The organism is Nitrososphaerales archaeon, from assembly GCA_032906765.1.
In the GTDB taxonomy this organism is placed as follows: domain Archaea; phylum Thermoproteota; class Nitrososphaeria; order Nitrososphaerales; family Gagatemarchaeaceae; genus DASPPF01.
The window spans coordinates 1-57,671 of sequence record JAJTZB010000008.1 but is presented as its reverse complement, the minus strand read 5'-3'; the positions used below and the strand labels follow the sequence as shown (position 1 = coordinate 57,671).

General features: G+C 57.8%; 57 protein-coding genes, 5 tRNA genes and 1 pseudogene. 36 read left to right on the top strand and 27 right to left on the bottom strand.

Annotated features, from left to right (window positions below):
* Positions 1–10 precede the first annotated feature (10 nt).
* The gene (gene eno / locus LYZ69_08745) at positions 11–1,306 is read right to left on the bottom strand and encodes a phosphopyruvate hydratase (protein MDV3278531.1); all 1,296 of its coding nucleotides are present in this window, start codon (positions 1,304–1,306) and stop codon (positions 11–13) included.
* 61 nt (positions 1,307–1,367) lie between these two features.
* Here eno and LYZ69_08740 point away from each other — a divergent pair.
* Positions 1,368–1,476 (top strand) — tRNA-Val (locus tag LYZ69_08740).
* Positions 1,477–1,557: 81 nt separating this feature from the next.
* The gene (locus LYZ69_08735; GenBank protein MDV3278530.1) at positions 1,558–2,055 is read left to right on the top strand and encodes a hypothetical protein; all 498 of its coding nucleotides are present in this window, start codon (positions 1,558–1,560) and stop codon (positions 2,053–2,055) included.
* 76 nt (positions 2,056–2,131) lie between these two features.
* On the opposite strand, the gene LYZ69_08730 is transcribed toward LYZ69_08735, so the two are convergent.
* Both LYZ69_08730 and LYZ69_08725 read right to left on the bottom strand, forming a co-directional pair.
* Positions 2,132–2,722 carry a CoA pyrophosphatase gene (locus LYZ69_08730; GenBank protein ID MDV3278529.1) on the bottom strand — a complete coding sequence of 197 codons (591 nt, stop codon included), beginning with the start codon at positions 2,720–2,722 and terminating at the stop codon, positions 2,132–2,134.
* Between the two features lie 83 nt (positions 2,723–2,805).
* Positions 2,806–3,432, bottom strand: a complete 627-nt coding sequence (locus LYZ69_08725; GenBank protein MDV3278528.1) for a hypothetical protein — start codon at positions 3,430–3,432, stop codon at positions 2,806–2,808.
* Between the two features lie 242 nt (positions 3,433–3,674).
* Here LYZ69_08725 and trxA point away from each other — a divergent pair, with 242 nt between their 5' ends.
* Entirely contained in the window at positions 3,675–4,007 is a 333-nt protein-coding gene (gene trxA / locus LYZ69_08720) for a thioredoxin (protein MDV3278527.1), read from the top strand.
* On the opposite strand, the gene LYZ69_08715 is transcribed toward trxA, so the two are convergent.
* From LYZ69_08715 to LYZ69_08705, 3 genes are read right to left on the bottom strand one after another with little or no spacing between them, the layout of a single operon-like run.
* Entirely contained in the window at positions 4,004–4,762 is a 759-nt protein-coding gene (locus LYZ69_08715) for a hypothetical protein (GenBank protein ID MDV3278526.1), read from the bottom strand. The genes trxA and LYZ69_08715 overlap by 4 nt on opposite strands.
* A 1-nt stretch (position 4,763) precedes the next feature.
* Complete coding sequence (locus tag LYZ69_08710) at positions 4,764–5,447, bottom strand: hypothetical protein (GenBank protein MDV3278525.1); 684 nt, start codon at positions 5,445–5,447, stop codon at positions 4,764–4,766.
* A gap of 42 nt (positions 5,448–5,489) precedes the next feature.
* Positions 5,490–9,134: a hypothetical protein gene (locus LYZ69_08705; GenBank protein MDV3278524.1), complete on the bottom strand. Its 3,645-nt coding sequence runs from the start codon at positions 9,132–9,134 to the stop codon at positions 5,490–5,492.
* Between the two features lie 83 nt (positions 9,135–9,217).
* Here LYZ69_08705 and LYZ69_08700 point away from each other — a divergent pair, with 83 nt between their 5' ends.
* From LYZ69_08700 to LYZ69_08685, 4 genes are all read left to right on the top strand, one after another.
* Positions 9,218–9,481: a hypothetical protein gene (locus tag LYZ69_08700; GenBank protein ID MDV3278523.1), complete on the top strand. Its 264-nt coding sequence runs from the start codon at positions 9,218–9,220 to the stop codon at positions 9,479–9,481.
* Between the two features lie 337 nt (positions 9,482–9,818).
* Positions 9,819–11,831: an AAA family ATPase gene (locus LYZ69_08695; protein MDV3278522.1), complete on the top strand. Its 2,013-nt coding sequence runs from the start codon at positions 9,819–9,821 to the stop codon at positions 11,829–11,831.
* 1 nt (position 11,832) lies between these two features.
* The gene (locus LYZ69_08690; GenBank protein MDV3278521.1) at positions 11,833–12,591 is read left to right on the top strand and encodes a hypothetical protein; all 759 of its coding nucleotides are present in this window, start codon (positions 11,833–11,835) and stop codon (positions 12,589–12,591) included.
* Positions 12,591–13,148: a hypothetical protein gene (locus tag LYZ69_08685; GenBank protein MDV3278520.1), complete on the top strand. Its 558-nt coding sequence runs from the start codon at positions 12,591–12,593 to the stop codon at positions 13,146–13,148. Before LYZ69_08690 ends, LYZ69_08685 begins: the two co-directional genes overlap by 1 nt.
* Here the strand turns inward: LYZ69_08685 and LYZ69_08680 are convergent.
* Positions 13,116–15,983, bottom strand: a complete 2,868-nt coding sequence (locus LYZ69_08680) for a DEAD/DEAH box helicase (protein ID MDV3278519.1) — start codon at positions 15,981–15,983, stop codon at positions 13,116–13,118. The two genes, LYZ69_08685 and LYZ69_08680, sit on opposite strands and share 33 nt — an antisense overlap.
* A gap of 173 nt (positions 15,984–16,156) precedes the next feature.
* Between LYZ69_08680 and LYZ69_08675 the strand changes: the two genes are divergently transcribed.
* The 10 genes and pseudogenes from LYZ69_08675 (at position 16,157) to LYZ69_08630 (ending at position 26,339) form a co-directional block, all read left to right on the top strand.
* Positions 16,157–16,582 (top strand): helix-turn-helix domain-containing protein, encoded by a 426-nt coding sequence (locus LYZ69_08675; protein ID MDV3278518.1) that lies wholly within the window; start codon positions 16,157–16,159, stop codon positions 16,580–16,582.
* Position 16,583: 1 nt separating this feature from the next.
* Positions 16,584–17,528 (top strand): lipoyl synthase, encoded by a 945-nt coding sequence (lipA, locus tag LYZ69_08670; protein MDV3278517.1) that lies wholly within the window; start codon positions 16,584–16,586, stop codon positions 17,526–17,528.
* Positions 17,529–17,646: 118 nt separating this feature from the next.
* Positions 17,647–17,802, top strand: coding sequence for a hypothetical protein (locus tag LYZ69_08665; GenBank protein MDV3278516.1), 156 nt, complete (start codon positions 17,647–17,649; stop codon positions 17,800–17,802).
* Complete coding sequence (locus tag LYZ69_08660) at positions 17,799–19,133, top strand: amidase (GenBank protein MDV3278515.1); 1,335 nt, start codon at positions 17,799–17,801, stop codon at positions 19,131–19,133. The genes LYZ69_08665 and LYZ69_08660 overlap by 4 nt, the downstream gene beginning before the upstream one ends.
* A 283-nt stretch (positions 19,134–19,416) precedes the next feature.
* Positions 19,417–20,181: pseudogene (locus LYZ69_08655) on the top strand (thiamine pyrophosphate-dependent enzyme).
* 222 nt (positions 20,182–20,403) lie between these two features.
* Positions 20,404–21,351, top strand: coding sequence for an alpha-ketoacid dehydrogenase subunit beta (locus tag LYZ69_08650; protein MDV3278514.1), 948 nt, complete (start codon positions 20,404–20,406; stop codon positions 21,349–21,351).
* 52 nt (positions 21,352–21,403) lie between these two features.
* Positions 21,404–22,627, top strand: coding sequence for a 2-oxo acid dehydrogenase subunit E2 (locus LYZ69_08645; GenBank protein MDV3278513.1), 1,224 nt, complete (start codon positions 21,404–21,406; stop codon positions 22,625–22,627).
* Between the two features lie 57 nt (positions 22,628–22,684).
* Positions 22,685–24,082: a dihydrolipoyl dehydrogenase gene (lpdA, locus tag LYZ69_08640; protein ID MDV3278512.1), complete on the top strand. Its 1,398-nt coding sequence runs from the start codon at positions 22,685–22,687 to the stop codon at positions 24,080–24,082.
* Entirely contained in the window at positions 24,079–24,732 is a 654-nt protein-coding gene (gene lipB / locus LYZ69_08635) for a lipoyl(octanoyl) transferase LipB (protein MDV3278511.1), read from the top strand. Before lpdA ends, lipB begins: the two co-directional genes overlap by 4 nt.
* Positions 24,733–24,758: 26 nt before the next feature.
* On the top strand, positions 24,759–26,339 hold the full coding sequence (locus LYZ69_08630) for an aldehyde dehydrogenase family protein (protein ID MDV3278510.1): 1,581 nt from the start codon (positions 24,759–24,761) through the stop codon (positions 26,337–26,339).
* On the opposite strand, the gene LYZ69_08625 is transcribed toward LYZ69_08630, so the two are convergent.
* Genes LYZ69_08625 through LYZ69_08595 form a run of 7 tightly spaced genes read right to left on the bottom strand, consistent with a single transcriptional unit; the run spans position 26,340 to position 30,765 of the window.
* Entirely contained in the window at positions 26,340–26,744 is a 405-nt protein-coding gene (locus LYZ69_08625; GenBank protein MDV3278509.1) for a hypothetical protein, read from the bottom strand.
* A gap of 1 nt (position 26,745) precedes the next feature.
* A complete protein-coding gene (locus tag LYZ69_08620; GenBank protein MDV3278508.1) occupies positions 26,746–27,141 on the bottom strand; it encodes a 30S ribosomal protein S19 in 396 nt (131 codons plus the stop codon).
* Positions 27,142–27,888: a 50S ribosomal protein L2 gene (locus tag LYZ69_08615; protein MDV3278507.1), complete on the bottom strand. Its 747-nt coding sequence runs from the start codon at positions 27,886–27,888 to the stop codon at positions 27,142–27,144.
* Positions 27,889–27,891: 3 nt separating this feature from the next.
* On the bottom strand, positions 27,892–28,158 hold the full coding sequence (locus tag LYZ69_08610) for a 50S ribosomal protein L23 (protein MDV3278506.1): 267 nt from the start codon (positions 28,156–28,158) through the stop codon (positions 27,892–27,894).
* Entirely contained in the window at positions 28,148–28,951 is an 804-nt protein-coding gene (rpl4p, locus tag LYZ69_08605) for a 50S ribosomal protein L4 (GenBank protein ID MDV3278505.1), read from the bottom strand. The genes LYZ69_08610 and rpl4p overlap by 11 nt, the downstream gene beginning before the upstream one ends.
* Positions 28,952–28,956: 5 nt before the next feature.
* Entirely contained in the window at positions 28,957–29,895 is a 939-nt protein-coding gene (gene rplC / locus LYZ69_08600; protein MDV3278504.1) for a 50S ribosomal protein L3, read from the bottom strand.
* A gap of 54 nt (positions 29,896–29,949) precedes the next feature.
* The gene (locus LYZ69_08595) at positions 29,950–30,765 is read right to left on the bottom strand and encodes a hypothetical protein (protein ID MDV3278503.1); all 816 of its coding nucleotides are present in this window, start codon (positions 30,763–30,765) and stop codon (positions 29,950–29,952) included.
* A gap of 115 nt (positions 30,766–30,880) precedes the next feature.
* Here LYZ69_08595 and LYZ69_08590 point away from each other — a divergent pair, with 115 nt between their 5' ends.
* A complete protein-coding gene (locus tag LYZ69_08590) occupies positions 30,881–32,173 on the top strand; it encodes an MFS transporter (protein ID MDV3278502.1) in 1,293 nt (430 codons plus the stop codon).
* A 57-nt stretch (positions 32,174–32,230) separates the two neighbouring features.
* On the opposite strand, the gene LYZ69_08585 is transcribed toward LYZ69_08590, so the two are convergent.
* From LYZ69_08585 to LYZ69_08570, 4 genes are all read right to left on the bottom strand, one after another.
* The gene (locus LYZ69_08585; protein ID MDV3278501.1) at positions 32,231–32,893 is read right to left on the bottom strand and encodes a hypothetical protein; all 663 of its coding nucleotides are present in this window, start codon (positions 32,891–32,893) and stop codon (positions 32,231–32,233) included.
* A gap of 13 nt (positions 32,894–32,906) precedes the next feature.
* A complete protein-coding gene (locus LYZ69_08580; GenBank protein MDV3278500.1) occupies positions 32,907–33,794 on the bottom strand; it encodes a 7-cyano-7-deazaguanine synthase in 888 nt (295 codons plus the stop codon).
* Positions 33,784–34,272, bottom strand: coding sequence for a QueT transporter family protein (locus LYZ69_08575; protein ID MDV3278499.1), 489 nt, complete (start codon positions 34,270–34,272; stop codon positions 33,784–33,786). Before LYZ69_08575 ends, LYZ69_08580 begins: the two co-directional genes overlap by 11 nt.
* Positions 34,273–34,424: 152 nt before the next feature.
* Positions 34,425–34,510: transfer RNA gene (locus tag LYZ69_08570), tRNA-Ala, on the bottom strand.
* 68 nt (positions 34,511–34,578) lie between these two features.
* Here LYZ69_08570 and LYZ69_08565 point away from each other — a divergent pair.
* From LYZ69_08565 to LYZ69_08545, 5 genes are all read left to right on the top strand, one after another.
* Complete coding sequence (locus tag LYZ69_08565) at positions 34,579–34,908, top strand: tRNA-binding protein (GenBank protein MDV3278498.1); 330 nt, start codon at positions 34,579–34,581, stop codon at positions 34,906–34,908.
* Positions 34,909–34,956: 48 nt separating this feature from the next.
* Positions 34,957–35,086 (top strand) — tRNA-Gly (locus LYZ69_08560).
* Positions 35,087–35,152: 66 nt separating this feature from the next.
* Entirely contained in the window at positions 35,153–36,343 is a 1,191-nt protein-coding gene (locus LYZ69_08555; protein MDV3278497.1) for a tyrosine-type recombinase/integrase, read from the top strand.
* A 158-nt stretch (positions 36,344–36,501) separates the two neighbouring features.
* The gene (locus LYZ69_08550; GenBank protein ID MDV3278496.1) at positions 36,502–38,361 is read left to right on the top strand and encodes a hypothetical protein; all 1,860 of its coding nucleotides are present in this window, start codon (positions 36,502–36,504) and stop codon (positions 38,359–38,361) included.
* The gene (locus tag LYZ69_08545; protein ID MDV3278495.1) at positions 38,358–39,032 is read left to right on the top strand and encodes a hypothetical protein; all 675 of its coding nucleotides are present in this window, start codon (positions 38,358–38,360) and stop codon (positions 39,030–39,032) included. The genes LYZ69_08550 and LYZ69_08545 overlap by 4 nt, the downstream gene beginning before the upstream one ends.
* A 1,063-nt stretch (positions 39,033–40,095) precedes the next feature.
* Here the strand turns inward: LYZ69_08545 and LYZ69_08540 are convergent.
* A complete protein-coding gene (locus tag LYZ69_08540) occupies positions 40,096–40,506 on the bottom strand; it encodes a hypothetical protein (GenBank protein ID MDV3278494.1) in 411 nt (136 codons plus the stop codon).
* 1,267 nt (positions 40,507–41,773) lie between these two features.
* Here LYZ69_08540 and LYZ69_08535 point away from each other — a divergent pair.
* A complete protein-coding gene (locus tag LYZ69_08535; GenBank protein ID MDV3278493.1) occupies positions 41,774–42,079 on the top strand; it encodes a hypothetical protein in 306 nt (101 codons plus the stop codon).
* Positions 42,080–42,119: 40 nt separating this feature from the next.
* On the opposite strand, the gene LYZ69_08530 is transcribed toward LYZ69_08535, so the two are convergent.
* Positions 42,120–42,881 (bottom strand): DedA family protein, encoded by a 762-nt coding sequence (locus tag LYZ69_08530; GenBank protein ID MDV3278492.1) that lies wholly within the window; start codon positions 42,879–42,881, stop codon positions 42,120–42,122.
* A gap of 131 nt (positions 42,882–43,012) precedes the next feature.
* Between LYZ69_08530 and LYZ69_08525 the strand changes: the two genes are divergently transcribed.
* The gene (locus LYZ69_08525; GenBank protein MDV3278491.1) at positions 43,013–43,987 is read left to right on the top strand and encodes a DUF929 domain-containing protein; all 975 of its coding nucleotides are present in this window, start codon (positions 43,013–43,015) and stop codon (positions 43,985–43,987) included.
* 290 nt (positions 43,988–44,277) lie between these two features.
* On the opposite strand, the gene LYZ69_08520 is transcribed toward LYZ69_08525, so the two are convergent.
* Entirely contained in the window at positions 44,278–45,336 is a 1,059-nt protein-coding gene (locus LYZ69_08520) for an aminopeptidase (GenBank protein MDV3278490.1), read from the bottom strand.
* A gap of 73 nt (positions 45,337–45,409) precedes the next feature.
* Between LYZ69_08520 and LYZ69_08515 the strand changes: the two genes are divergently transcribed.
* Complete coding sequence (locus LYZ69_08515) at positions 45,410–45,850, top strand: hypothetical protein (protein ID MDV3278489.1); 441 nt, start codon at positions 45,410–45,412, stop codon at positions 45,848–45,850.
* Here the strand turns inward: LYZ69_08515 and LYZ69_08510 are convergent, their stop codons facing one another.
* Complete coding sequence (locus LYZ69_08510) at positions 45,851–46,198, bottom strand: hypothetical protein (GenBank protein MDV3278488.1); 348 nt, start codon at positions 46,196–46,198, stop codon at positions 45,851–45,853.
* Positions 46,199–46,263: 65 nt separating this feature from the next.
* A complete protein-coding gene (locus LYZ69_08505) occupies positions 46,264–46,599 on the bottom strand; it encodes a hypothetical protein (GenBank protein ID MDV3278487.1) in 336 nt (111 codons plus the stop codon).
* Positions 46,600–46,689: 90 nt separating this feature from the next.
* On the opposite strand from LYZ69_08505, the gene cysS reads away from it, so the two are divergent.
* From cysS to LYZ69_08485, 4 genes are read left to right on the top strand one after another with little or no spacing between them, the layout of a single operon-like run.
* The gene (gene cysS / locus LYZ69_08500; GenBank protein MDV3278486.1) at positions 46,690–47,823 is read left to right on the top strand and encodes a cysteine--tRNA ligase; all 1,134 of its coding nucleotides are present in this window, start codon (positions 46,690–46,692) and stop codon (positions 47,821–47,823) included.
* Entirely contained in the window at positions 47,816–48,571 is a 756-nt protein-coding gene (locus tag LYZ69_08495; protein MDV3278485.1) for a hypothetical protein, read from the top strand. The genes cysS and LYZ69_08495 overlap by 8 nt, the downstream gene beginning before the upstream one ends.
* 20 nt (positions 48,572–48,591) lie before the next feature.
* Entirely contained in the window at positions 48,592–49,074 is a 483-nt protein-coding gene (locus LYZ69_08490; protein MDV3278484.1) for a hypothetical protein, read from the top strand.
* A complete protein-coding gene (locus LYZ69_08485; protein MDV3278483.1) occupies positions 49,071–49,679 on the top strand; it encodes a sulfite oxidase-like oxidoreductase in 609 nt (202 codons plus the stop codon). Before LYZ69_08490 ends, LYZ69_08485 begins: the two co-directional genes overlap by 4 nt.
* Here LYZ69_08485 and LYZ69_08480 read toward each other — a convergent pair.
* Positions 49,676–50,947 (bottom strand): hydroxymethylglutaryl-CoA reductase, degradative, encoded by a 1,272-nt coding sequence (locus LYZ69_08480; protein MDV3278482.1) that lies wholly within the window; start codon positions 50,945–50,947, stop codon positions 49,676–49,678. The two genes, LYZ69_08485 and LYZ69_08480, sit on opposite strands and share 4 nt — an antisense overlap.
* Positions 50,948–51,189: 242 nt before the next feature.
* On the opposite strand from LYZ69_08480, the gene LYZ69_08475 reads away from it, so the two are divergent.
* Positions 51,190–51,282 (top strand) — tRNA-OTHER (locus LYZ69_08475).
* Between the two features lie 49 nt (positions 51,283–51,331).
* The gene (locus tag LYZ69_08470) at positions 51,332–52,192 is read left to right on the top strand and encodes a hypothetical protein (GenBank protein MDV3278481.1); all 861 of its coding nucleotides are present in this window, start codon (positions 51,332–51,334) and stop codon (positions 52,190–52,192) included.
* Between the two features lie 1,059 nt (positions 52,193–53,251).
* Here the strand turns inward: LYZ69_08470 and LYZ69_08465 are convergent.
* Complete coding sequence (locus tag LYZ69_08465; protein ID MDV3278480.1) at positions 53,252–54,157, bottom strand: M48 family metalloprotease; 906 nt, start codon at positions 54,155–54,157, stop codon at positions 53,252–53,254.
* Between the two features lie 104 nt (positions 54,158–54,261).
* On the opposite strand from LYZ69_08465, the gene LYZ69_08460 reads away from it, so the two are divergent.
* A complete protein-coding gene (locus LYZ69_08460) occupies positions 54,262–54,699 on the top strand; it encodes an Hsp20/alpha crystallin family protein (protein MDV3278479.1) in 438 nt (145 codons plus the stop codon).
* A complete protein-coding gene (locus tag LYZ69_08455; GenBank protein MDV3278478.1) occupies positions 54,699–54,860 on the top strand; it encodes an Hsp20 family protein in 162 nt (53 codons plus the stop codon). The genes LYZ69_08460 and LYZ69_08455 overlap by 1 nt, the downstream gene beginning before the upstream one ends.
* Here LYZ69_08455 and LYZ69_08450 read toward each other — a convergent pair whose 3' ends face one another.
* Complete coding sequence (locus tag LYZ69_08450; protein ID MDV3278477.1) at positions 54,861–55,325, bottom strand: CBS domain-containing protein; 465 nt, start codon at positions 55,323–55,325, stop codon at positions 54,861–54,863.
* Between the two features lie 55 nt (positions 55,326–55,380).
* On the opposite strand from LYZ69_08450, the gene LYZ69_08445 reads away from it, so the two are divergent.
* Both LYZ69_08445 and LYZ69_08440 read left to right on the top strand, forming a co-directional pair.
* Positions 55,381–56,310, top strand: coding sequence for an ABC transporter ATP-binding protein (locus LYZ69_08445; protein MDV3278476.1), 930 nt, complete (start codon positions 55,381–55,383; stop codon positions 56,308–56,310).
* On the top strand, positions 56,307–57,413 hold the full coding sequence (locus LYZ69_08440; GenBank protein ID MDV3278475.1) for an ABC transporter permease: 1,107 nt from the start codon (positions 56,307–56,309) through the stop codon (positions 57,411–57,413). The genes LYZ69_08445 and LYZ69_08440 overlap by 4 nt, the downstream gene beginning before the upstream one ends.
* A 1-nt stretch (position 57,414) precedes the next feature.
* Here LYZ69_08440 and LYZ69_08435 read toward each other — a convergent pair.
* A tRNA-Ala gene (locus tag LYZ69_08435) sits at positions 57,415–57,506 on the bottom strand.
* Positions 57,507–57,671: the final 165 nt, after the last annotated feature.

Genomic DNA, 57,671 nt, shown 5'->3' with positions numbered 1-57,671 from the left:
CGGATTGTAATCAGGTGACGTAGAGTCTGCCTGCGAAGCTCGCCCGCGAGCCGAGCTTCTCCCCAATCCGAATGAGTTCGTTATACTTTGCCACCCTCTCTCCTCTGGCGGGAGCTCCTGCCTTGATGAATTCGCTCCCGAAGGCAGTCGCAAGGTGCGCGATGAAAGGGTCTTCCGTCTCCCCTGACCTGTGAGAGACAGCTACGACCCAGCCGCAATCCCTCGCGAGGTCTATTGCATCCTCCGTCTCGGAGACAGTACCAATCTGGTTCAGCTTGATCAGGATGCCGTTCGTCGCGTTCTTCCTGATTCCCTCTGTCATTCTGGTTACGTTTGTTGTGTAAAGGTCGTCACCAATCACCTTCGTACCGCTCCCCAGCCTTTTCGTGATGCTTGCGAACCATCCGAAGGCATCCTCGTTGAAGGGATCCTCGAGGGTGAGGAGCGAGTACTCATCTCGAAGCGCAGCGTACAGGTCTTCGAGCCTGTCGGCATCGACAGACCTGCCGTCGAGCGTGTAGAGTCGCTTCTTGGGGTCGTAGAAAACGGATGCCGCCGCGTCCATTCCGATCCTTACCTCCTTCTCGCCGTAGCCCGCATCCTTGATCGCTACTGCGATCGAGTCGAGCGCGTCTCGGGTCTTGCTCAGGGATGGTGCGAAGCCACCCTCGTCTCCCACGTTGATTGCCTCCCGCCCGTACCTCTTCACAAGAATGCCCTTCAGGGACTGGTACACCTCGGCCCCCATCCGCACCGCTTCCCTACAACTCCTCCCCCCAACGGGCTCGATGAGGAATTCTTGAATCGCGAGCTTGTTTCCGGCGTGCTCGCCGCCGTTTATGACGTTCATCATTGGCACGGGCAGCCTGTACTTGCGGGCCTCCCGCAGCTCCTCGTAGAGGTTCCTCCCGTGCGCCCTCGCCGCGGCCTTGGACGTTGCCATCGAGACGGCGAGTATGGCGTTTGCTCCCAACCTCTCCTTGTTGGGCGTCCCGTCCAACCCGATCAATAGGTCATCGATTCGCCTCTGGTCCGAGCAATCCAACCCCTTTAGCCGCGGGCCGATTATCTTATTCACATTAGAGACTGCCTTCTTGACGCCCTTTCCATGGAACCTCCGTTTGTCGCCGTCTCTGAGTTCTAATGCCTCGGTCGAGCCGGTGGACGCGCCGGACGGCACGCTCGCCCTTCCCCAAGCAGTATCTGCGGTGACCTCAGCCTCGACCGTTGGGTTGCCCCTCGAATCGAGAATCTCCCTCGCTGTAACCGATCTTATCAGGGCGATTCTCCCACGTGGCGGAGGCAAGGTCAACCAAGGGCTCCACTCCAATTGCTTATTAGCAGATTGGCTTGTTGGCCGCGTCAGCGGGCCGGTTGTCTAGCCCGGTTAGGATGTCAGGCCCTAGCCCATCAAGCCCTTACACGGCGAAACGCCAACGCGCGCCAGGGTCGCAGGTTCGAATCCTGCCCGGCCCATTTCTCTCCATCGGCGCATTTTCACAGAGTCGTGTCAAAGCCCCGTCGAAGGGTTATCTATGAAGTCATCAAAGATGATCTATGGCCGAGTTCAGGTACATCAACTGGACAGAGTACGGCAACCTCGCCGACGCGCTGGCAGAGAAGGTCCGGTCGCACGGCGAGCACTACGACCTGATCATAGGCATAGCGAGAGGCGGCATCCCGGTAGCGATGGTTGTCTCTGACCATCTGGATGTCAAGCTCGATATCATTAACGTGAAGTCGTATGAGGGAATCGCAGAAAGGAATCCCCCGAGAATCCTGTCGACTCTCACGGAGGCGATCAAGGGGAAGGACGTCCTCCTTGTCGACGACCTGGTGGACCAGGGCGACACGATGCATACCGTGACAGAGTTTCTAATGACCGAGGGGCCGCGCATACTGAAGACAGCGGTGCTCTTCAAGAAGCCGTGGAGCAAGACCGAGCCAGACTACTTCCTCGAAGTGGTCGAAAAGTGGATAGTCTTCCCCTGGGAGCACGGCGAGGTGAACAGGCTCAGGATTGCCCGCGGCGAGGTGCTCCACGAACAAAGATGAGCACCGGCGGTTATCAAAGCACCGAGTAGAGAAGATAGACGTTCAGTACGATGATTCCGGTCAGCGCTTCCATTCGCTAGGCTCTCAGCCGGTCAAGAAGCGTCTCGATTATCCTGAAGGTGAGGCCCCATATCACGTAGTCGCCTGTTGCGAAGGCAGGCATCTCCATGGAAGAACCACCCATCTCAAGCCTGTAGGTTGACCTAGAGCCTGACGCGAGAAGCGAGCCGAGCCCGACCCATTTGTAGTCCGAGACCTCCTCGTTCGGAGTGATTTCCGCCTTCTTCTTCAGCAGGAAGACGGCGGGTACAACGTCCATGGTGCCAGTGTGTGTTCTGAACGCCCCCAAGTAGCCGAGGAAAGCGGCGTCCCCAGCGAGATCTACCCCGACCTCCTCCCTCGTCTCCCTAATTGCCGCCCGTAGCACCGATTCATCTCCTTGGTTCATCTTTCCTCCTGGAAACGCAATCTGTCCTGACCAAGGGTCGCCTTCGCGTTCGGCCCTCTTGATGAGTAATGTCTTAGGGGACTCTTCTCCGTCGAGGATTATCGAGACTCCAGCCAGTCTCGTCGACTGGATCTTGGGTTCAGCATGATCAAGTGTTCTCGCGATTGTTTGGACAGCGCCGCTCTTCAATTCCGGAAACGCGAAAACTGCTCTTCGCAATCTTAAATATACATCGCCGATTCTTGTTCATCGGTGTAGCAGTCAGCCGGCACGTTTCAAGTCGTTTTCAGGGACTTCTTCGACTACTTGCGAACTATCCGCAGAATTGTATTCTTCGAGACGCCAAACTTTCGAGCGAGGGAAGTCAGTCCAAATTGTCCGCTGTCATACATACGCTTAACATCCTCTCTTTGCACGGCATTCAACACAGAATTCACAACAGCAGCTGCTCTCGAACTGTTGAGTTGCGCTAGCCTGACTCCTTCCGAGTGCGTGAAACTTAGATGCTGGGCTTTGCGGATGACCCCCGACCTTATTCCAGCTCTCACAAGCCTGTTCAGGCACATCATGGCTTCCTTCCCTGAAGTCTGGTCTCTTAGATACGCAATGCACAGTCGAAGTTCATAGGATTTCTTGAAGGAGAATGGTAGCATCAACTCCGCCACCTTTAGTACCGCTTCAATACTTGCTATCCTCAGGTTGTAGCTGGTCCTGCCAAGTTTGGGCTTGTAGGCCAGGATTGAAGGAGCCCGAATCCTCTCTCTTGAGAGAAAATGTCTAAGCTGTTCGACTTGGGCTCTGTCCGTATCAGTCCAATCAAGTTGAAAAAGGAGGGTGAATTTCATGATCCTAACGTTCACATTGCCATCGCCGTCGAAGTATCCGGTCACCTGCTTCCAATCGGAGTAGCCTCTCGGAATTCTGGCCAAGGTTTCTCTACTTTTCTGAGAGGGTTCTTCGACTGAGAAAGCGCGAGAATTGCCACTTGGAATGAGTTCAGAGTGGCTGCAATTTCGCGAGGAGTTGGCCTTGCCCACGACAGGCAATTCGCCAACGTTGGGTATCATCGCACATCATAGGCAGAGGGAATATAACCACCATCGAATGTGCTCAAAGGAAACTGACCAAGGAAATGCTTAATTCTCATCAGTGTCTCACTTCCTTTGCTCTTATGGAAATCAACCGAGTGACTGAAGAGAACTTCCAGGACCTCGTTTCAAAGAACCCGATTGCCTTTCTTGACTTCTGGGCAGTATGGTGCGGACCCTGTAGGATCATGGAGCCCGTTGTCGAGAAGCTTGCTGCTAAGTACTCCGACAAAGTGGTCTTTGGGAAGATCAACGTTGACGAGGAGATGAACCTCTCGTCCCGCTACCAGGTCTTCTCGATACCGACGTTCATGATATTCAAGAAGGGCAAGCCGATGGACGCTGTCATCGGGGCGGTCGGCGAGGCGTCGCTGGACCAGCTCCTCAAGCGCGCCCTGAACGGCAGCCCCGTCTAGGAGACTCTGGTTCCATCGAGCAGAAAGATGTCTGCCTCCTCCAGGCTGATTGCTCCCGAAGAGAGGACAGGTCCGAATTCGAACGACTTCTTCCTGTTGATTGGCTGACCCCCAACCAATTTGTTGAAAGGAGGCATCACTATCAGCTCCCCCTCGCCTCTCATCTTTGATCTGTAACCGGCTTTCTCCATCATGACGTGTGCGTCGTATCTGGCGAAGACCCACACAGACTCTCTGGACCTCGTTCCCAGGTTATCCTTCATCTCGTAGGTGAAGTGCGAGTGGCCAATCACCATGTTCCTTGTCTCCATCGCCTTCTGGGAGGGCCACGCGTGACCGTGGGCCACGCCGACCTCCGCGCCGCCCTCGCCGATCACTGCGCCGTCAGAAGGGTGCAACTTGACGCGCTGTGGCAGCACGGTTTTGATCTTGCCATCGTGGTTGCCAGGCACGACCTCCACTGTCGGGAAGAGGTCTAGCATGGTGTCAAAGAACCAGGGGACGACGCTCCAGTCAATGTCCTCGACCTTGCCCACAGAGTGCTTGACATCGCCGAGCACTACGAGTCTCTTCGCCCTGTGCATCTCAGAGATGTTCCTTATCCTCTCGACCATCTTCATGGTGTAGGACGGTACACTGAACCCCTTCCTCGCCAATTCCTTCTCCAGTCCGAGGTGCAGGTCGGAGACGAGAATTGTGCCCTCGCCGTCCGCGGAGAAGACGAGGGCCGCTTCGCCCGGGATTATCTTCAGCAAACTATGCGACTAGCGGAATTATCTCTCCCCTAATGTAGGTTTTGAACTCGGGGAGCTCCAACCTGCTGAAGATTGTTACCACAGCGTTCCTCGTCACGCCGACGATGTATCCGTATGCCTTGCTACGGAATACAACATACCATAACTTCCCGTGTGTGAGATAATCCGAATACAGTGATGTGTTGCCCAGTTCCGCCCCGTAGAGAGAGAGTTTCGAAATGTTGGGCAAGTCCACCTGGTCGTAAAAAATAATTTTTGTGTCCTCGAAGTTCTGTTCGTGGAACTTCTTCATCGTCTCCGGGTCTATCCTGGCCTCCACAACCTGTCCCAGGGCGAGGAAGATGGTCTTGCTCATCTCGTTCGCTATGTTGTTCGCCCTGTTCTTCTTGTCGTAGACGGTCAGGAACAGCCTGTCTTTGTAGACGTCGAACGCGAATGGAGCGTCGTATGTCCTCGGGACCGGCATCGGCTTCCCCCTGTGGCTGACAACGAAGACGCTGTCAAACAAGAAATTCCCTTCGAGGCTGTTACTGCCCGCCGACAAGTCCTTGATCTCGGAAAGCAGCTTGAACTCCTGCCCCTCGACGCTCGTCTCCGTCTCGACTCTGAAGGACTTCAGCTTGTCTGCGAGGACATCCATGTCGTATTTCTCCCTGACGAGGAAGACCTTGCCCGCTAGGACCAATCCGCCTTGCCCCGCCCATCGCATGTTAAATGATTTTTCGGGTCAGTCCGACCAGAACTGTCTGGTGGTGACGAACCTTATCTTGGCCTCCAGGAGGCTCTTGTAGAAGTTCTCCTCGTCCTCCTGCATCTCTGCCAGTATTCTGGATGCAGTCTGCGGTCCTATGCCGTAGACCGTCAGGGCGACCACGGCCTTCTTCCCGTATGAGAGGACAAGGTCCGCAGCCCTCCTCGCCTTCGCCAGCTCGCCTCTCTCCTCCTCGTTCAGCTCCCTCTTGGCCGCGCGCCTTTGAAGAAGGTCAACGATCTTGGCCGTCCCCCAATAGCACGGGACGAGCAGTCCTGACCCACACGACCTGCAGCGAGGCTCCTCCGGCATGTCAACAACCGCCGAAGTCCCCTGGTCGAACCCGCACTTCACGCATACAAGGCCGACCTCTGTCCCGAATATGCTCGCCTTCATCCTCTGGTACGACGACTTCCCAAGGGAGTCGGGTGCCACAGCTTCGGGGACCTCGAGGTACCTGTAGAGCAGGCTGTAGGCAATCGGCGTCGGCCTATCGCCCGCCTGGAATACCTCAACAGTGATCTCCCCAGCGGACACAAGCCTCAGAATTTCTTTCCCCCTCTTCATGTCCAACAGGTCTCTCCCCGTCTCCTGGAGCGCTTCCTCGAAAATGGGTGTTCTTTCGAACCTCGTGGGTAGAGAGCAGAGGTTCGGATGCGCGATGAGTTTGCCCCTCTTGAGGGCGCCGAACCTCTCCGCCACCTGCTTCACCCTGGTCGGGAACGGGAAGTTCCGTTGTGCGGCGACTGCGTACGTCCGCTCGAGCTCGTCGGGTGTAATCTCCATCAACTCCTTGGCAAGAGACCTCAAGTCGAGGTCTTCAGTCTCCTCCGTGAGCTCCATGAGAATCCTGTAGCCGTCGAGCCACCACATCCTGACGAGGCCTTGCCTCGACAGTATCTCCTCGAAGACGTAGGCGAACGTCCTGTTGACCGACTCGCCGAAGCAGAGGTGCAGGATCAGGTACTTGTCGAATCCCTCCAGGAGAACGAGTCTGTCAGAAGGGACCGGGGCGCCCATCTTCTTGTGCTCAGCTATCTGGTCGACTACCAGGCTCTTCGCCGGTGCGTCGGCAGGAATCTGCTTCAGAACAATCTCGAGTGCTTCCTCACCCCCGTCCAGACCTTCGGATATCTTGCGCCTCAGCTTCCCCGTCTCCATGGCGAGGTCGAACGGGATTGGGAGCATCTCGCCGTCCCATCCCGGAACAGCCGCGAGTGGATCCTCGACTGGCGTGACGTAGATCTTCCTGTCGTCAGCGACCTGCTCTATCTGCCAGATTCTGCCCTTGCAGATGAAGTGGACCCCGACCTTCGCCCTCAGCACAACGAACTCCTCCCCAAGAATCCCGACAGTCTGGTTCGTGGAGACGTCAATCACCAAGTACCTAGTCTCGTCGGGTATCATCGACAGGTTCTCGAAGTAGTAGTCCCTCGTCATCTTCGTGCGCTTCAGCGTAGATCCGTCGACGGCTATCTTTCTCAGCTCTGCCAGATACCTCACTGTCCTCTGGTACGCCTCCTCGGTGAGACCAGAGAATGGGGTGGTGGACCTAATCTCTCTGAGGAGAGCGTCTGTTTCCATCGTCTCGAGGTCCATCAGGTAGCCTGCAATCTGGTGCGCCAGCACGTCCAAGCTGTTTGCGTACGGCCTCGTCGGCTCAATCCTCCCCTGGCTCGCAGCGGCTATGCTCGAAGACGACTCGAGTATGTCGTCCGCTGACACCGTCACCAGCACGCCCTCTGAGATTCGGCCGAGCTTGTGACCGCTCCTCCCGACCCTCTGGACGAGCGAGGTCACCTGGCGCGGCGACATGTACTGGACCACGAGGTCGACCGTCCCGATGTCTATCCCCAGCTCGAGCGTGCTGGTGCAGTTATGGGTCACGACTCCCGTGACAGCATAGTCCTGAGTACCTTCTACCTCGAAATTCACGACGTTCGTCCGCGCTTTCACTGAGCTTACCGAACCTACTTGCGATATGCCAAACTTGCCAAGAATCAAAGACTCGATGAGAGGGGAGTGAAGATAACTGTTAAGCCCGGCTAGCACCTGCTTGGTTACCCCGCGTTTCTGGTTTTCGTACTTCGTCGAATATCCCATCTCTCTCCAAAGCCTATATGACGAGATCCCAAGTCTCTTACGTCTCTCTTTGATGTAACTACCCAGACCGTAGTAGGTGGTTGGCTTGTTGCCGAAATTCCGCACCTGTAATCCTGCTGCCTTGAGAGACAAGTCTTTGACAAGAGCAAGGAATCTACTCTTTTCATCGTTATAGACTATGCTGATGCAGTAACCAGTTCCAGAAACGCCATTTGCCTTCCACAGTTTTGGCTTGAAACCGAGGGCCAGCAAACTGTAAATCAGGTACTCGCGATTAGAAGGATTGAAAGTCACGAATTGGATTTGTTCCAACCTTGTACTGTCTCTGACCACAATGCATCCATCACCATCTAGATAGGCCGCAAGAATCGCTGCCACAACATTCTCCGAAAGTGGTAGTGTGTTCCACATGTTCCCAAAGAGGCTTGCGAGCGGCTTGGATTGCGCTTGTAGCACCAACCGGGGCCTGTTGGTTGGGAAACCTGATTCACTGTTCAGGCCACGGTAAGGCGTGCCGCTGTAAATGTCTGACAGCAACGCTTGAACTTTGGCAAGCTTACGTGGGTCGGAACTGAAGAAACGCATATGCCTGTCGCCATCTGACTTCAGAAATCCTAGGAGGTAGCCTAGCCTTGCATCCACCCATACCGGAAGATTGTACCTAGCTTGCGTGGTGTTGAACTCCGTCAGCTTGGCGAGGTCGGTTTCTCTCATGATTGGCTTCAGGGAATTGAATCTCGATACTTTCGAACGGGCCCTTCCCGGAGGTTCGTAACCGAGGGCCCTTATCGCTGAATTCCTGACAAACAGATTCGGATAATCAATCAGTTGGTGAGTTGGGACATCCTTCCCCTGCATTTTCGCGACGGTCACCATGGCATCTCCAACTTGGACTTCCCCGGCGGGCTTCCACGTGAGACCAGCTGGACCCAAACACAGAACAGGATGATTAGCCGTAATCCTCAGCACTCCAAGTTCGTGTTTTATCTGCAAGAATCCATCTGCTACTCTTTCATACTTGCGAACAACAGGTTTGAACGTCGTCTTCATCGCCTGAATGTCGTAGGAGAGAATTTCATCTCCATTTTTCACGTCTTTGGCCTGCTTTATCCCCCTAGATGTGACAATGAGTTCATCTTCGGGAATGCAGACGAGGGCCTTCAGCTTCTCTGACTTGAAGTCCTGTTCGACCCTCTCCCTCTCCTCCCTGGGCAGCGAGCCGTGGTGGACGCCGACGTCCTTCCTCAGCCTCGCCAGCTTCTCCCCGAGCATCTCAGCGAGAGTCCTGCTGTTGACGAAGATCAACGTGGCCGTGTGGCTCTCGACAAGCCCGTTGATTCTGCTCAGCCTTGCGGCCAGGTCGGGGGCGGCGAACGCCTCCTTCGCGACGGACTGGTTGGAGGGGTCGGGGACCGGGTACTCTATTGCATACCTGAACTCCTTCGGCACCTCCGTCCTGACGACCCTGTGTTTCCTGTCCCCGAAGATGAACTTGGCGGCGACCTCGGGCGTCCCCACAGTCGCTGAAAGGGCGACGAGCTGGAACTCCCCTGCGACCCTCCTGAGCCTCTGGAGCCCGACGCACAGCTGGACCCCCCCGCTTGCTCTCCACGAGGTTGTGCAGCTCGTCGACCACTACTGCCTTGAGGTGGCTCAGGTTATCCCTCATCCTGCGGCCGGGAAGCACAGCCTGGAGTGTCTCTGGCGTGGTAACTAGGACGTCTGGGGGGTGGGTCGCCTGCCTGGTCCGCTGCGACTGCGGGGTGTCGCCGTGGCGGATATCGACCGTGAGGCCGAGCTTCGAGCACCAAAGCGCCAGCCTCTTCAGCATGTCCCTGTTGAGAGCCCTCATCGGAGTGATGTAGAGCAGGGAGATTCCCTCGCGGTCGCCTCTTGAGGCGAGCTTCCCCAGAAGCGGGAGTATCGCCGCCTCGGTCTTGCCCGAGCCCGTCGGGGCGACTATCAAGACGTCCTCCCCCGCGGCTACGAATGGCCAGGCTTGTCTCTGGGGGGGCGTGGGTTCAGTGATGCCGGACTCCAACAGCATGCTCCTGATGGGACCAGTCAGATGCTCGAACCCGTCAGCTGGACTCAACTAGCACGAAGAAGTTTCTGTTTCATTTAAGCCCTATTGCCGCGTCCCGAACTCACCGCGTTTGTGCGCAATGTCTAAATGCCTCGGCCAGTTGCGCACGTGAGAAATTGTCCAAGAGTACAGAGGAGGTCACGAAGGAGAGAGAGCTGCCTCAGACCTCCGTGAAGGAGATCATCCTGGAGAACTTCATGAGCTACGAGTATGCAAGGATACCGCTAAGGGAGGGACTCAACCTGGTGGTAGGTCCCAACGGGTCCGGCAAGTCGTCCATCCTATTGGCCATCTCCGTTGCTTTCGGCCAAGCTTACACCGAGAGGTCGAGGAAACTCTCTGACCTGATACGCAGGGGGAAGGACATAGCGAGGGTGTCTCTAGTGTTTGACAACTCCTCCAAGAACGGGAGACGGCCCATCCCATACTCGAAGTCCGAGACTTTCATGCTGAGCCGCTATCTCAGGAAGGACGGCTCCTATTGGTTCGAGGCCGACTACAAGGAGATTGACAAGAGCGAGGTGGTGAGGCTCCTCCACGAGTTCGGCATCAACCCCGACAACCTGCTGATCATCATGCACCAGGGGATGATAGAGGAACTAGGCGCAGTCACCCCGCAGGAGAGGCTGAAGATGGTCGAGGAGGCGGTCGGCTTCTCGGAGTACAGGGAGAGAATCCTCCAGGCCGAGCAGGAGCTGAGCGGCCTCGTGGGGGAAGAGAGCTCCCTCCTCCAGCTGATCGAAAACGCCAACCAGGCCCTGGAATACTGGAAGCAAATCTACGACAGGTACCTGGAGAAGCGGAAGCAGATGGAGCACAGGTCCCTTCTCGAGAAGGAGCTTCTCTGGAGCACGGAGTCGAAGCTGTCGAAGTCGCTCCAGTCAGTCGAGGAGAAGATCACATCGAAGATCAGGACGCTTGAGGACCTGAGGTCGCAGCAGACTGAGGTCGCAGCGGATGCCGAGAAAGGCCAGAAGACGCTTCTTGACAAGCAGGTCGAGCTGAGGAAGCTCTACGGCGCGCTCGTGAGGGCAGAGAGCGAGAAGGCCAAGGACGAGGCGAGCAGGGTCGCGTTCAGCGGGATGAAGGAGGACATCCTGGGGCTCTCGAAATCTGTCGACGAGCTCCTCGGCATCGCTCCCGGGAAGACAGCGAAGAGGCTGAAGGAGCTGGTTGACTACATATCGAAGAAGAGTCAGGCAGCCGAGGAGGACGCCGAGAGAAGGAAGCCAGACCTCGACAAGGAGGTCTCGTCCCTCCAGACCGAGATAGGCAGGACCGAGGAGCTGATCAAGAGGACAATGGAGAGCTACATCTCGCTCAGGGTCAAGTTCGAGGTTCTCTCGTTCAGGATCAAGAACAACGAATCGGAACTCAGGGAGCTCGAGAGGACCGCGCGGGAGTACAGAGATGAGCTGGAGAAGCTGAGACCGGATATCGAAAAAGCGGGTGCCAGGATTGAGACGCAGAGACAGCCGTACGAGGTCTCCGAGGAGCTGAAGCTCGTCTCGGCGCACCTACAGAAGATGCAGGACATACCCGACGACGCGGAGAAGATCTACAACGACTACTCGGGCAACATAGAGGAGCTGAAAGTCAGGCTGGCGCAACTCCAGGAGAACAAGAAGGCGCTTCTCGGGGAGCTGCAGACTAGGAAGAAGGTCTGGATTGACGCGATGAACAATCTCATCGAGTCCGTCGACCCCCCTTACAAAGCTGTCCTGGCCGCATCCGATGCCACAGGCTTCATCAGGTTCGACGCGGGCGCAGACATCGAAGAGGCGGGCATCGAACTCTACGTCGGCTTCCGAGGAGGCGCTCCGACCGCGCTGGACCCTTTCACTCAGAGCGGCGGCGAGCGCTCTGTCGCGCTGATGGCGTTCATACTCTCCCTCCAGGCTAGGATAGTCTCGCCGATCCGAGCCTTGGACGAGTTCGACATCCACATGGACCCAAAGAACAGGGAGGCGATGTTCAAGATGATCCTTGCCCAGATGAGGCAGAGGGACTCGTCGCAGTACATGGTGATCACGCCCTCAATCATGACAGTCTTCGACAAGAGCGCGCACGTGATAACGGTGCAGGCAGTCCACGGTGCCTCTGAGATAAGGGAGCTGAAGGCGAAGTAGCTTGGACAAGAAGAGTCTTGAAGACCTATTGCGAGTTATCTCCCTGTGCGAGTCTGTAAAGTCCAGTAGCGCCAATCCCTTCGAAGTTGATATTATAGAGAAGATAGAGATTCTCAAGAAGCTTCTTCCCGAGTGGAAGTTCCTCGAAGACCTGTTGCTAGATTCGGAAGCAATGCTCGAACTCGCCCAGATAGTCAGGCTTCAGAACGAGTTTTTGAAACACAGGGCATCCTCACTGTACATCGACCCGTTGCTGATACAGCTGAAGGTCAAGCTCCTCACAAGGGACGAACTCGTGGAAGCGTTCGTGAAGAGCTGGCACCCGGTCGCGCAGGTCGACCAGATCTCCCCGAAGGGTCTTGAGAAGGCTTTCGTGTACTGGAGGGACCTCACGCCGATGTCCGAGAGGTTCAAGTCCGAGTTCGGCAACTACGGCGTGATGCCTGGGACTATCGACCTCAGCGGCTTGATAGACATGAAGGTCTTCACCCAGGAGGATTTCGAGAGCAGACTGAATGCGCTCCAGGATGAACTGCTCCAAAAGTCAAACGGCGAGTGGATCGACTACAGGGAGTTCATCGAGGCGGAGACTCTCGAGAAGAAGGTTGTGCGGGCGTACCTGCTCGCCTTCGTGATAAGCGAGGGAAAGGCTTCGTTGAAGACAGACCCGCTGACGGGGAAGATCTGGACCGTCGCCCTCAGCGAGAAGGCTACCGGGGTTCCGAGGTCCGTTGCAGTGTCGGTGACGGGTGGGTCCTGATGGAGTCGGCAGACAAAGCTTTACTCGAGAGAAAGGTGAGGAAGGCCTTCCAGATCCTGGTAATCCAGAGGAGCAGGAATCCCGGTGTCAAAGGTTGGGAGCTCAAGAGGCACCTGGGCAGGGACTACAGGAAGATAATCGAGGTCCTCTCGGAGGACGTCTCTGGGTTGGGGCTCGAAGTCTTCGAGGTGAAGGGCCCGGACGGCGCCGACGACACCTCACGGTTCCTGCTGAGGTTCAAGGAGCCACCGAGCATCAGCGATGCCGAGACCTCCGGCATCAGGATAGACGACCTGGCGGTCTTGGCAGCCACCCTCGCATTCATCAACTCCAAGCAGGGGAGGGCGAGCAGGCGGGAGGCTGAGCAGTTCCTCAGGGAGAAGTTCCCAAAGTGGAGGGTCGAGTACTCGCTGGACCGCTACGTCAAGCGAGGCTACCTCGAGCAGGATGACAGGGCCTTGCTTCACGTCGGCTGGAGGACGAGGGCAGAGGTGGACGAGAAGACGCTCATGACGATGCTCCTCTCACGGGGTAGTGGCAAAGTAGCGCCTGCGTAGGGCTTCGCGCTCCCCGTCGATTATGACGTCGACGAGGTCCTTCCCCTCCCTCTCCATCTTCGCAACAAGGTTCGCAGCGTCAGTCAGTCTAATACTCCTCCCGGCGAGGATCATGTCAATGGCATGGCCGTGCTCCTTCCTAAGCTCGGCCGATTTGCGCAGCGCCTCGACCTGCTTCAGCCTCCTCCCTCTGAGGTCTGTCCTGCTCCTCGCCTTCATCGCGAGAGAGAATACGTTCTCGTAGGATTCAGTCGAGAGCCCAAGGGCTTCCTTGCCACACTTGGGGCATCGGGCCAGTTCTTCGAGGTCGCCTGCCTTCTTCAGCTCCAAGTAGTTCCAGCAGTTGGTGCAGACAACGACAAGGAATGTCTCCATGATCCTCGCCCTCGTCGACTGGCGGAGCAGGGCCCTCAACCTCTCTGGCGAGACTATCTCTCCCCTCCTACTGATCTCCTCGATGCCGATCCGCGCCACGGGCGAGAGGCCCTCGTACTGGAGGAGTTTCAGCTCGATTTCTCCCGTCCGCACCCTCTCTAGGACTGCAGAAGCCCCTTGGACATCCAAGTCGTCGCGGAAGATCGTATCCATCGCCTCATCGTAGACGGGCGTGTCCCTCATGGCCTCTATGAGGCCAGAGATCGAGACGCTTGCGTAGTCGGCGTCTTTGGAGATGGCCCCGCACTTCTTGCCTGCGTGGATGATCCTCCGCTTGAAGATCCCCGACCGCACGACGGCCTTCTCAGCGGCCTTCCTCAGGTCCATCGTAGGGAGCTCCTTGACAACTGAGAGCACAGCCGCGGCGCTCACTTCGGCCTCGATCACCATCCTGTAGGGGTCTTGGTGGACAGCTACCGACTGCCCAATCTTCTCTGAAATCAGGTGACCCACCACCCTTGAGAGGAGTCTGTTCACTTTGTGTCCGAACGTTGCCTGAATGATGATGTACCTGTCCCACCGTTCCACAGTGACAAGCTTGTCCGACGGAACCGGAAGGCCGGCTGCGTGTTGCTCGGCCACCTCCTTCAGCGCCTCGAGCATCGTCTCCTTGCCGACAGGATATGACTCGCAGAGCCCTGCGACGCACTCCTCCCCCCTTCCCGCTTCGATCTCCTCTGCGTACCTCCTCCTGATCATGCCAACCTCGGCAGCGACGTCGTATGGAACGGGTATCTCGTCTCCCACCCAGTTGGGAACCGCTCCCGTCGGGTCGTCCTCTGACTTGACGTAGACCTTGTTGCCGTAGATCTGCTCTATCTTCCAGCACCTTCCCGCCTCGACGAACTTCACCCCGACCTCGCCGTATTCGGATACGAACGCCTCGTCCAGCACCCCGACGAAGTTCTCCGCCTCCAGCACGAGGAACTGCTTCTCGTCGGGAATCATCGAGAGGTTGTCGAAGTAGTACTGGAAGAGAGGCTTCAAGTCCCTAGCCCTGTAGACGCGCCCGTCAGACTCTTTGTAGTAGGCAAGCCTTGGGTACCTCTCCTGCATGTAGTTCAGGACGCGCTTGAGCTTCTCCATGCTCATGCCGGAGTAAGCGTAACTCCTCCTCAGAAGTGCGTAGATGTCTCCGATGTTCCAATTGCTCTGCTCCACCAGCAGGCCTGCCACCTGGTGGACAGCGACATCGTAGGGCGCAAGCACTGGCTCCAGGGGTTCGAGCTCACCCTTCACGGCCTTCCTGCAGAGCACGGCAGCTTCCAGTGTGTCATCCGAATCCTGAGTTATGATTGCGCCGTTGGAGACTTGACCTACCCTGTGTCCGCTCCTCCCGACCCTCTGAATCAGCCTTGTGACCTGCCTTGGCGAGTTGTACTGCACGACGTACTCGAGGAATCCAATGTCGATTCCCAGCTCCAGGCTGCTCGTGCAGATGACCCCGAGAAGTCTTCCGTCCTTCAGGCTCCTCTCCACGGCCTCCCTCGTGGCCTTCGAAAGTGAACTGTGGTGTATCCCAATCGGGAACTCGGGGTTCCAGACCCTGAACCTGCTTGCGAGTGCCTCAGCCTCACTCCGCGTGTTCGTGAAGATCAGTACAGACTTGTACTTCTCAACCGCCTCCCGTATCGTCCTGAGCCTCGCAGCAACTTCGGGGAAGGAGTAGATTGCTTGGGCCAGCTCCTCGTCCTCTGCCGTGGGCCTCGGCGCCACAACCTTCAGGGACAGGCTCTTCTCAACTGGCACCCTCACTATCTCGCAGACCCTCCCTTTGCCGACGAGGAACTCTGCTATCCTCTCGGGCGATCCAACGGTTGCCGAGAGGCCGACGACCTGAAACTCTCCATCGACCGCGTCCCTGAGCCTCTCCAGGCCTACGCTCAGCTGGCTCCCCCTCTTGTCCTCCGCGAGTTCGTGGACCTCGTCCACGACAACCCACCTCAGCTTGGCTAGGCTCAGCCTGATTCTCCTCCCTACGAGGAGTACCTGCAATGTCTCAGGGGTGGTGATCAGAATGTCGGGCGGCGCGTAGCTCATGTTCGTCCTCTCCGCCTGAGAGCTGTCCCCGTGCCTGACGCCGAGTCTGATGTCGAACCTCTTGCACCACCACTGCATCCTCTCGAGCATGTCCCTGTTCAATGCCCTCAGCGGAGTGATGTAGAGCAGCTTGACACCCTTCTCTCTCGACGGCCCCTCCCTGATCATACTGTCCAGAATGGGAAGGAAAGCAGCCTCAGTCTTGCCAGTCCCGGTCGGCGCCATCAGCAGTGCGTTCTTTCCCTCGCGCACCAAGGGCACGAGCCTCATCTGAGGGTCCGTCGGCGAAGTGAAGCCACGCTCCTTGAGCGCCTCGACGAGGGGCGGGGAGAAGAATTCGAAGACGTTCTGCTCAGTCAAGGCAGAGACGACCTCCTGATTTCGATAGGTGCAAAAGATTCACTCCCGAGAGGCGAAGAAGCGCGAGACCCTCGCCTCCTCCAATAAGGTTGCGGTGCAGGCGTCCTCTTTCCAGTCTTTGGAAAACACAGTCTATCCTTAAATAACGGAGCTATAACATAGGTGATAAATTCATGATAAACCCGTATGAAATCGTGTCGAAGTCAGCGCTCCCCGCGCTGAGGGCGATGGTCGCCAAGAGGCTCAGGGAGAAGTACGATCTCACTCAGCAACAGGTTGCGTCGAGGTTAGGCGTCACACAGGCCTCGGTGAGCAACTACGCCAGGAAGGCGAGGGGCGTAATGGTGAACCTCGAGACCGACCCTATGGTGTCGAAGGCGGCGGACAAGATAGCAGCGACCCTGTCAGGAGAGAAACCCAACCAGATGGAGGCCCTGAGGATCATGACAGAGGTTTGCGACTACGTGAGGTTCAACCACCTCATGTGCACCCTCCACAGAGAACTCGAGCCAGGGTTCCAGGTGGAAGGCTGCGAGGCCTGCGACGGAGCATTCTCGGGAAAAGATTTTGAAAGGCTCAAGATCGTAGTCGGCCAGTAAGTTGCAGGCACAAGCCAGGCCAGAGTGGCTGACGGTCCTACCCACGGGAGGCGAGAATCACGCCAGGCTCAAGGAACTTTTCTCCAACCTGAACCTCCATACAGTCTGCCAGGAAGCGCACTGCCCGAACGTCCACGAGTGTTGGGGCGGCGGGACAGCGACCCTCATGCTGATGGGGGACGTCTGCTCGAGGGCGTGCAGGTTCTGCATGGTCATCCCAGGCAGGCCAGAGGGCGCACTGGACCAGATGGAGCCTGACAACGTCGCTTTCGCCCTCTCCCAGATGGGCCTCACCTACATAGTCCTCACCTCGGTCGACCGCGACGACCTCCCAGATGGGGGTGCTTCTCACTTCGCGAAGACGATCAGGCTGGCCAAGGAGAAGAGTCCGGACCTCCTTGTCGAGGTGTTGATACCAGACTTCCAGGGCGACATCGACTCCCTCAGGAAGGTGCTTGAGGCCCGTCCCGACGTGATCGCGCACAACATAGAGACTACGCTCTCGCTCACGCCGAAGGTGAGGGACCCGAGGGCCAACTACTGGCAGTCCCTCTCCGTTCTGAAGAACATCAAGAAGCTCGGGAATCACGTGTTCACGAAGTCCTCGATAATGGTCGGTCTCGGGGAGACCGAGGACGAGGTCTTCCAGGCGATGACGCACCTTCGCCAGGCGGGCGTCGACTTCCTCACCGTCGGGCAGTACCTCAGACCGTCCAAGAGACATCTGCCTGTAGTCGAGTACGTGTCGCCACTGCAGTTCGAGCGGTATAGGCGAATGGGCGAAGAGATCGGTTTCAGGTACGTGGCATCGGGACCGCTGGTTAGAAGCAGCTATCGGGCAGGCGAGTTCTTCATCAAGTCCGTGATCGAGAAGGAAAGAGAGTTCACGGGTCCAGAGTCTCATGTTTCAAGTTCTGCGTCTTCCTCCAAACCCCCAGCGAGGTAACGAAGAATCTGATATCGGCCTATCATGACGTCATGAAGTTGCGTTCTACAGGCCACCAAGCGCGGGCGACGTCCGCGCTCGCCTACAGTACCAAGAGGCAGCGCGCAGCTGGTCGGGATTGAAAAGGCGAGAGACGCTTCCGATAGTCCCTGAATGTGCCCTGCCAGACGCACTCGCCAGTCTTGAAACCATCCGCTCCCAAGACAAGCTTCTGAGGCGGCTCATCAACGCCGAGCTCGAACCGCTCCAAGCCTTCGGACAGGGCAAACCTTGACTGAACTGGCAACGCTCACGATTGGTGAGGCATTAGGCATGCTCGCCACTAAGGAGCTCTCGCCGCGGGACATACTCGAATCGCAGCGCAGGGTCATCCTGCGTTCGAACAAGAAGCTGCACGCCTTCATCACGCTCCTGCCCACCGGGGTGAAGCAGACAAGACGAAAGGGGGAGCTCCACGGGATAACAGTCGCGGTCAAGGACAACATCTACGTGAAAGGTCACCGCACGACGGCGGGTTCCAAGGTCTTCCGCAACTTCGTTCCCGCCTTCGACGCAGACGTTGTGAAGCTGCTCTCCGCGGCTGGCGCGACATTGGTGGGGAAGACGAACCTCCACGAATTTGCCTTCGGGGCCACGAACATCAATCCGCACTTCGGCGACTGCAGGAACCCGTGGGACGACGAGAGGATCTCAGGCGGCTCAAGCGGCGGCTCGGCCGTGGCCGTTGCCTCAGGGATGGCATGCGCCGCAGTGGGCACCGACACTGGCGGATCCGTCAGAACCCCGGCGGCGCTCTGCGGTGTAGTTGGGTACAAGCCCACCTACGGGCTGACCAGCAGACGAGGCGTGGTGCCACTCGCGTGGAGTCTTGACACCGTCGGTTTCCTGACACGGTGCGTGTCAGACGCAGCGAGGCTCGCTCTCTTGTCATTCGAATCGAAGTCTTCACCTACGCTGCGCAGGCCGAAGCCAATGCCCCTCAAGCGGACGAGGATTGGTGTGCCGCGCAACATACTGGAGCCTCTGGACAGCGAAGTGCGGAGCAGCTTCGAACGGTCGCTTGAGCTCGCAGAGGGAGAAGGTGCGAGAGTCGTCGATGTGAAGTTCCTGCACATCGAGGAAATTGCGGCGAGCAGGAGTCTGATCACCCATGCTGAGGCAGCTTCGTACCACAGGGAGTACTTCGCTGCGAAGTTCAAAGACTACGGGAAGGACGTGAGGCGGCGCATCGCGCAGGGTCTGGCGATTCCCGCGGTTGTTTATCTTGACGCCCTGAGGGCGAGGAGCGCCCTGCTGGAGTACTACAGGTCAATCTTCAGGAGGGTAGACGTACTCGCGCTCCCAACAACTAGAATCCCCGCGCCCACTGTGAAGGCGAGCAAGAGTGACCGGACTGCCCCAGGGATAAGGACTGCTCTCCTCGGCCTGACCGAACCGTTCAACCTTTTCGGCGCACCCTCAATCACAATCCCGTGCGGGCTCACGCGTGACGGCCTTCCTGTGGGCTTCCAACTTGCAGGAGACATATACAGCGACCCAGCGGTCCTCTCCTTCGCGCTCACGCTGGAGCGGCTATTCCCGAATGTCTCCCTGAATGCCCGGTAGCTCTCAATTCAGTCGCCCGCCAGCACGCGACGCTTCGGAGATTGACGGATTCCCCGCGGCCCTTTCTCACTCTTTAAATAATTTCTAACATCGCGTCGCCTGAATGACTTCCCCCCGGATCCTCAGGGAGTCAGACCTGAACGTCGGCGACCTCGACGATGTGATGTTCAGGAGGCTGACACCCGAAGGCGCGCTCATCGGCGATGCTCCGAAGGCCACTCCCGAGACACTGAAGAGGATGTACTCCGCGATGGTCCTCGGCCGCACCTTCGACGAGAAGGCGATGAACCTGTCCACCCTCCGAGAGATTGGGACCTACGCGCCTGGGAAGGGGCAGGAGGGAGCCCAGATTGGCTTCGTGCTCGCGCTCGAGAAAGGCGACTGGTATGTCCCGATGTACAGGGACAGTGCCGGGATGCTAGCCTTCGGTCTGCCTCCCAGGCAGCTCCTCCAGTTCTGGGGAGGTGACGAGAATGGGATGCGCATCCCTGCTGGCGTCAACATGCTCCCGATCGCCGTGCCGGTTGCCACGCAGATTCCACACGCCACGGGCCTCGCGATGGCGAGGAAGATGCAGGGGGAAAAGTCGGTCACTCTGGTCAGCACTGGTGACGGCGGCACATCGAAGGGCGACTTCCACGAGGGAATGAACTTCGCCGGAGTCTACGACCTTCCCGTCGTCTTCGCAGTGGAGAACAACCAGTGGGCCATATCCGTCAAGAGGGACAGGCAGAGTGCGTCGAAGACGCTCGCCCAGAAAGCGCTCGCCTACGGGTTCGAAGGACTGTTGGTCGACGGCAACGATGTCGTCGCTTCTTATGAGGCGACTAGATACGCAGCGGAACGGGCGAGGCGCGGCGATGGCCCGACACTCATCGAGTTCTACACGTACAGGATGGGACCGCACACGACCGCCGAGCTTGTCTCAAACAAGCTCAAAGACCCGAAGGAGATAGCAGAGTGGGAGCACAGGGACCCAATCCTCAGGATGGAGAAGTTCCTGCAGCAGCGAGGGTACCTCGGCGAGCAGGAGAGGCAGGCTATACTCGAGTCCGCCAAGAATGTCGTGGCTGAGGCAGTGCAGGGCTACAGGAGTTCAACGGAAGCCGAACCCGCGGAGATGTTCAGGTACATGTACGATTCAATCACACCAGTCCTCGCCGGAGAGATGGCCGAGGCCTTCGGCAAGGGTGACACGCCGCAACCGGCACAAGAGGAGACGAAGCTCGCAGGCGGCAAGCAGGGGGTGAACATCAGGAACGCCTTGAACATGGCGCTCAGGCAGGAGATGGAAAGGAACAGCAAGATCGTTGTCTTCGGGGAGGACGTCGGAAAGAACGGCGGCGTCTTTCAGGTCACGAGGGGACTCCAAGATGAGTTCGGGCCAGACAGGGTCTTCGACACACCCCTGGCAGAGGCCGCTATAGCAGGCATCTTCGTGGGACTCGCGGCCGGCGGGATGGTGCCAGTCGCCGAGTTTCAATTCGACGGGTTCGTCCCTTCGGCCTACGACCAGATATTCGGGCACATCGCTCGGATGAGAAACAGGACTCGCGGCAGGTACACCACGGCCGGCGTCATACGCTTCCCCTACGGTGCCGGAATCAGGGCTCCGGAGCAACACTCCGATTCTCCTGAGGCCTACTTCGGCCACACGCCCGGGCTGAAGGTCGTCATACCTTCGAACCCATACGACGCCAAGGGACTTCTTGCCTCTGCCCTGAGGGAGCCAAATCCCGTGATCTTCATGGAACCGAAGCGCCTGTACGACTCGCCCAAGATGGAGGTTCCAGAGGAGGAGTATACAATCCCGATCGGAAAGGCGAAGGTGGTCCGGGAGGGCTCCGCCCTGACCCTCGTCGCTTACGGGGCGATGATGGTCCCTACAATGCAGGCAGCGGAGCAGCTCCGGTCTGCGAACTCGATTGAAGCCGAGGTAATCGACCTGAGGACCATCGCCCCCTTGGACTTCGAGACAATACTCGCGTCCGTCAAGAAGACGGGCAAGCTTGTCGTCGTGCACGAGGCGCCCAGGAGCTTCGGGGTCGGCGCTGAGATCGTCGCCACTGTGGTGGACAAGGCGCTCGACTACCTCCGGGCACCAGTCAGAAGGGTGGCTGGGTTCGATACCGTCGTCCCTCTCGCCAAGATGGAGGACTACTACGTGCCCAGCAAAGAGAGGATTCTCAAGGCGGCACTCGAGCTGGCCAGTTACTAGCCCGCGAAAAACACTAATAGGATGTGCCAGTCGTCCGGGGTTGGAATCTCCTTTGGATTACGAGTTCAGGCTTCCCGACATCGGGGAAGGCGTGGCGGAGGGTGAGGTACTGAAATGGATGGTCAAGGAGGGGGACAAGATCACAGAAGACCAGCCCCTCGTTGAAGTGATGACTGACAAGGTGAACGTTCAGATTCCCGCGCCCCGAAGCGGTGTGGTCACAAGAATCATGGTCAAGGAAGGGGATGTGGCGAAAGTCGGCCAGACGATCGTCGTGATAAAAACGGAGGGAGGAGCTGGGGCCACGACAGCCCCGTCCGCCCCGCAGGCGCAGGAGCCACAGATTCCACGCGTTACGTCGGCACCCCCTGCCCAGCCGTCGGCAGCCGGAGTCCTAGCTTCGCCCGCCACTCGCAGGCTGGCGAGGGAGCTAGGTGTCGACATGGGGACTGTGAAGGGGACGGGCCCTCAGGGGAGGGTGGTGGACGACGATGTCAGGAGGGCCTCCTCCCAAGGCAGCTCGTCGCACGCCGCCGGAACGCCGGGCCAGGTGCTCGTCGCGAGCCAGCCCGGGAAGGAGGAGCTGGTCCCGCTCAGGGGCATCAGGAAGACAATCGCGGACAGGCTGCTAAAGTCGCAGCAAACCACGGCTCAGGTCACCCATGTCGACGAGGCGGACGCAACGGAGCTGGTCCTCCTGAGGGAGGAGCTCAAGCCTATGGCCGAGAAGAGGGGCGTCAAGCTGACTTACCTCCCATTGCTCATCAAAGCGCTAATCCCCGCTCTGAAGGAGTTCCCCTACGTCAACTCCGCAATGGACGAGCAGGCTGGGAACATAGTCCTCAAGAAGTATTACAACATCGGCATCGCGACGGACACAGAGCAGGGACTGGTCGTCCCGGTCGTGAAGGACGCCGACTCGAAGGACGTATTTGCACTCGCTGTGGAGATAGATAGGCTCGCGGCGAGAGCCAGGAGCGGCCAACTTACCTTGGAGGAGGTACGCGGGTCGACCTTCACTGTGACGAACGTCGGGGCAATCGGTGGTCTCTTTGCAACGCCGATAATCAACATGCCAGAGGCTGCGATACTTGGGACCCACAAGATAACGAAGAGGGCAGTCGTCAGGGACGGGAAGATTGAGGCGAGGGACACGATGTTCCTCTCTCTCACCTTCGACCACAGAATCCTCGACGGCGCTTACGCCGCCAGGTTCACCAGCAGGCTGATCGACGCGATTCAGGACAGGACTAGACTGCGCGCCGCCCTCCAATAGACGCCTCCGCTCAGCAAGGTTTAAGCCAGCTTCGCACCCGAAGCGTCCGTCTCCTTCATGGACAGTTTCGACATCACCGTTATCGGGGGCGGACCGGGGGGATACGTCTGCGCCATCAGGGCCGCCCAACTGGGGCTCAAGACCGCCATCGTCGAGATGGAAAAGCTCGGCGGGGAGTGCCTGAACTACGGGTGCATCCCGTCGAAGTCGCTCATAACAGTGTCGAAGCTCTACGATAAGGTCAAGCAAGCAGAGAGGTTCGGCCTGAATGCGTCAGGCGTCTCTGTCGACTATGCGCAGATGCAGAAGTGGAAGTCTGAAGTCGTCGGGAAGCTCGTCTCAGGCGTGGAGTATCTCCTAAAGGGGAACCACGTGACGATAGTCCACGGCGAAGCGGAAATCCTGGACAGGAACACAATCGCAGTCCAGACCGCTTCTGGTCGCGAGGAGTTCTCCACAAAGAAGATTGTCATAGCGACGGGGACGCGGCCCATTCAGCTCCCAGGAATCGAGTACGACGGGAGCCTTGTGATCGGTTCGAAGGAGGCGCTCGATCTGATGAAAGCCCCTAGGAGGCTGGTCATCATCGGAGGAGGGGCCATAGGCCTGGAGTTCGCTTCGATGTACCAGAATCTTGGAAGCAATGTCACCATCGTCGAGGTGATGGATCAACTCCTCCCAGGCAGCGACCCCGAGGTGGTCAGGGTCGTCCACAAGAAGCTCGAGTCAAGGGGGGCCAGCATCCACCTCAGGTCCAGTGTCACCTCTGTCTCAAAGCGGGACGGAGTGACCAAGCTGGAGGTCGATACTCCAGAAGGCAAGCTCATGGTGGAGGCGGACGTTGTGCTTCAGAGCGTAGGGAGGAGGCCGAGAACTGAGAGGTTGAACCTACAGAAGGTCGGAGTCAACACCGACCAGAAGGGGTTCATAGTTACGGACAGCCGGATGATGACGAACGTCGAGGGGATTTATGCCATCGGAGACGTGAGGGGGCCACCCCTGCTCGCACACAAGGCGTCAAAGGAGGGAATCGTCGCCGCTGAATCTGCCGCCGGCTTGCCCACGGCAGCCGAATGGACGGTCATTCCAGACGCTGTCTTCTGCGACCCCGAGGTAGCCAGTGTGGGGCTCACCGAGGCGAAGGCCTTAGCCGCAGGCCACGAGGTCAAGAAGACCAGGTTCCAGTTCTCTGCCCTCGGAAGGGCCCTCTCGACGGGAGAGGCGGAGGGGTTCGTGAAGGTCGTGTCGGAGACGAAGAGCGGCTTGGTCCTAGGGGTGCAGATAGTCGGGCCGGAGGCTTCGAACCTGATAAGCGAGGCTGCACTCGCGATAGAGATGGGTGCCACGGTCGAGGACATAGCGCTCACAATGCACCCACACCCCACTCTGCCGGAGGCGATCATGGAGGCTGCCGAGTCGGCCGCAGGCCGTCCAATCCACCAGCTGAGAACATGACGGCCTCGCTTCTGGACCTCGGCACCGTAGAGTACGGCAAGGCCTGGGAACTGCAGAAGGTCCTTGTGGAGCGGAGGGCGAGAGACGAGGTCCCAGACACGCTGATTCTTCTCGAACACCCGCATGTCGTCACGCTGGGAAGGAAGACCAGCCCGGCCAACCTGAACCCCCAGGGCGTACCAGTTTTCACGGTCGAGCGAGGCGGCGACGCGACCTATCACGGTCCGGGGCAGCTCGTCGGCTACCCAATCGTGAAGCTTCACGACCACGATGTGAGGAGGCACGTGAAGGTCATTGAGAAGGCGCTAATCGCTTCAGTGGGGAGGTTCGGCATCGAAGCTGGGCTTGAGGAAGGCCATCCAGGCGTCTGGGTCGCAGGCAGGAAGCTCGCCTCAATCGGCGTGGCCGTCACGAACTGGGTGACCTACCACGGTTTCGCGCTTAACGTCAACACCGACATGTCGTACTTCAACCTGATCAGGCCGTGCGGGCTCGACCCTTCGACGATGACCTCGATGGAGATGCTTCTCGGGAGGCGGCTGGAATTTGCGGCAGTGAGAAGCGCTGTCGCCAAGGAGTTCTCATCCGCGGCTGGCGAAGCGTTCGTGAGACAGGAGCCAGCCAAGCTACCGAGCCTCGCGAAACATTAAGTAGAACTGACGGAGGCGCGCCATTTATGGCAAAGAAGTCCCCTCAAAAAATAACATACGTAACGCTCTTCGCTGACGAAAGCATCAATCCAAAGTACGAGGTAGCCCTGGCGAAATTCAAGAGCCAGCTCGGCCGCCGCTACCCGATGTACATCGGAAAGAGAGAGGTGGAGTCAGACGCCGGGACTTTTGAGCACCACAGTCCCATCGACACCTCCGTAGTCGTCGGAAGTTTCCAGGTTGGCACCCGCGAGCACGCCAGGGAGGCAATCGCAGAGGCCAAGGCCGGGTTCGAGCTATGGAGCGGGACGCCATGGCGAGAGAGGGTGAGGGTACTGGAGAACGCAGCGAGGGTCATAGACAAGAGGAAGTTCGAGATAGCAGTGGCGATCACATACGAGGTGGGGAAGAACAGGCTGGAGGCGCTGGCCGAGGCCTGGGAGGCAGTGGACGCAATCAAGTACTACTCCCGGCTGATGAAGGAGCATCACGGCTACGAGATCAAGATGGGACCTGGCGGGCCTGGTGAAGACTGCAAGCTCGTCTCAAAGCCGATCGGAGTCTGGCCGGTCATCTCCCCGTTCAACTTCCCGTTCATGCTGGCCAGCGGCATGGCTCTCGGGGCCCTCATCACCGGCAACTCAATCATACTGAAGCCTACCAGCGAGGCGCCTTTGACGGGTCTGATGCTGTATCAGGTGTACAGGGAGGCGGGTGTACCGCCTGGCGTGGTGAACTACGTCACGGGGCCCGGGGGGAACTTCGAGGAGGAGTTCGTCTCCAACCCTGACGTTGCGGGCATCGCCTTCACAGGCTCGAGGGACGTCGGCATGCGCCTCTTCCGCGGGTTCATGACCTCTCAACCCTTCCCCAAGCCGATTATCCTAGAGATGGGGAGCAAGAACCCGACGATTGTCACCGCGAAGGCAGACCTCAAGAAGGCTGTGGAGGGAACAGTGCGTGCTGCCTATGGCTACGGAGGACAGAAGTGCAGTGCCACCTCCAGGGTCTACGTCCAGAGGAAGGTGAGCGAGAAGTTCATCTCTGCCTTCCTCGAGCGCATCCAGAAACTCAGGGTCGGTGACCCAAGGGAGAAGGAAGTGTTCATGGGTCCCGTCATCAACCAAGCAGCCGTCGAACGGTTCGAGACCTCTGTCTCTGAGGCGGTCCAAGCAGGTGGGAAGGTCATTGCTGGGGGGAATGTCATGCGGTCCGGTCCGACCGCGAACGGGTTCTACGTGACACCCACGGTGATAACTGGCCTCCCTAGCGGCCACAGGCTCTTCAAGGACGAGCTCTTCGTCCCCCTCGTCGTGGTTGACGAGTTCGACTCAGTGGACGAGGCAGTTGCGAAGGCAAACGAGACCGAGTACGGCCTTACGGCCGGCATCTTCTCTGAGAACAAGGTCGAGGTCAGGAAGTTCTTCGACGGAATCAAGTTCGGTGTCGTCTACGCGAACAGAAGCGGAGGTTCGACGACGGGAGCGTGGCCCGGCGCCCAGAGCTTCGGCGGCTGGAATGCGAGTGGTGCCACGGGGAGAGGGGTGGGCGGGCCCCACTACCTGTTGAACTTCCTGCGCGACCAGTCGCAGACCAACGTCAGATGATTAGAGCGGCATAAGGTACAGCGCAGCAGCGATTAAGAGCCCGAGGGGCCACCAGACCGAGACTTCGTGGCCATTCACGGTGAAGCTCCCGAAGAGCATCGTCGTCCACTCGCCCTTCACTACCCGGCTGCCCCTCCACGCAAAGTAGGCCATGTCCTCGGCGACCGCGACCAGGAAGGTGTTCCCAGCCCACGCCGAGACGGGGAGAGCGAACGCGACCACCACGAAGGTGGGCAGGAGGAGGTACGCCTGGTAGGGCGAGATTATCCAGAAGGCGGCCTTCTCGTAGAAACTCTCGACCTTCCTCGTCCACTCCTCCTCCCTCCTGTTCACGTACCTGTACTCTATCCCGGCGAAAAGCACGGCGAAAGCGACAGACCTCAGGAACGAGAATGGCTCGAACAAGTCACTTTAGCGGCACGTACAGGCTCGAACGGCTCGCACCGATTCCAGGAGTCCCGTGAACCACCTTCTTGTTGGTGATCACGAACTCTCCGAGGTACCTCCCGATCATCTCTGGTTTCACCTGGAGGGCGACGAACTCCTTGCCGTTGTGCACGTTCAGCGTCAGACCGACCATCGAAGGCAGGACTATCATGTCTCGGGCGTGAGTCTTAATCTGCCCCTCGATCTTACCATCCTTCATGGCCCGCACGTCCTCGAGCAGCTTCCTCTTCTCGTCGGAGACACCCCTGTTCAAGGAGCGCCGTGCCCTTGACGGCAGCAGCTGCAGCATAGACTCTGTGGACATCGACTGCATCTCCTCAAGACTGTGCCCTCTGTACCTGAACTCTTTCGGCAACTACTCCCTTACCTCCATGCTAGCCCTAGGCAACCTCCCCCTTCCTGTCTTCCTGGGGGCTATAAGGCCGACCTTCCTGCCCGGCGGCGCGTTCCTCGAAGTGCTCGTCGACTTGCCAGGATGCTGATGTCTGCCTCCTCCGAACGGATGGTAGACCACGGCCATTGCGATTCCTCTCATGCGAGGGTAGACCCTCCCAGAAGCCCTCATCGCGTGATGCCTCTTGCCTGCAGTCAGGAAGGGTTTCTCCCTCCTTCCGCCTCCGGCAACCTCGCCCACAGTCGCCCTGCACCTCTCGTTCACCAATATGTTCTTGCCTGAAGGCAGCTTCAGTATGGCCCTCCCTCCTGACTTCGAGAAGAGGACGGCCGAACCGCCGGATGCTCTGACGAGCTTCCCTCCGTCGCCTGGCCTCAGCTCCACGTTGCACACCTTCGTCCCCTCTGGTATTGCTGAGAGGGGCAGTATGTTACCTCCCACGGGGCTCGCCCCCGCTCCGATTGAAACCTCGCTCCCAACAGAGAGACCCACGGCTGCGGGGACATAGGTGAACTGCCTCAGGCCGTACTCGAGCTGTGCAAGCGGCGCGCTCCTTCCCCTCTCATCCAGGATGGCAGTGACGCGGGCCTTGTCCGAGCCGGCCAACGGAACATTCGGGTACCTCGACGGTGCTATCTTGCCGATGATCGGGGCCCTGAACTGTATGCCAGCCTTGCCGCGCCTGCGTTGAAGAATCCTCTTTCCCATCTGTTACACCAGCCCCAGCTTTGTCGCGAGGTCTGCTGCGGAGCTCTCCTCTGCCAATCGCACAAACGCCTTCTTCCCCTTTATCGTTCTGGCAGTGTTGACCGCCCTGACCTTGACCTCGTAGAGCGCCTCGACTGCATTCGCTATCTGGACCTTGGTGGCCCCGTCCCAGACCAGGAAGCAGATCTTGTTCTCCTTCTCTATCTGGTCGAAGGTCCTCTCGGTCACGTACGGTCTCTTCACTATCTTCTGCGCGTCTTCAAGCCGCAACTGCGACTACCTCCTCTTTCTCTGGCGAGAGCGCTCCGAACGCCGACTCGGTCCACAGGGTTAACCTTCCAGGGACACCTCCCGGGGCAAGGTTGAGGACGCTCAGACTGTCAACCCTGGCCACGTCGACGCCTGGGATCGACCCAGCTGCCTTGCCTACTCCTCTGTCGTTGGTCACCACTAACAGAGGCCCGACCTTCTCTTCGTACGCCCTGCCCCTGAGCCTAGACTTGCCGGGATTCCTCTTGATGCCTCGGTACAACCTGCTCATCTCCTCAGCGAGGTCCAGCTTCTCGAAGAACGCAGCCAATTCCGAGGTCTTGCCCAGCGCCTCTACGTCGTCTGAGACAACCATCGGGAGCGACACCTTCTTGACCCTGTGCCCCCTAGACTGTATAGCCTCCAGATTCGCAGTGTAGGCTATGGCCGAGGCCGTTGCTAGGCGTCTCTCCTTCGAGTTGATTTTGAGGTAGATGACCTTCTCAGACCTAGGCGGATGCGCAAGCCTTCCCTTCACGACGCTTGCAATCCCTCCTGCCATCCCTGACCTCGAATACCTGCTCCCCTTCACCCTCGGAACCCTGGACTGGCCAGTCCCGGTGGGCGGGCTGTGCGTCTCAGCAGTGGTCCTCTCTCCAGCCATCGGGTCCCTCCCCTTCGGCTGAAGGGTATGCGAGCCAATGAGCCAGAACGCCCTCCTAATCAGGTCGGGTCTCAGCGCGCCTGTGAACACGTCAGGCACCTCGACCGTCCCTGATTGCTTTCCATCCAGCCCCAGCACACCGACCTTCATCAGCGCTACGCCCTCGCCATCGTGCTCACTTCAACGACTTGGGGTGGAGCCTGACTCCTTGGAACCCAGCGTTCCGGGAACCTTACTATGACGAACCTGCTGGCAGGGCCAGGAACGGAACCCCTCAGCACAGCGTAGTCGCCGTTCACGACCCCGAAGTGTAGGAAGCCCCCCGCGGGCGTTATCGGCTTTTCCTTGCCGTTTCCCATGAGAAGAATCCTCTTGCCTGTCTCTGTCCTCTGGTGGAATCCCATTTGGCCCGCCCTTGCGACTGTGTACATGACCGCTGCAGGGTGCCAAGGGCCGATGACACCGACCGCTCTGACGCTCTTCCTTGACTTGTGCTGCTTCCTCTTCACTCCGAACCTGGTCACAGGTCCCTCGAATCCCTTTCCCTTCGTGATGCCGAGGACGTCAACGTACATACCCGGCCTGAAGACTTCTGAGAACTTGACCTTCTTACCTACCAGACCGACAGCGTAGTCAATCTGCGACTTTATGTCACCACCCCCGACGCCGACCTCGAAGACGAGCGGCTCCTTTTGGGACAGCCCGACCTCGCTGGGAACAACGGAGACGACTGCCGCTACCCTATTCACCTTCTCCATTGGCACGCCGGCTGGCAGGCTCTGCCCGTCGGCGATTGCGACTTCGTATCCGTTCTCGCATCCGTAGAACCTTATGCCCTTCACCTCAGCGTCAGGGAGGGACAGGACGCTCGAGAGGTTGAAGAGAGGCTTGCCGAAGTTGGGCGTCTTCGCCCTGTCGTCGACTGTGATTGCGTGAATCGTCCCCGCCTTGAAGGCTGGAAACCCCAGAATCGTCGGCTTGTCGCTCGCTATCTTGGGCCAGTTTCTCACTCTGGGAACACGCCTGTTCGCACGTCCTCTGGGCCTGTATGCAAGGCTACCCCTGCGTGGCGCACTATGCTTCCTGTGACCCAATTCACTCTAACCTTTCCCGAACCCCGTTTTTCGTTCAGCCTTTAAGCTTTCCACTCAAACTGCCAATGTATTCACGAGATTGAGTGCTGCGAAGATTGCCTCTTCAGTCCTGACAGTCTCGACGTGTTGCTCAGGGAAGAGATTCAATACGAACGAAATCCTTTCGCTGAGCGTCCGGCCTGCTATGTCGAAGAGCCCCCTCGCGGGAGAACCGAACATGATAAGGATGGAAGCGGACTTCAACACAGCCTCGCGCACCTGGAAGACCTGAGACTGGAGATTGTTCCCATACCTCGAGGTGGCGATTTTCAGCCCGAACCTCTTGTCAGCTATGACGTCGTCCACAGTCCTGACCTCGACCACGTAGCCCCAGTACTCGTTGACCTTCTCCCTCTCCACGAGCTCGGCGGTCAACGGGCTCTTCGACGCGAGCTTGACAGTCACCCTTCTGTTCGCGCCGATCCTCTCTTTCATCCTCGGATTGCTGTCAAGACCTATGTCTACCGTGCCGTCGGCGTTTGTCACACCCTCCCTAACGTCTCCCACCTGCAGCTTCTCGACAGGTATCTTCGGCTTGTGGGAGGGTATTCTCAACGGAGGAAGAAGCCCGGCATACCTGAGAGACTCGTCGATGGAGTACAACCTCTTCCTGAGATACTGCGGCGTCTCCAAGTACTCGAGGATCTTCTTGATCAGCCTGGCCTCTCCTCTCCCCTTCTCGTCCCTGAACACCTCGACAACATCGACGCCGTAAATCGCGCACGCCCTTGCTATCGAGCCCATCTTGACCGTCTTCTCTCGGGGCGACTCTCTCTCCTCAAGCACAGTATCAGGAATCGCGATCGCCAGGTTCCTCCCCAGAAGAGTCAAGCGTCACTTACGTCCGAGGCGCGTTAGTTCAGCTTTTCCTGTCACACCTCGATGGACTTCAATAAGTAGATGAGTGGACTGCTCCGAGCCTTGGAGTCGGGGGCAGAGACAGAATTTGGGCGCGCCGAAGACTACGAGGTCGGCAGACTGGGTCTACTCTGTGCTCCCGGTCTCTCTCGCAACCGGTCCATTGGGGACCTTAGTCCAGCTCTACCTCATCCAGCTCAGCGGTCACCCGCTCGGAACCATCTACGCGGGTCTCGCCGTGGCCCTCTTCAACGGAGTGAGCATCCCCGCCTCGATCTTCTGGGGAATCACAACCGACCGACTGCATGCGCGCAGAACCCTAGTCGTTCTCAGCTACTCCGTCATGTCCCTCGTGCTCTTCGCCTTCTACTATTCCAGTAGCACGCCTGGAACCCTCCTGGTCTATTCCGTCTTCTCCTTCATGTCTGCTGCCGCTGCGACCCCGCTGAACCTGCTGATCATGGAGACTGAACAGAAGGGCAGGTGGGCGGACACGTTTGCCAGGCTCTCGATGATGTCAAGCATAGGGAACGTGGGCGGACTCGTCCTCAGCACGTTCTGGGCGCAGACCCTCCCCCTTATCCTACTTGCGATACCTCTCGGCGTCTTTTCCTTGGCCTCCGCATCACTCGCCCTCGTCACGATACATGAGCCGGCCTTCACCTTCGAGCGGGAAACAATAGTCGGAAGGAAGTCCAGCTTCTTCGCAAGGCTCCTGAGCCTCCCACTGATGTTCCTCAACCTGCCGAGGGCATCAGACTTCCGCCGCGTCTTCAGAGGTCTCAGGTTCACAATCACCAGCTACATCCCTCTCTTCTACATCTCGACAGTCTGCTTCTACCTCTCGAGCGGGCTGTTCAACACTTCATTCGTCCCCGCCCTCTCAGCATTCTCGCTCTCCGCAGGCGTCGTCTTCGCAGTCATACTCGCTGGCTCGTTCATCCAGACGCTTTCGTTCAGATATGTCGGGAGGTACGCGGAGAGCCGGACTCTCAAGTCGACCTCCATCCAGGGTCTCCTCCTGAGGGGAGGAGGCTATGTCCTGCTCGGCGCCTCGGCGCTTCTCGCTGCGAGCCCATCGTTCATCATCCCAGTCCTCATACTCTATCCGATCTCGGCAGGGACTGCCTTCGCGGTATACTACACCTCATCCAACACGATGATGTTCAACACTGTGCAGACGAGGAGTCCGGGCGCTGCACTCGGCGTCTACAGTTCCGTGGTCGGGTTCGCCACCCTCGCAGGTTCCCTTGCCTCCAGTTTCATCTCCGTCTACCTGGGTTTCCACGTGACATTCGTCTTGGCCGGCCTGCTCGCCTTCCTCGCAGCCGCTGTCGTCGCCAAGCTGCCCTCCATCAACCAAGATCGTCCCCAGAGCTAGGACGGACCAGCGATCTGGGGATCTCGGAAATCCTGGAAGGAAGTGTACCCAGGGTAGTCACTCGGCGTAAACCGAGGGGTCGTTGACGCCCGCTTCTCTGAAGGCTACCTTCCTCCGTTTCTTGATGTCGTGCTCCCAGAGAAATGTAACCTCGTATCCTTTATCTCTAAAGACGGATTCTCTGAATGCGGGCAATGTCTTGTATCCCATTCGAACATTTGGGAAATGTATCGGGCAAGAGTGATAGTAACAGCCTAGAACTTCCAAGACTTTCCTCTTGGTCCTATGGACGAAGTCAGGAATCAAACCATCGATTACTAATCTTCCGTCACCAACGTATTCCCATTCGTCTCCCAGCATCTTTCCAACTTCTATCTCCAATCTGTTAGGCTTCCTCTTTGGAGCCTTCATACCCATCCTTGCAAGCTCCAAGAAAGATCCGTATTTCTCAAGGAAAGCCTCTCTCATCCTTTGAGCCCGCTCCTGGAGGTCGACGGATTCGTAGGAGAGCAGTCTGGCCATTTCCAGTTTCTTCAGCTCCTCAGGTCGCTGGAATCTCCTTCTTTGGGATTCGCTGCAATGCTTTCTAGTCTCCTCACTAATCGTTATCGCACCTGCACGTCTCAATTGCGCAGCCTTTTGCCCGCCCTTGCTGGCCATTTGGCGCAGGTGTTCAGACACTTTTGCTCTGTAATCCTCTCTCTGCCAACACTTCCTCATCGCTTCTTTTTGCTTAATCCTTCTCTCGTGATTCTGCCAAGTCTTCCTTACCTGTTCGCTTCTGGATATAGACTCCATTTGGTTTCTCGTATTCTACATCATGGATTGGGGGTCTCGAATATAAACTGGGATCGTGCACTCCGGACATCTTGAAAGCAAGTGCCCTTCTCTTGTCATTCGAGCAGATTCCACAGTGGACAGGCAGCGTCCTGCCGCCGATGGTCCTGAAGCTGTGCCCGGCATAGCAGCTGTAGGTGTACTCCCAGGGGACGCCGAGCTCTTGGCCCAGTTTGACCACCTTGTCCTTGTCGTACGTGATGAGCGGGGCCAACAGCCTGTAGCCGCCGTGGTGGGTGGCTTGCTCTGCGAGGCGGTTGATCTCCTGCATGAATTCCGGCGTATTGTCTTTCATGGCTACCGGGGTCTCCCTCCTGATGCCGATGAAGACATCGTACCGCTCGCCCTCGGAGATGTAGAACGACTCGGCGTGTGAAAGGCCAACCAGTAGCAGGATGGCGTTCCTGCAGGGGTCCCACCATTTCAAGATCCTGCTTCTCGCCTTCGCCGAGTCCCAAAGGTCCTCCTCCTTGGTCTCTGTGATCTCCTTCTGCGGATGAGTGAGGACAGATGTGCTTATGTCGCCGAGCCAATCGAGATTTATTATTTTGAGAGGGATACCGAGTTCCTGGGAGATCCTCTTGATGCAGAACTCTTCATACCTGTAGGTCCTCTGCTTGTAGTTGCAGAAAATCAGGAGCTGCTTCTTCGGCTTCAGGACCTTACTGACGTAGTATGTTGTTGTGACCGAGTCGACTCCGCCGGATATGCAGCTGATTGCGTTCCTTGTCTCGTCCGAGCTCTGCCTGTCCACGACGAGACCCAGACTCAACTCAGTCGGCAAACCTCCTCTGCAGTATTCCGAGTTTCTTGACCGCCCCGTAGAGCAAGTAGCCCAGGACTGTTGTCGCCAGAAATATCCCTGTCGTCACCAACGGGATTTCGACGAGCACCGGCAGGTTGAAGGCGTAGCTCAGGGCGAAGCTTACGGAAACTCCCAGGGCCAAGGAGTAAAGTGTCAGGCCAAGGAAAACGCTCACATGTCTCAGCCTCCAGAGGAGCCATGAGAATACGAAGGTGGGGACGACGTTGATCAGGTCTATGGGCCCGAGCTGGTCTCCGAGAGAAGGTTGGTTGGCTATCAGGACCCCTATCGTCTGTCCCAATATTGCTGGCCAACCCACAAGGGGAACTAGGCCGATGAGGATGTTGGCCACGCGCAGGTTGATTACACCGTAACTGATTGGGCTGAAGGCAAGGACAAGCGCGACGTACATCGCTGCGTACACAGACGCAGTCGCAACCACTACGCTCCTTCTCACTATCTATCCTCCGACTCCGGGGTTTGTTAGGCGGAACGGGTGGAGGTACCACTCAACCCGCCGACACGAGCTGGCATATCTGGTATTTATACTGACAGGGCGGAGAAATCGATAGGAATCGATTCCGTACGCGACAGGATGTGAATCTATAATGGACCGGGGGGGACTCGAACCCCCGACCTGTCCCAATTTGGAATCTTTGCCAAGGGACTATCCTACCAGACTAGACGACCGGCCCTACGATTCACGCCGCGCCCGCCGCTCTCTTTAAGCCTTATTTGCAGACGGGGGTTGTTGATGTCCGCGATGTCGATCAGCATCGATGAATTCGGGAAGTTGGAGATGAAGGTGGGGAAGATAGTGTCCGTTGAGGACATCCCGCAAGCGAGGAAGCCGATGTACAAGCTAGTCATCGACTTCGGGGACGGGGTGACCAAACAGTGCGTCGGCGGCATAAAGCAGTTCTACACGAAGGAGCAGCTGCTGGGCCGGCGCGTCGTCGCCGTCGTCAACCTCCAGCCGAAGTCTGTTGCAGGGGTGATCTCGGAGTGTATGATGCTTGCAGCGTTCAACGACAGCGAGGTCTCCCTCCTGTCCCCTGACAAGGAGGTGCCACTCGGCACCAAGGTTGGCTGAGAGAACCCCACAAGCTTTTATCCCCGCCAGTCTCGCGACGTGATTGGCGCGGTCGTCGTCTAGATCTTGCAACGAGGAAAACCTGGTCCAGGACATCAAGCCCGCGAGGGTGTGTAGGCCTGCCACGCTGGTAATCTGAACAAGACCAGAAACCCGGGTTCAAATCCCGGCGACCGCACCCTAACCCATGCGTTCAAATCGCAGACTCCTTTCTCCGTTAAAAAGCCCCTCATACCAGTATCACATGAACAGGTCAGAGGACGAAGTATACAACTACCAGTACAGCCTCGCTAATGCCGAGAAGCTTCTGTGCGAATCGAGCGTAATCTCGACCCAGGATAAGGAACTAATCAGGAACTTCGTCCAGCATCTTAGAGCGCATGGTGTATCGACTGGCAGGCTAGCCAAGTACCTCTTCCATCTCAAGAAGGCGATGGAGCACCTTGGAGCGCAGACCAAGGACGCAAAACGAGAGCATATTGAGGGGCTAGTCGTATGGTTGCAGCGCGATTCAGGCTATACCGCCCACACAATCTCCGATTACATATTCGCCATCAAGAGGTTCTTCAAGTTCGTTCGGTACGGCAACATAGACAAAGAGACACCATACCCAGAGGAGGTAAGGTGGCTCAAGACCGCGATCAAGCCCAACGAGAGGAAGGAGCCTCAATTCCTGACCAGCCAGGAGGTCGAATCGATGATAAGGTCAGCGACAAGTCCGAGGGACAAGGCGATGCTATCGGTCGGGTTCGAGGCCGGGTTGAGGGCTACCGAGCTGTTGACACTCAACGTCGGAAGCGTCTCATTCGACGACAGAGGAGTAAGGCTCCACGTGGAGAGAGGGAAGACGGGCTCAAGAGTGGTAAGGCTGATTAGCTCCGTGAAGCTGTTATCTCAACACTTGGAGACCCACCCCTTCAGGAACGACCCCGACGCACCGCTCTGGCTGACGGAGAGCACCAACTACATGAACCGCCGCCTAAGCTGGGTCAGGTGGAATAGGAGGCTCAAGCAGATAGCGAAGGAGGTGGGGATCAAGAAGAGAGTCTTCAACCACATGCTGAGGCACGGCTCGGCCACGAGGAACGCCAAGTTCCTCACCGACTCGGAGCTGAAGGTGATGTACGGATGGTCGATGAGCAGCAAGATGCCAGCGGTGTACGTCCATCTCTCCGGGAAGGACTTGGACGACAAGCTCACGGCCCTGTACTCGGGGACGAAGATTGAGCAGCCAAAGCCGGAGTTTGCCCCCGTAATCTGTCCCAGATGCTCCGAGAAGGCATCCCCCGGGATGCTCTACTGCCCAAAATGTGCCAGCCCCCTCGACCCGAAGGAGAGGAGCAGGGCAACGATTGAGGACGAGAGCGTGAGGAGCGAGGTCAAAGAACTCAGGAAGATTGTCGAGAGGTACCTAGCAGGCCCTCAAGCTTCCTGAGCACCCTACCCATCCGTTCAAGGTCTTCTTTCTTCACCCTTACGTACCCTTCATCGTCGCTTTCTGTCATGCAGGAGAAGTCTGGCCTGCTATAAAAGACGGGTCGAGCCATCCGATTCTGCTTACCCCCGTTAAATAGCCCCGTCTCCTTGTCCCGCATGGAATTCGACATCTTCGGTAGGAAGAAGCGGAAGAGGCAGGAAGAAGAGGAGCAGAGGCGATGGCAGGAGCACTGGGAGCAGGAAAGGAAGAGGAAGGAACAGGAAGACAGGCGCTGGAAGGAGCTCGAACAAAAGTACGGAGTTGACAGGGAGGAGCTTGAGTACCAGTTCGGGAGGTCACTCACCTACCGGAGGAGCGGCGACGGCCCGCAGAAGCTCACTCCTGGTCACATAGGGATAGTCAGGGTCATCGCAAAGAACACGGGCAGCGACGCAGCGACCGAGCCGTATCGCGACGACGAGTTTCGGTTCCTCTGGATAGACCTCGACGAGACGTTCAAGGGCAAGCCCAACAGGAACGTCTTCACGAGCGGCGCTTCCGGAGAGGGAAAGACCACGCTCAACAAGCTGCTCCTAAGCGTGGTGGACGGGGTCAAGGTGATCTTCTCGTTCAAGGTGAACGACGAATATCTCAGGGCCGGATACCCAGTCGCAGACGTAAGCAGACTCGGCCCTGACCCGTTCCAAGACGTAGACGCGTTCGTCAGCGCCTTCGCGATAGCCTTCCCCATCACCACCATAGGGATAACCGCCAGCCAGATTCCGTCTCTGGTCAGGGAGCTAGGCTATGGATGCGCGTCGTGGAAGGAGTTCAACCGCAGGCTTGAGCGCAGGATAAATGAGGCGAAGGACAAGGTCCAACTCTCCGCCCTCTGCTTCATCCAGCAGCAGCTGAAGTCCCTACAGCACGGAGCTGATGGAGACGCAAGCGTCATCCGACAATTGATTCACAACGGCACGAGCCTAGTCCTGGACTTCTCGAAGCTCTCCGACTCCGCCAAGGTGTTCTTCGCAGAACTCATGCTCAGGCAGATATGGAACGAGATACCAGACAACAAGCCGATAATCTGCGTCGATGAGGCTCACAGGCTGACGAGAGGGACGTTCGAGAAGTACCACTCAATCCTGTACGAGATGGCGAAGGAAATCAGGTCTAGAGGCTCCTTGTGGACGTCAACCCAGAACTACACGGACATAGAGGACGACGTGAGGAACCAGTTCGCGACACAGTTCTTCTTCGGCACCTCGTCGAAGGCAGACATCGAGGCGTTGAGGGCGATAGACCCGATGCTCGCCTGGTCGGTCACGGTCCTCAAACCGCACCAGTTCTTGGACGCGAAATCGGAGGAGGTTCACGCCAGGATACGGGTTCTCACGTTCAGCCCGGAGGGAATAACGAAGGAGCAAGCTCCAGTGTCTGTCGAGGAGTACCTTTCGAGCACTCCCGCAGGAGCGACCGCACCAAGAATCGACTACGAGGCGACGGTCAGGGACAAGCTCAGGGACGAACCGGTCTGGGTCTCCGGTCTGGCAGGCTACTTCAGCGACAGATACGGAGTCGCCAAGGACGAGGCGAAGCTGAAGGTCAGGGACATCCTTGAGAAGCTGGTCAACGGTGACGAGGTTCAGCGGATGAAGTATGACGCCGAGTCGGGCGAGACCATCGTCCTGTACTTCCCGAAGAGCGAGGACGAGAAGGTCAGCAACCTTCACCGCTACATGCAAGAGCAGCTGGTCAAGGGACTCGACAATAGCGAAGGCATCGTCCACGTAGCGGAGCGAGGCGAGGCGCTGCCCGACGTTGAAACCGGGAGCGCATACTTCGAGGTCGAGACAGGGCTGAAGAAGAGGACGGACGACTTGGAGGAACGCATCTCGAAATTCACAGCCAAGCCGTTCATCATCCTCGTTCCAAATTCCGAGATAGCAAAGAACGGGAGGTACACCGCCTTGATTAGCGAGAGGGTGACTGTGACCACACTCGCAGAGTTCCTCAACGGGGCCGAGAAGCCATGAGCGACGGTGATGCGAATCTGGACGGAAGAGATGAGCTAACGGAAGCCTACCGAAGAACACTCAGGCACTGCATCGATGAACTCTCCCACAGGATGGCGGAGGACTTGATACATGAATACGTCTCGTGGGGGCACGACGTACACGAATACCAAGGCAGTGAGCAGCACAAATGGGACGTCGAGTACGCCAAGCGCCTGATGATCGACCTCCAAGCAGACGAGATAGCGGAGTGCGCTTTGGGAGGCCTGCCTCTCTTCGGCACGGTGGAGAGGTATCACAAGGTCGAAGCCGTCAAGAAGGAGATTGAAAAGACAGAGGAGGAATTCTACTCATCGGTCATGGCGAACCAGCTCTCCAAGCACCTGGAGCAGCCGGCCAAGTTCGAGGCCACCCAAACCGATTCGAGAGCCAGAGTGGAGGAAATCTACAACGAGGTTCTCAAGAGGCTCTGGGCGCATGATGCAGAAGAATACCTTCTGGAGCTCAGGACGCTGGCCACGATCTACAGGTACATCGGAGATGCCGAGGACATCAGCCTGCCAGCGAAGGAGTTCATCCTGACCGCCGTGGCAGCCCTGCTAGCGACGGAGAACAAGGCGTTCGGGCGCGCAGCGCACGAGCTGGTCAGGGACGCGACGGAAGAGGTCAACCGGAGATACAGAAGGCGTTAGGGCGCGCCTGGTGGACTAGACCACCAAGGGAATGGCTCGCCCGCACCAACCGACGCCCTTCAGGCTCATCCTTCGCTTCGAGCAAAATTCACCCCCTCGCTTCGCGAGCCGTGTCCGTCGCTCCGCTCCTCACGGCCTTCCGCTCACTCCGTTCGCTCCCTCCCCCCTCTTTTGCCCTCGCTCGGATTTCGCCTTCACCCCTTCGGGGCTCACTCGCTCCGCTCGTGGGGGTGTCGGTTGGTATGTGCTCGCCAGAGGGGGGAGGGAAAAGGGGAAGAATTGAGCTATTCTGATGGAAAGAAGCTCCTTCGGAGATACACCCCATCGAGGGGTGTGCAAGAGGTATGCTGGAGTCGCAGCTAGCTTTAGCAATTGTGTCGCATGACTGTCTAGAGATGCCTCAGTGTCTTCCGTGCTTCGTATAATGAAATCCCAAGTGCCGCAACATTAACTATGATCGCAAAGAAATAGACAGAACTAATCGTCGCGGGCATGAGAAACGGGAGCAGAATGAAGAGTGTGACGCCAAAGAAAGCCACATGCGTTGTCTGCATGGGAACGGAAATTCGTCTTATCCTGATGACATTTTCCCAGCACCATCTTGTCGATGATATATCCTTTCTGCTCCTCTCGGAGATTCGAAAATTAGTGATGAACTTGGATTCGAAGGGGAGGGGGCTCGACGGTTACCGAACTGAAAATGGTGCTAGAATTAGTACTATAATGATCCGGCTCATGCCCACATGGGATTGAATCCGATATCTTACTTGGTAGGCATCCATTTGTCTGCCCATGATTATGCATGGCCAGAGGTAGCAATCACCGTAGATACTTTCTTGCCATATGAGTGGAATACAAGGTTCAGACGAGTACGATTACTACATCACCAACGACGGGCTCGGAATTTCTCGTGTAGTGACTGGTGCCGCGATGTCAAATTTCGGTCCATCTCGGGGACCCAAATATCTAGGCGGAGGACCGAATCGCCGAGGCATCCCAAAAGCTATACGGGTTGTTCATGGCGCAAGAGTTCGATGAAAGGGGTTTCACACAGACGGCGATCTTACCGTGAGATGCTCGTTGTTGAAAGAGCCTTCTTTCTTGCTACCCAAAGGAAGAATACTGCTGGAATGAGGGAAAAAACGAACAAGCCGTCGAGGAGGAGAGGAGCTGATTCTGCAAACAGTATGGCGGCGCTTATGAGCAGAAAAACCGGTCTAGTCCTGAGAACCCCCAAGATGCCCAGTATTGCTCCGACAGAGATTCCGCCTTGAATTAGCGTCAGTCCCGATACCGCCTGGGCGACTGTCTCAGACCTCGCTCCAGCCGAAGAACATGCCCCGCCTGGCGAGACGGTAACGACAGCACCGCTCGCTCCCCAATAAATACATGGATTAATCAGGTCCAGAATCACACTCGCGAGAGTTATAGCAACAATAAAGAATATGGGCAGAATCACAGCGAGAGAAAGCAAGATGAGGGTTCTTCTACGCGACGGTCCTCGCGAAATGATCACCTACTTTAGACGCGTGCTTCACGTAAAGTAGCAACTCTCGCCAACTCCACTCACGATCGTTCCGCTATAACTCCAATAGCACACTAGCGTTATGACATTGCCACTCACGGAGATGTCCTCGCTATTGTAGAGTGTATGTTGATAAGTGTTCGACAACCAGTGAAAATCGCCGTGGGCAGCCGCATGTGCGGGATTGCCTACAAAAGTTACACTGTCGATGATGGTGGCTGTATTGACCCAACCATCAGGGAAGACATACGGCGATTCGACATACTGGGAGATGCAGATATTAGAACCACATATAGAAATGGTTGCGGTTCCTGTCTCTTGCGTCAGGTGTAAGCCGATGGGATCCACCATATACACTTGATTGTTCGTAGGATCACCTGGTGTATAGGTATGAGTGACTATTGACTTCGAAGAGACACGAAGGTTGCAATCACTGTCGGTTAGGAAACCGATGTTTTTCGTTTCGCTGACCCTTGACACTGTGCCCGCCCTTGACACCGTAATTCCACTAACGCTTCCGAAATGACAGCCAACATTGCCCGCTGCGGCGCCGCTGCTATTCGGATCGCGAGTCCCATGCGCAACAACCTGCCCAACTTGCAACGAGTCCCAATCCAGAGGTGCGTCTGCGGTAGCTATGCGATGCGGAATCGCTGAGAAAAGAAGTATTCCCATCAGGAGGAAAGTCGCAAACTTGATTGCGCGCATACGTAACACCAAACTACGTTTGGCGATTATATAAATGTTTTAGATTATTTCGATGCGAATTCGAAAATTGACTCCGCACTGTCCGATTCCGAAATCATGCACGAAACTCGAATCCAAAGCGGTTTGGACAAAAGGTTACTTGAAGAGAGTCAGACCATCTCCTGACCCGGCAACATAATAGCAATCTTCGCGCATCTTTCCCTCGGCTATGGTGAGGTAATTCGAATTGGCTGAATACAAGAGGGAAATAAGCTGACTCAGCCAGTCTGGTTGTCGAGCGAATCCGTCAAGCATAAACTTTTGACGCTAGGGTTCGCCTACATTGACCCCATCCCTTCCGGTTCGAACATTTGACTCACTAACCCGCCCGCAATGGTCACAGATTTGGACCCGAAGGTTCTTAATCCCGGCGACCGCACCTTCAATCCGTAGCTGGGTTGGCCCTCAGGTTTTCAGCTATGACAATCGCAATCGCCTTTAATTACCATAGAGAGAGACCAGCTTCGAGATGGCCCTGCTTCCTCCGCAGTACGACGCATATTCCTCCATAATCACGATCGCTCTCCTCCTTGTCGACGGCCTAATCATCGGTGTCGCAGCCAAGCGAGGCGTGGTGTCCGCCGTGCTGCTAGCAGTTGGCCTGCTGCTGGCGGGGTTCGCAGGTCTGGCGCTCCCGTTCTCGATTTCGTCGGGCGATATCATAACACACCTGACGAACATCTTCACCTCCCAGATTAGACACATCGGCGGGGCGTTCTCGGCCTTCCCGATATCCTGGCTCATTGGATTCGCCCTGGGAATCTGGAAGGGCTAGTCTCCGCTCCCGCCCACCCCTGTGTCAACTCCGTTGAGGTCTATCCCGCCTGTTTCCATCTCATGAAGTACGCGAAGTAGACCATGTAGAACGCGGAGGCTAGGGCCACAGCCAGAACGATCGCTGTCGTAAGGAGCGCCGACGACGAGCCAATCACCTGATTCCAGAGCTGGCCTGCCGCATATCCAGCATAGATCAGGACGGCCGACCACCCAAAGCACCCTATGATCGTCATCATCGCAAACGTCGACAGCCTCATCCTGAAGAGTCCGGCAGGGAAGGAGATGATCGACCTGAGAAGCGGGACGAATCGCGCAACAAGGACGGTCCACGCGCCACGCCCTCCGAACCACTTCTCAGCCCTCTGGAGCGCCTCGGAGCGGATGCCGAACTTCAGGAGGAACCTGTCGACGACTGCCCTCCCCAACAGGAGTGCGATGTAGTAGTCAATCAAAGCACCGACCAGGCCCGCAGCTACGCTCACTGCCAGAGCGAGCTCGAAGTTCATCACCCCGAGGTAGACGAGGTATCCCGCGAAGGGCAGGACGACCTCGCTCGGAATCGGGAGCGAGGCGCTCTCGAGAGTCATCAGGGCGAAGAGACTGACGTACCCGAGGTCCCTCATCAATGCGATTAGAGACGCTGAAGAGAATATCGAGGAAGACGACGTTCCCAGGACCCAGGTCTCGAACGGCAGCTCAACCGCCTCTGACAGTTCTATCAGGCTCAGGCAGAACGCGAACAGGGCGATGACAAGGAGGTATTTGTTAAGAGGCAAGACGGTTCTTCGGGACTTGCTCACGTCCAAGGACGGTCGGCAGCCAGTCGTCCGCGTTTTAAACAAGATGCAGGTCACCCGCCTCTTCCTTTGCCCACCCGAGGTCTTGGAAAGAGTTAATCTCATGCCGCCTGGGGCCTAGAGATAGGACTGACATGCGGGCTAGGATAAAGAAGCGCGAGCGCAACAGGAGGCTGCTGATTGTCTCGGCGCTTGTGGCCGTTATCGCCGTTGTGATTGTCGGGGCCTACGCCCTCTCGACTCTTCAGACTCCTGGGTCGAATCTCCAACAGTTCGTCGGTACTCCCGTCTCCTCGACAGTGTACCATGCAATGTACGCGGCCGCTCAGACCTCCTATGGCAACTCCAACTCCTCGCTTCTCTCGCAGCCGAAGTCGTTCTCAGGCCAGCCCTTCACCGCCGGCGGTAAGCCTATTGTCGTCTACATTGGGGCGGATTATTGCCCATACTGCGCCTTCCAACGCTGGGCGATAATCGTCGCGCTGATGCGATTCGGGAACTTCACCGACCTCCACTATATGGTGTCTGCGCCCAGTCCCGAAGTCTTTCCGAACTCGCCCACCTTCACCTTCTACCAGTCGACGTACTCCAGCAAGTACATCGTCTTCCAGGGTTACGAGCAGCAAGACGGGAATGGGACCCCGCTTCAGACAGTCCCGAACAACTACACAGCCGTCTTCTCGCAGTTCGGCTCTTCGTACCCTTTCCTTGACATCGGCAACAAGTACATCGTCAGCGACGCCTTCGAGTACCCCACTCTGCTCGGCGGGAAGAATTGGACTCAGATTGCACAGCTGCTCGGGGGTAGCAACCAATTGTCCAACGAGGTGATAGACTCGGCCAACATGATAACGGCGGCCATCTGCAAGCTCACCGGCGGCACCCCCATCTCGGTCTGCGGCAACTCGAACATCTCCGCGATGACAGTCGGACTCGTCGCGTACCGTCAGCCTTCGAGCACGAGTTTGGCCACGGGCACGACGAGCGCTATCCCCAACACATGGGCGAGGGTGCAGTATGGACAGATGGCGTGGAGGACGAACAGCTCTGTGAAGATGAGGTATCCAGCGAACACCGCCCCGACTGCCCACAACGGTATCAACGCGTAGTTGAGAATCGGTCTGTTGAGGGCGATCACAACCAGGACGACAGCGAACCATGCCGCCCCCAATATCGAAACGGGCACACCCGCGAACCTGCTGTAAACACTTGTGGTTAGGGTTGCGCAGTTGATGATGTCTCCAGACGGACAGTAAAGCGGCACCTGCGGATAGAATGAGTCGACCGTCAGGTAGAGGCCGTCTACGAGCCCAGCCAAAGCCAATATGAGCCCGATGCCCCTCCAGCGACTCAACTACAGCCAGCGCCTCAGGAGGCGTATTTGAGCGCGACGTTCCTGCTAATTCAGTTTGCCTTCAGTAATCAGCATCTTCCCGTCCGACGCTAGGTTCCCTCTCCTGATTGCGGCAGTGAACCCGAAGCCGCCGATGGTGATCGCACCTCTGACAAATGCGTCACGGCCGAACCCATACCTCATGGCCGGGTTGAGCCCCACGTTCAGCGAAGTGAGCCTCCTCTTCTCCGGGGGAAGCGGCTTCAGGAACGCGCCGAGCTTGTCCTTGTCCTTGCCCTCCCAGCTGGTCAAGACGCCCCCGCTGAACGTCAGCATCGCGCCGTCGACAACGCCGTACCTCGTGAGGGACGCCGATATCTTCACTGTCCCAGCGGCGGAGGTCGGCTCGACCTGTTTGGACACGAGGCCGGGCGGCACGTACGTCATGCCGTTCCCGCCGGTCACGTCGTTCGCATCCACTACTCCGTCTTCCACGCCGAGCTCTCCCTTGAACACGAATCGTACATTGGTCCCAGGCGACTCCAGGCTGCCCTGTGTACCGTCCCCAAGATGCGGCACCAGCCTGGCCGCGGCCTCGGAGATGTCGCCGAAGTCCACCAATGCAGCCTTCAACTGGGCTGTGACGATCTTGTCCACGCTCTTCCCGACAATCCTTGCCATGTCGGGCCCGGCGTAACCGAATGTCATACGGGCGCCTCTCAACTTCGCCTTCTCAGCAGCTTCGTACCAAGACGAGTTGTACCTCGTCGAGTCCGCGAGCTCCTCGGGCTTCAGCGTCTTGGAGAAGGCCCAGAGCGGAGGGCCTGGCACGAAGATGTACGCGTCCGTCGCAGCGAGAAGGCCGAGTTCGTGCCTCCCCATGATTCCCAAAGCGTCTTTCGGGGCTCTCTTCACTCCTTCGACGTACGCCTTCTCATCCTCCAGGAGAAGGATGGCAGTGCAGCCCATCGCCCTTGCCTCCGCCAGGACGTGCCTTGCGAAGCCCAAACCGTTGTTCCACGCTTCAACCGTGACCGTCTCCCCCTTCTTCACATGCACGGTCTCTGTGAGCACTTTGCGGGCCACACGTCCGTAGAGCCGGTCGAGCGAACTTTGAGGTGCCATCCTTCAGCTCCTCAACAGCTTGCTATTTAATCGGGGCAGAAACGTTAAAGGCTCTGGAGGCGGCCAAGAACACATGAAAGTCGGGGAGGTCGTTGCGGCTGTCTTCTCCGAGCCTCAGCGGTGCTACGGCCACTGCGAGCAACCGGCGACCTTCAGGCTCTTGGAGTCCGACGACGTCGCCATCGCATGCTACGCTTGCCCGGGCGGCTACGTGTCGAAGGTGATGGTGTACGGCCGAAGCCCAACACTAGAGAGGCTCAGATCATTCCTCCTCGGAGCCTTGGGCGAGGGGGCCGACGTGAGCGATGACGACCTGCGCGTGGCCACCAGGCACCCCTGGGACCTCAAGGCCTCTGGGGAAGACATCACCGCATCCTATTGGACGCAGAACTACCGCAGGACGAAGAGCGAAGACCCAGACAGGAGAGCCCTCTTCATCTGCTCTCGATGCGGATCTCTTTTCCGTCGCTCTCTTTCGGCGGCCGAGTCTCTCTGTCAGAATTGTGCCGGTTGACTACGGGACCACATTCGGTGCCTTCTGGCTCCTGAAGAGCTCGCTTCCCAGCAGGTTCTCAACAGCCTTCCTAGTGAAGGCGACTCCTTCTGGGTAACCCGTCAGCACGTGTTTGATCTCTCCATCCTCGAACTCGACGAACACCTGCGGTATCAGGTAATCCGGTGACCAGTCGCCGTACTTCTTTACAAGCTCGTCTGCGGCCTTCTCTTCTTCGGTGTCGATGTCGTAAAGAAGGCAAGGGACCCCAAGCTCTGCCGCAGCCTTCTTGACCGGTTCGACTGTCGTAGGTACGCAGTGGGGGCACCAGTTCGCATAGACAACATGTATGGCCCTGATGCGGTTCATGTTCGTAGACCTCCGCGAAAGGATGCTAGTTAATTAATTCCGCCGCTTTCACAGCGGGGGCCGAGTCAGTAGACGTACGCCTCCATGCCTCCCTTGGTGATATCCCGCAGCAACCCCGAGAGGTCCGCAACCCTGCTCACTTCCTTCGAGGTGATGAGTCGTCCGGGTGATACCTTCGCGCCAGCCGACCTCTTGTATATCATGACTGTATATCTGCCACCGAACCTAGTGACGAAGCAGTAGCACCTCTCCTTACCATACCTGCCGACCACCCTGATGCCGGCGTCCGAGTCCATGACTCGGGCCTCCCTCATCAGAGAGCGGAAGGAGGCCACGCGCTTCTCGTAGAACATAACGTAAGCCACGGGCTCGGGCGTCCTCTTCAAAAACCCTAATACCAACTGGCGAGGCGCGCCACAGACTGCGTCTAAATGGCTCGCGTTCTGAAGGTCTTCAACACCTTGACTCAGCGGAAGGAACCCTTCCGCAGCTTGAAGCGGGGTCGTGTCAGCATGTTCGTCTGCGGACCGACGGTCCAGTCGTTGATGCACCTGGGCCACGCAAGAACCTACATCTTCTATGACGTTGTGGCGAGGTACCTGGCTTGGCTTGGATACGACGTCGAATACCTGATGAACATCACGGACGTTGACGAGCGGATTACCCAGGAAGCCAAGAAGTCCGGAACCAGCCCAGGCGAGCTTGCGGGTCGCTTCTCCAAGCTCTTCCTCGAGGACATGGCTGCGCTCAACATCACGTCCGTAAGGCGGTTCGAGCCCGTCTCAAGTCATGTGGACGAGATGATCGAGCAGGTCGAAACCCTGCTGAAGAAAGGCCACGCATACATCGTCGGCGGCTGGGTCTACTTCGACGCCTCGACATTCCCCTCGTTCGGGAAGCTCTCGCACCAGTCAAAGAAGGAGCTGTCCCTGAGGCCGCTCGAGCTGTCGCTGCAGAAGAGGAACCTGCTCGACTTCGCGCTCTGGCGTCCAGAGACGCTGGTGGAGGGTATGTGGAAGAGCCCTTGGGGCATCGGGTCGCCAGGGTGGCACATCCAGGATACGGCCCTGACGATCTCACTCTTGGGCCCTCGGTATGACATCCACGGGGGCGCTTACGAGCTGATCTATCCGCACCACGAGGCCGAGATTGCTCAGGCTGAATCGCTGACAGGTCAGACGCCGGTGGTGAAGTACTGGATCCACACTCGCTTGGTAAACATGAGAGGCGAGAAGATGTCGAAATCCTTAGGAAACGTCTTCGCAGCAAGGGATGCCCTAAAGCACTACTCGGCAGACGAGCTGAGGTTGTTCTTCCTCTCCACTCACTACAGGACGGACATGGACCTTGACGGGTTGGAGAAGGCCGTTGCGCGGTTCAGGAGGCTCAGGGAGACAGCAAGGAGCCTAGCGCCGTCGACCGGGGTGAAGGAAGTCAAGGGAGCGATACTGCCTGCGTCCTTCATTTCGGCCATGAACGACGACTTCGACACCCTGGGGGCTATCGATGCCATCGAGACCTTTCTCAGGCGGGCTGCCACGAAGCATCATCCTCGCGAGCGGGCCACTGACTTGGCCTCTGCTGTCACAGCCATGAACTTACTCGGGGTCGACCTGAATGGCTGAACCAAGTAGGAGGGCGCTCGAGCTCAACGAGCTGACATGGTGGTCGGGCTGGGCCAGCCTGACATGGCTCGACAGGAACACCTACGTCTTCACGTCCTCGGAGTTCAACGAGCCCTTCTTCAACAGAGCAGGCTTCCTTGAGTGCAGGGGAATCCGACGTTCGCTGGCTGAAGTGGAGAGAAGGTTCCAGTCCGTCCGTGTCGACCCGACAGTGCTGGCCTACGACTCGTGCGCGTCGGCCACGGCTGCGCTGACTGACTCGGGCTACACCTTGGTCGACAAGATGGCGGTCCTGCGGCTGATTACGCCGAAATTCCGCACCAACGGAGCCCTTCGAGTCGAGAGTGTCAAGTCTGGCAGCCGCGAAGGGTGGTCGAGGGCTTACCTTCTCTCATTCTACGGCGGGACCGGGTTGCTGTCCGCAGTCAGTAGGGTCGTCTCGCGGCTCCTGAGGAAAAGGGGAGTGACACTGCTGGAAGGAAGGATCGGTGGGGAGGTCGCGGGCGTCCTCGCCATCCAGCGCAGCTCCCAGCTCGCTGGCGTCTACTGCGTGGGAACAATCCCGCGTTTCAGGAAGACCGGCGTCTCTGGCACACTGATCAGTGAGGCCTACCGAATTGCGTCCGCTGGGAGGCGCAGGCTCATCCTGCAGACGCTCGAGTCAGACGGAGCCGAGGGCTTCTACGTGGCGGGGGGGTTCAAGAGGCTCTACGCAAAGAACGTGATGGCGAGAAAGCTAAAATCATGAACTCCTCGCACAGCCAGCCGTTGGAGCTAGGCGTCTCCATAGAAAGGAGCGCAGATCCTGGGTCGCTCCCCTTCACCGAAGTCTTCAGAGGGTTCGAGGGCGTAGCGGCGGTAAGGTCGATATTCGGACAACAAACAGACGACATACTGTCTGCCCTTGAAGTCGAAATCATGGAGACACGCGGTTACCTCAGGATCAACGCAGAGAAGGGGTCAGTCATAGTCAACTCAAAGTATCTGAGGGAAGGCCACGAGAGACACCTCTACCTCGACGTCATCCACGAGCTGGTGCACATACGACAGCACAGGGAGGGAAAGCAGCTCTGGGACGACCGTTACAAGTATGTCGACAGGCCGACGGAGATTGAGGCTTACGGGGTTGCTGTGGCGGAGGCGCGGAGGATAGGACTGACAGACGCCGAGCTCGTGGAGTACCTCGAGGTAGAATGGGTCCCGGACGAAGACTTCGCGAGGTTCCTCGCAACTTTGGGTGTCAGGGGATGACGGCAGAGGCACAGCTCCCCCCAGGGCAGGTGTGGGGAAAAAAGTTCGTCATCTACGCCGCCCTCGGGATACCGAGGGTCGCAGCTGGCGACTGGAAGCTCAAGGTGGACGGAATGGTGAGGCAGCCGCTGGAGTACACCTACGCCCAACTGACATCAGGCGAGCTCTTCCACTACACCAGGTCGTTCCACTGCGTTACCTCTTGGTCAATCAAAGACGTCGAATGGGACGGAGTCCAAATCCGGAAGCTGGTCGAACCTGCGGGCGTCGACCCAGAGGCCAGGTGGGTGATGTTCCACTGCGTCGACGGCTACACCGCGCCGGTCCCGGCGGAAGACGCCCTGCACGAGGACTCGATAGTGGCGCTCAGGCTGAACGGGAAGCAGCTCAGCGCCGAACAAGGCTTCCCCGTCCGACCGTTCATGCCCCACCTGTACGCGTGGAAGAGCGCGAAGTGGCTGAACAGGATCGAGTTCGTCCGGGACTACTCTGACGGCTACTGGGAGATGTTCGGATATCACGAGAGGGCGAACGCATGGGAGGAGGAGCGCTTCAAAGGCCACGTGGGCAAGCACTCAAAGAAGACTGCCTACGGGACTGCCTAGCTGCCCTTCTGCAGCTCGGCGAGAATTTCTTTGGCCCTGTCCATCCTGATCTTTCTCTCCTGCACCATCCTATCTGCCACAAGGTCAACCATCTTGCCCGTAGCCCCGGCGGCCACGGCAATATTCCTGCTGTGAAGTCGCATGTGTCCGCGCTGTATCCCCTCTGTTGCAAGCGCTCTTAGAGCGGCGAAGTTCTGCGCGAGCCCGACCGCGCCAATCACTTCAGCCAGCTCGGTAGCAGTCTTCACGCCAAGGATTTTGATTGCGGCCCTTGCAGCTGGATGTGTCTTCGACGCCCCTCCGACGAGGCCCACGGCCATCGGCATCTCGAGCGTTCCTACCAGGTCTCCGTCTGTGTTCTTCTCCCACGTCGTGAGGGGTTTGTATGCGCCCCTTCTCGATGCGTAGGTGTGGGCGCCGGCCTCGAGGGCCCTGATGTCCTGGCCGCACGCTATCGCGACTGCGATGACCCCGTTCATTATCCCCTTGTTGTGCGTGGCGCACCTGTAGGGGTCTGCCTCGGCGAACGCGTACGCGTAGACTATTCCGTCCGCAGCCTCCTCTCCACCTATGGCCTCCTTGTCGAAGACGGCTGCGGCCCTCACCAACCTCCTGTCAGCGAGGTTCGAGATTATCCTCAGGAAGACCCTGCCGCCCGTGATCTCCTCAATCATCGGCGCGACTGCCTCTGCCATAGTGTTGACGGCGTTGGCGCCCATCGCGTCTCCGGTGTTCACTATCAGCTCGGCTATGACCATCTGTCCCTTCATCGACGGCACAACCTTGACCGCAAGGTCCTTGGCACCTCCGCCCAGCGAGACGAGGAGCGGGTCCTGTTCGTTCGCCTTCTTCAGTATCTCTTCCCTCTTACTGAGCACCCTCATCTTGGCTCCGTTCGGGTCCTCGACGTTGACCACCTGAATCTGGCCAATCATCACAGGCCCCGTGTTGGTGACTGTGAACCCGCCCTTCACCCTCGCCATCTTGGCTGCGTTGCTCGCGGCAGCGACGACGGATGGCTCTTCAAGCGCCATCGGGACAAGGTAGTCCTTGTCGTTTATCCTGAAGTTCACGGCGATACCCATCGGGAATGTGATTCCGCCCACCACGTTCTCTATCATCCTGTCAGCCACTTCCATGGGCAGGCCTCCGGTGTTTGCCAAAGACTTCGCCTCTTCCTCGCTCAGCCCTGTCGCTTTCTTCACGAGGTTCAACCTCTCCTCGGGGGACATCTTGTAGAATCCAGGGATCTCCGAGCTTCCTTCCATCTTCTCTAGGTTTGCGAGGCCTGCTCTTGGTTATTTAATCCAAGCGACGGACGCGCACTCGACTGTCGGCAATGGTCGAACAATCTGTGCAGCAGTTGACAATTATCGGCGGTGTGGGCAGGCCAGTGGCCTACGTCATCCGCAGGGACATCTTGGAGGCCTCTGCGAAGGTGCAGGACGAGTCTCTGGTTGAATGACACGCCTCTAAGCATAAAAGCGGGTCGGGAAGCGGTGCGAACGTTGGGCCGGTCGTCTAGCTCGGTTTAGGACGTCTCCTCTGGCGTTAGGCTCTGACACGGCGAAGGTCGGGAGTTCGAATCTCCCCCGGCCCACCACTGAATCCGGCTCGTTGTTGCTTATACACTCCTTTCTGCTGCAGTAATGATGTCGAGAAGGCTGAAGTGGCGACCGCCACGGGCATTTGACGGTTCAGACCATCTTTGGCCAGTGGCTCATCTTCAGGCTCTCTCGTATGTAGTGGGGGTTCTGCTAAAGGGTGATGGCTCGGTCTACTTCACCAGTCAAGAGGTGCTTAGAGGGGGCATTCTTGTCAGAGTCCCCGTCCCTCGAATCGAACTCAAGAACAAATCGACAGGATTTCTCGGAAAGTTCGATGAGGAGTGCGCGAAGGTCCTGCGGAGGAGAAGGGTCAGAATATCGCGACCCAACAGTGAAGGGCACATGATGGTGAGATATCGTGCAAAGGACTTCGTTTTGTGGTGGCAGAGGCGTAACCTGTCGAACTTGAAAGGGCTAATCGAAGCCTTCCCGATCGCGTACCTTCGTGGGCGGTTTGACAGCGATGGCAGTGTTGGAAAATACAGAGTGGACTTGGTTGGCATCGAGCCTCATCGCAAACTAATGAATTTCGAGCGACTTCTATGCAGAAGGCTTGGAATGCGAGTGAGCAGGATTCGATCCTATGGGAAAGTCGGCGAAGTGACTTTCGCAGGCTCAAAAGAGATTGTGAGTAGGCAACCGAAAATCAGATTCTCTGTCAATACACGCGACTTTGCCAAGACAGTCGGGAATCTGAACGTGGAGTGGAAGCAGGCGATTCTTGACGGAGCTGCTTATCGAAGACAATGGACCCCATGGCCGTGGCAGCTCAGAGCTCGAGCAGAGGGGCTTTGGGCTGGCGGCATGAGTTGCAAGCAGGTGAGTGACCAGCTCTCCAGAGAATTCCTGACCAGAGTGCCGTATGATACGGTCTATGCTTGGATGAGAAAGGGGGCGAAGACATAGGACGAGCATTCTAGGAATTCAATCCCGTGAACAGGTCCCAGGTTCAAATCCTGGCCGGCCCACTGATTCTGCTCCATTATCAGGGTGGTAGGCTGCCGTGCTTCACAGGACGGTGGCGTGGTTGCAACTTGTGGCCAAACCCATAACCTGAAATGCATTGGTCGATAAGGAAGCAAACTGGAGATTAGAGGAGTACAATGAGGACACGGATACTCACTGGAAAGGTGTGTCTCTATGTGGGAGTCCTGCTCACGGGATTCGGTTTGCTTGTTTCTGCATCCACTGTCTGGACGATTTCATTCACCCAGAGTCTATGCGTAGGTGGTTCGAGTCCACAACCCAATCAAGGCTGCGGATATGTACCAGAGTTGGTAATGTTCAACTGGGGTCCGAACAACCAATACCCGATTCTTCTTTTCGGTATCTACTTGATTTGGATTGGAAACATCACAATGGTCCTTCGATGGATTGGCGTTAGGAGAAAGTGGTTGTCAGAGGAACCACCCAAGTGAACCAGACCGATGAACCACCCTCATAGTGAAGCAGTATCGGCCCACTTCTGCCAACCCTTAATACCAGCGAGCAAGCCGTGCGCAGAGGCGACTGAAACACGAACCGCGGCCTGCTCACCTTCGCGCTTCTCCTGGTCCTGCTCGGCGTCAGCGCCGGTTACTACCCCATCGCCATCTTGGGCGTGCTGTTTCTGATTCCAGCGCTCCTCGCACCTTCAAAGCCTCGGGCAGCCCGCCCTCAACCAGGGCCTCAGCAGCAGAGGCGCGAAATGCCCAGTAGAACCATGCGCGCGCCTAGCCCCCCCACTCCGGAGCAACCAATGCCAGCTTCGCAGCCAATCCAACCACCCCAGTCGATCTATGCTCAGCCAGGTACGCCTATGACTGTCGCCAGCCCCGCACTCTTCCCTACAACCATGTTCCCCTCCTTCTTGCAACCTGCGTCGGCGCCGCAACAGGTGGCCCAAGCAAAGCCCGAAGGGCAAGAGTCCAGGGAAGAGCTTGTGGAGATAGTTGCGGCTCTGGCCTTTCTGAGATTCCTCTCGAGTCAGGGGACGTAGAGGTTCATTTCGCGCGCGACCTTCTTGAGCCGCTCTACCCTATGAGGCAGCGAGGGGTGCGTGGAGAACAGCTCCATCATCGTGCCCCCCCTGAACGGATTCACTATCCAAAGAGAACCAGTGGCCGGAGACGGGTTCTGTGCGCCGGGCCTTGTGAACGACCTCACGTGAACCATGTTCGAGATCTTGGTGAGGGCGCTGATCAGCGCTCCTGGCTCCCTGGTGAGCTTAGCCCCGTACTCATCTGCGGTATATTCGTCGTTCCTGCTGATCCCGAGCTGGACGAACGAGGCTCCCAACGGAATAAGGATTGCAGCTATGAGAAGGAAGATGGGGGAACCGCCGTTTCTGCTCCTACTGTTGCCTCCTCCGAACCAGACTGACCACATGGCGAGGGTGCCGATGTAGGAGATCGCGCCCGCCATGGTCGCTGCTATGCTGGACATCAGGACGTCTCTGTGGACCACATGCCCGATCTCATGGCCGATCACAGCCTCCAGCTCGGCTGGGGTGAGCGCCTGGAGGATGCTTGAGGTGGCGCAGACAACCGCCTTGTCCGGGCCCCTACCCGTCGCGAACGCGTTAGGCTGCGGCGAGTCGACGACCCCCACCTTTGGCATCGGAATCCCCGCCTTCTGCGTCACGTTTCTCACCGCCCTGAAGAGGGCGGGGCTGTCGCTCTCCTGGATAATCTTCGCCCTACTTATCTTGACCACAATCGAGTCGCTGTAGTAGTACGAGATGAAGTTGAAGACTGCCGCAAGGATCAGGCCTAGCAGCATGAAGGTCAGCGGGTCTCCGAAGTAGAGCCCCACTACGTAACCAAGCGCCATCAGCAGAGCTGTGAGGACGGCGAAAAGTATCGTTATCTTCGCGTAGATAGAAGCGGACATGCGCCTTGCAAAAAAATCCGGCCCCTCCCATGCGTAAATACTTTGCGTGCTGACGGTAGGGAAAGAATAAATTCCTCCGAGCCGTTTTCGCTCTTCGACCTATAATGTCAGAAGACGATGAGAACGACGACTGGCGCATGAAGAAGAGACGAGGCTTCCCATTCGGCCCGTGGCCGTTCGCGGACATTGACGAGATGATGAAGGAGATGGAGCGCGCCTTCTCTGAGCAGTTCAAGGAGCTCGAGAAGGAGCTCCCCAAGAACCTGGTCAGGGAGAAGAGGCTGCCCGACGGCAGCACGAGCAAGGAAATCGGTCCCATTGTATACGGCTACTCGGTGACCCTAGGACCTGACGGCAAGCCAGTCGTCAGGGAGTTCGGAAACGTGAGGAGGGGAGAGGGGACGCCCTTCAAGGAGATACAGGACAAGAGAGAACCCCTGGTCGACGTCGTCAGCTCCGACAAAGAAGTGAGGGTGATAGCGGAGCTTCCAGGGGTCGGGAAGGAGGACGTAAGGTCACAGTCAACGAGAAGTCGCTCGTAATCTCGGTCGACACCGAGAGCAGGAAGTACCACAAGGAGTTGGACCTCCCCGGAGTCGTCGACCCGCACGGTGCGAAGTCAACCTACAACAACGGCGTGCTGGAGGTCACGCTGCCCCTGAAGTCGAAAGGCGGCAGCGGCGTCAGTCTCAGGGTCGACTAGTCACTGATACGGGCCGCCAGCGGGTCCTTCCTTGGCCCTTGCTATCGCGTTCAGCGCGGCCTCCTCGTAGCCGTGCTTCCTTGCGAGCACCTTGGCTAGGTCGATGGCGGTGACGATCCCTGTCAACCCACCGTCCCGTCCAATTACAACTAGCCTCCTGATCCCGTACTCCTCCATCAACTTGGCCGCCTCCGTCATCGTCGCTTCCGGGTTGACTGTGATCAAGGGCGTAGACATTATGTCCCTAACTAAGGTCTTCGAAGCGTCCAAGACGTCCGCCATCACCTTGCCCACGAGGTCACGCTCGGTGACTATGCCGATAGCAGCCTTTCCTTGCACTACGACTGCGCAGCCCACACCCCTCTTTGTCATCGCCTTTGCGCATTCCTTCGCGGTCGTGTTCATCTCGACCGCGAGCACTTTGCTCTCCATTATCTCGGCGACCTTCGGTTCTTCCTCTTCCATAGTCACGATTCCGAATCACAGGCTAAATATATCAATCGGGAGGCGGCAACGGAGTATGGCAGAGCCGGCCGTCACCGTACAGAACCTCGTGAAGCGTTACGGTGATACAGTTGCGGTGGACGGCGTATCCTTTGAGGTGCAGAGAGGGGAGATCTTCGCGCTGCTCGGCCCCAACGGCGCAGGGAAGACAACAACAGTCGAGGTACTGGAGTGCATCAGGCCCCTCACCGCGGGCAGGGTGAGAGTCCTCGGCCACGACATCTCTGACGGGAGCGGGGTGCAGGCGCTGAAGAGTCGGATGGGCGTCCTGCCGCAGGACTTTCGTACGCTCGACAGGCTGACGGTCAGGGAGAACCTGGAGTTCTTCGCTGGGATGTACAGAAAGCACGCCGAGATCGACAACCTCCTCGAACTCCTTGAGATCAAGGACAAGGCGAAGGTGAGGTTCGGGAACCTCTCGGGAGGCTTGAAGCAGAGGGTCGGCGTGGCCGCGGCTCTGGTCAACGACCCGGAGCTCATCTTCCTCGACGAACCCACGACAGGTCTCGACCCCGAAGTCAGGAGGGCGACTTGGAAGGTTATCGAGGACCTGAAGGCGAAGGGGAAGACCATAATCCTGACGACGCACTACATGGAGGAAGCAGAGAACCTCGCGGACAGAATCGGAATCATGGTAAAGGGGAAGATCGCAGGGCTCGACACTCCCTCCAACCTCGTCAAGACCTACAGCGGGGGCAAGTCCGTCGTCTTCAGGAACGGCGGCGAGGCGACCTTCGGCACGCTTCGCAGATTCTTCGACACAGTCTCCATGGAGGGCTCGGATGTCATCCTGCCCATAGAGGAGAGCAGAGACATCCAGGTCGCGCTCACCGCGCTGATGGACAGGGGTCTTCAGGTGGACATGGCGCTGAAGTCAGGGACGATTGAGGATGTCTTCCTCAAGCTGTCCGGTTTCAGGATGACGGAGACAGGCGAGGCCAAATGAGGGTAACGGCAGTCTTCAAGGCGGTCACGAGAAACTGGCTCAGAAGCAGGAGCGGATTGTTCTTCAGCTTTCTCTTCCCCATCATATTCTTGCTGCTCTTCGGGAGCATCTTCGGAACAGCGAGCAAGCCGATTCCACTGACTGTGCAGAACAACGACGCGAGCAACGGTGGCAAGTCCCTCTCCCAGACCTTCATCGCAACCCTCAATTCGACGAAAGCCATTATTGTGTCTGAGCAGCCTCAGTCTGTCAACGTCACTGCGTACATTCAGAACCAGGCTGGGACCTTCGGCGGGAATCCACGTTTGCTGGTGATTCCACAGGGCTTCGCTGCCAACATAACCAGGGGACTCCCATCGAGACTGACGTACATCTTCTCGCCCGCCGACCCGCTCGGCGCGCAGGCGGGAGGGGTCGTCTCCAGCGTTGCAAACGCCTTCAGCCTCAACGCCACTGGGACGCACTTGCTGATAGGGCTCTCGTATACCCCGTCTTCCGTCAGGCCCCTGACGTTCATCGACTACTACATGCCGGGGCTGATAGCTGCCTTCATGATGACCAACGGCGTGATAGGCCTGACGAACGTCGCGACTGAGTTCAGGAGGACTGGGCTCACCAAGAGGCTCTCGGCCACGCCCCTGACCAAGCTCGAGTGGATGGTCGGCAACGTTCTCAGCCAGACGCTGCTGGCCCTGCTCCTTGCCGCCGTGATGATTATCCTCGCGGAGGCGGCTTACCACACCACTGTCACGATCGACGTTTATTCGATTGTCACGCTTGTCGTTGGCGCAGTGCTCTTCTCTGGGATTGGTATGACACTGGCAGGGTTCGTGCGTGACCCCGAGGCGGCATCAGGGCTTGGAAACGCGATAGCCTTCCCCATGATGTTCCTATCAGGAACGTTCTGGACTCTCGACGTCATGCCTTCGTACCTACAGGCCGTAGCCAAGGTCCTTCCTCTCACGTATTTCTCGAACGGGCTCAGGGACTCGATGATTCTCAACAACCCGTCTGCTGTTCTTGTCAACGTGGGGGTCTCGACTGCTTTCGCCGTGGCATTCATCGCCATCGGGGCTTGGGCCACGCGCTGGAAGGAAGCGTAGGTGGACCGGGGGGGAATTGAACCCCCGACCTTGGGACCCAGCAGGGTTCTCCCGCGTGCAAGGCGGGCGTTCGTACCGCTGAACTACCGGCCCACGAGCGAGGCAGTCCCACTTCACTTCTTATCCTCTTCCTCCTGAAAAGGAATTATAGCCTCACGGAATCGAACGCGGCTGCGGGCCGGTAGCTCAGAGTCGAAAGACGAGCAGCTTGGCTAGAGCACCCGACTGATAATCGGGAGGCCAAGGGTTCGAATCCCT

Excerpts from the sequence above, each read along its gene's own strand:
- lipB (MDV3278511.1), top strand. The coding sequence starts at position 24,079 with ATGACGGCCTCGCTTCTGGACCTCGGCACCGTAGAGTACGGCAAGGCC.
- LYZ69_08615 (MDV3278507.1), bottom strand. The coding sequence starts at position 27,888 with ATGGGAAAGAGGATTCTTCAACGCAGGCGCGGCAAGGCTGGCATACAG.
- LYZ69_08650 (MDV3278514.1), top strand. The coding sequence starts at position 20,404 with ATGGCGCTCAGGCAGGAGATGGAAAGGAACAGCAAGATCGTTGTCTTC.
- LYZ69_08675 (MDV3278518.1), top strand. The coding sequence starts at position 16,157 with ATGATAAACCCGTATGAAATCGTGTCGAAGTCAGCGCTCCCCGCGCTG.
- LYZ69_08585 (MDV3278501.1), bottom strand. The coding sequence starts at position 32,893 with ATGAGGAAGTGTTGGCAGAGAGAGGATTACAGAGCAAAAGTGTCTGAA.
- LYZ69_08525 (MDV3278491.1), top strand. The coding sequence starts at position 43,013 with ATGCGGGCTAGGATAAAGAAGCGCGAGCGCAACAGGAGGCTGCTGATT.
- LYZ69_08495 (MDV3278485.1), top strand. The coding sequence starts at position 47,816 with ATGGCTGAACCAAGTAGGAGGGCGCTCGAGCTCAACGAGCTGACATGG.
- lpdA (MDV3278512.1), top strand. The coding sequence starts at position 22,685 with ATGGACAGTTTCGACATCACCGTTATCGGGGGCGGACCGGGGGGATAC.
- LYZ69_08470 (MDV3278481.1), top strand. The coding sequence starts at position 51,332 with ATGTCGAGAAGGCTGAAGTGGCGACCGCCACGGGCATTTGACGGTTCA.
- LYZ69_08520 (MDV3278490.1), bottom strand. The coding sequence starts at position 45,336 with ATGGCACCTCAAAGTTCGCTCGACCGGCTCTACGGACGTGTGGCCCGC.
- LYZ69_08485 (MDV3278483.1), top strand. The coding sequence starts at position 49,071 with ATGACGGCAGAGGCACAGCTCCCCCCAGGGCAGGTGTGGGGAAAAAAG.
- LYZ69_08450 (MDV3278477.1), bottom strand. The coding sequence starts at position 55,325 with ATGGAAGAGGAAGAACCGAAGGTCGCCGAGATAATGGAGAGCAAAGTG.
- LYZ69_08565 (MDV3278498.1), top strand. The coding sequence starts at position 34,579 with ATGTCGATCAGCATCGATGAATTCGGGAAGTTGGAGATGAAGGTGGGG.
- LYZ69_08465 (MDV3278480.1), bottom strand. The coding sequence starts at position 54,157 with ATGTCCGCTTCTATCTACGCGAAGATAACGATACTTTTCGCCGTCCTC.
- rpl4p (MDV3278505.1), bottom strand. The coding sequence starts at position 28,951 with ATGAAGGTCGGTGTGCTGGGGCTGGATGGAAAGCAATCAGGGACGGTC.
- LYZ69_08515 (MDV3278489.1), top strand. The coding sequence starts at position 45,410 with ATGAAAGTCGGGGAGGTCGTTGCGGCTGTCTTCTCCGAGCCTCAGCGG.
- LYZ69_08555 (MDV3278497.1), top strand. The coding sequence starts at position 35,153 with ATGAACAGGTCAGAGGACGAAGTATACAACTACCAGTACAGCCTCGCT.
- LYZ69_08630 (MDV3278510.1), top strand. The coding sequence starts at position 24,759 with ATGGCAAAGAAGTCCCCTCAAAAAATAACATACGTAACGCTCTTCGCT.
- LYZ69_08545 (MDV3278495.1), top strand. The coding sequence starts at position 38,358 with ATGAGCGACGGTGATGCGAATCTGGACGGAAGAGATGAGCTAACGGAA.
- LYZ69_08480 (MDV3278482.1), bottom strand. The coding sequence starts at position 50,947 with ATGGAAGGAAGCTCGGAGATCCCTGGATTCTACAAGATGTCCCCCGAG.
- LYZ69_08550 (MDV3278496.1), top strand. The coding sequence starts at position 36,502 with ATGGAATTCGACATCTTCGGTAGGAAGAAGCGGAAGAGGCAGGAAGAA.
- LYZ69_08735 (MDV3278530.1), top strand. The coding sequence starts at position 1,558 with ATGGCCGAGTTCAGGTACATCAACTGGACAGAGTACGGCAACCTCGCC.
- LYZ69_08510 (MDV3278488.1), bottom strand. The coding sequence starts at position 46,198 with ATGAACCGCATCAGGGCCATACATGTTGTCTATGCGAACTGGTGCCCC.
- LYZ69_08445 (MDV3278476.1), top strand. The coding sequence starts at position 55,381 with ATGGCAGAGCCGGCCGTCACCGTACAGAACCTCGTGAAGCGTTACGGT.
- LYZ69_08460 (MDV3278479.1), top strand. The coding sequence starts at position 54,262 with ATGTCAGAAGACGATGAGAACGACGACTGGCGCATGAAGAAGAGACGA.
- LYZ69_08535 (MDV3278493.1), top strand. The coding sequence starts at position 41,774 with ATGGCCCTGCTTCCTCCGCAGTACGACGCATATTCCTCCATAATCACG.
- LYZ69_08440 (MDV3278475.1), top strand. The coding sequence starts at position 56,307 with ATGAGGGTAACGGCAGTCTTCAAGGCGGTCACGAGAAACTGGCTCAGA.
- LYZ69_08685 (MDV3278520.1), top strand. The coding sequence starts at position 12,591 with ATGGAGTCGGCAGACAAAGCTTTACTCGAGAGAAAGGTGAGGAAGGCC.
- trxA (MDV3278527.1), top strand. The coding sequence starts at position 3,675 with ATGGAAATCAACCGAGTGACTGAAGAGAACTTCCAGGACCTCGTTTCA.